Origin of the sequence: Synechococcus sp. CB0101 (assembly GCF_000179235.2) — a bacterium.
Classification (GTDB): Bacteria; Cyanobacteriota; Cyanobacteriia; order PCC-6307; family Cyanobiaceae; genus Vulcanococcus.
Genome location: NZ_CP039373.1, coordinates 325,477 through 378,695, shown reverse-complemented (window position 1 = coordinate 378,695; position 53,219 = coordinate 325,477). Strand labels below are relative to the sequence as shown.

Here is a 53,219-nt window from a genome sequence, read left to right as displayed (position 1 = left end):
GGCGGCGCTTCATTGGCACCGAGACGATGATCGTTGCTGGCGGTGGCAATCGCAGCGCGCATGAGGGGGCCATAGCAATGCACGCCCCGAATCACAGCACCACAGAACAACAGGAATTGAAGGTTCTCGTGGGGCGTGCTGCCCGGATCGAGCAGATTGCCCTGGGTGCTGTTCCCGATCGACCAATTCACATGCTTGCCACTGCCGTTCACACCGGCAAAGGGCTTTTCATGCAACAAGCAGGTGAAGCCATGTTGTTTGGCCGTGGCTTTCAGCACGGTCATGATCAGCTGCTGGTGATCGGTGGCCACGTTGGCCGCTTCGTGGAACGGAGCGATCTCGAACTGACCCGGGGCCACTTCGTTGTGGCGCGTCTTGGCGGGGATGCCCAGGCGGTAGAGCTGATGCTCCACATCCTGCATGAACACTTGCACCCGCTCAGGAATGGCGCCGAAGTAGTGGTCGTCGAATTGCTGGCCCTTAGCAGGCGGAGCGCCGAACAAGGTACGCCCCGCTAATTGCAGATCCGGGCGCAACGCCGTAAAGGCGGAATCCACCAGGAAATATTCCTGCTCCGCACCGCAGCTCGAATTCACGCGGGCGATCTCGGTTTCACCCAGCAGCGTTAACAACCGCCGCGCCTGGTGGTCCATCGCTGCATTGGAGCGCAGGAGGGGGGTCTTCTTGTCGAGGGCCTCTCCAGTCCACGACACAAACACGGTGGGAATGCAGAGGGTGATGCCGTTCGGCGTCTGCATCAAGTAGGCCGGGCTGGTGACATCCCAGGCCGTATATCCACGGGCCTCGAAGGTGGAACGGATGCCGCCATTGGGGAAGGAGGAGCCATCCGGCTCCCCCTGAACCAGCAGCTTGCCCGTGAATTCACTGATCACCGAGCCATCGCCCTGAGGAGCGATGAAACCATCATGCTTTTCCGCTGTGAGGTTGGTGAGCGGGTAAAAGACGTGGGCGTAGTAGAGAGCGCCGCGGCGTGTGGCCCAGGCCTTCATCGCCTGCGCCACAACATCGGCAACCGACGTATCCAGCTTGCCGCCACTCTTGATCGTGCGCTGCAGCGACTTGAAAACGGGCTTCGGGAGAGCAGATTTCATCGCCTCCAGGCTGAACACATCACTGGCCCAGAGCTCCTCAAGCGGACCAGCCGCTGCCACCGGAGCAGGAGGACGGTCAAGGATGGTCTCGAGTGCCTGAAGACGCGGCTGACTGGGCATAAATCTCTGGAAGGTGTGCCCACCTAACCGAGCGGAGGGGGGCCACCCAGGCATCAATCGCTACCAGAACCCAAGTAACATTCCCCCCCGGTAGCGATGGGTACACAAACAAATCGGAGGCTCAAGAAATGCTGTTGGCCATCCGCCGGACCATGGCGTTCGGTATCTGTAGCAACAATCCATGGCTCTTCTCTACAAAGATCCCGCGATTGCAACCCTGATCCACAAACAAACCCCTTACCGGGGCAAATGGGTGATCTACCAAGCACCCGATCTTCTGTTCAATGCCTGCCATGAGGTGCAGCAACAAAACGGCGACCGCAAAGTCGTTGAACAGGTGTCATTGCAGTCACTGGCGGATGCCCAGGCCTTCTCCATTTATTTGAGCAGCTACGGCTGGTCGCGCGTCTGGGCACCGTGAGGCTGTACGCATCACGGTGCACTGATCCCAAGTGAGGTCTTAAGGATCAGTGCGCGCTGCCGTTCCATGGCCAGGCTGGGAGCATTTCGCCCAGGTCCATGTATCGGTTGGAGGAACAACGGCATAACCGTTGGAAACCTGTATCCAGGGGTTTGTTCCGCAGTCGCATTCGCGCAGTCACCGCTGCACGCTCGCGTACAGCGCTCTCCGGCTATGCCCATCGCGTGGTGGATGTCGAGCTCAAGCAGATGACGGATCTTGTGCCCGCTGGCTCAATCAATCAGCCACATCACTGCTGGAGGGGAACAGAACCGCCTGCATAACAAGCTGTGTTTTTGTGCGGATCCACACCGCACGCTCTTGAAGGTTCCATTCCAGTGGAGCCATCACCACCATCGGTTCACACCTGTGATGCGGTGGGCTCTGTGGAGATCGGGATGACGGTTGCAGCCCAGGGGGCTCTGGCGGACCAGATACGGCGCCACTTGTTTTACAGCCAGGCCAAGTCGCCCACCCTGGCGAACCAGCACGACTACTACATGGCCTTGTCGCTGGCTGTGCGCGATCGCCTGCTGCAGAACTGGGTCGACACCGCCGAGGCCTACACCACCGCCGGCGTGCGGACGGCGGCGTACCTCTCAGCGGAATACCTGCTGGGCCCCCATCTCGACAACAACCTGGTGAATCTCGGCATGCGCCGTGAGGCAGAAGAGGCCTGCGAAGCATTGGGGCTTGATCTGGGCGCCCTGATCCGCTGCGAACCGGAGCCAGGACTGGGCAATGGCGGCCTCGGACGCTTAGCGGCCTGCTTTCAGGAATCACTGGCCAGCCTGGAGTTACCCGCCATTGGCTACGGGATCCGCTACGAATTCGGCATCTTTCGCCAGAGCATCAACCACCAAGGTCAGCAGGAGAGCACCGATGCCTGGCTCTCCCAGGGCAATCCCTGGGAAGTGATCCGGCCGGAATGGTGTTATCCCGTTCAGATCGGATCGCAGACCGTGTTGGGCGTTGCCCATGACACGCCGATCACCGGCTACGGCGTACGCACGGCCAACACCCTGCGGTTGTGGTCGGCAATGGCCCCGGAAGCGTTCGACTTCGCCTCGTTCAACGCCGGCGATTACACCCGCGCGGTGCTCGCGAAGGTGCAAAGCGAAACGCTGAGCAAGGTGCTCTATCCCAACGATGAATTTGAGCAGGGCAAACGTCTGCGGCTCAGCCAACAGATCTTTTTCGTGTCCTGCTCCCTGCAGGACATGCTGCGCATCCTCAAGAAGCAGGGTCTGCCGGTGAGCGAGTTTCATCGCAAGTTCGCGGTGCAGCTCAACGACACCCACCCGGCCATTGCCGTTGCCGAGCTGATGCGGCTGTTGATCGATCAGGAACGGTTGGATTGGGATGAGGCCTGGGCGATCACCACCGCGAGCCTCAGCTACACCAACCACACCCTGCTGCCGGAAGCTCTGGAAACCTGGGGGGTGGAGCTGTTTGAGCAGCTGCTGCCCCGTCAGCTGCAGATCATCTACGAGATCAACGCCCGCTTCCTGCGCATGGTGCGGCTGCGCTATCCGGGCCAGCCGGAGGTGCTCTCGAAGTTGTCGCTGATTGAAGAAGGCAGCAAGCGGCGCGTGCGCATGGCTCACCTGGCCGTGGTGGGGTGCCACCACACGAACGGCGTGGCGGAATTGCACAGCCAACTGCTGCGGGATCAGGTGCTGGCAGATTTTGCCCGGCTCTGGCCGGAGCGCTTCACCAACGTGACCAACGGGGTGACGCCGCGCCGCTGGCTGGCTGTGGCCAATCCCTTCCTCTCCCAGCTGCTGGATGACACGATCGGCAGCGACTGGCGGCGTGATCTCAATCAGCTCGAACGCCTAGAGCCGCTGCTCAGCGATGGTGGCTTCCTCGAACGCTGGCAACAGGTGCGCAGCCAGGCCAAACAACGCCTGGCGGAGCACATCCATCAGGAGCTTGGCGTGCTGGTGGATCACACCTCACTCTTTGATGTGCAGGTGAAGCGGATCCACGAATACAAGCGCCAGCACCTGGCGGCGCTGGAGGTGGTTCAGCGCTATCTACGCCTTCGAGCTGGCGAGGATCTGCCGCCGCGCACCGTGATTTTTGGTGGCAAAGCGGCGCCGGGGTACGCCATGGCGAAGTTGATCATCCGCCTGATCGTGGGGATCGCGGAGATGGTGAACATGGATCCGGCCATGCGCGGCCGCTTGCGGGTGGTGTTCCTGCCCAACTTCAGCGTGAGCCTCGGGCAACTCACCTACCCAGCGGTGGATCTCTCCGAGCAGATCTCCACAGCGGGCAAAGAGGCCTCCGGCACCGGCAACATGAAGATGGCCCTGAATGGTGCCGTGACCATCGGCACCTTGGATGGAGCCAACATTGAAATCCGCGAGAAGGTGGGCGAGGAGAATTTCTTCCTGTTTGGGCACACGGCCGAGCAGGTGCAGGAGATCTACGCCAAGGGGTATCACCCCTGGCCATGGCTGGAGCAAAACCAGAGCCTGCGGGAAGCCCTGGCGTTGATAGCCTCCGGCCATTTCAGCGAAGGAGACCGCAGCCTGTTCCAGCCTCTGCTGAACAATCTCACCCAAACCGATCCGTTCCTGGTGATGGCGGATGCAGCCGACTACAGCCGCGCCCAGAACGCGGTGGATCAGGCCTGGATCAACCCTGAGGGCTGGGCACGGGCATCGATCACCAACACGATGCGCTGCGGCTTCTTCAGCAGCGATCGCTCGATTGAGGAATACGCCGAGCGGATCTGGAAGCTCAAGCCCGTTTCGATCGAAGCGCTCAGCCCGCGTTAGCCGAAGGTGCGCCCATCCCAGCCCCAGCTACCGGCTGCCACGTCTTCAAATTGGATGTAGATGCGGTTAGCCGGAATGCCGGTGCGCGCACTGATCAAATCGCAGAACGCGGCACTCATCGCTGGGGGCCGAAGCGAGCCGATGGATTTGATCTCCACGTAGGCACTCGGCTCGCTGCTGCCGCCGAATGTCATTGGCACAGCGGCTTCGAGCATGGTCATCACATACGACTCGGGCTTGCCGGTTTGCTGCGCCAAAGCCGCGGAGAGGTCTTGCAGCAATTCGGTCGACCCTTCCACGGCCGGAAGGGATGTGCGCAGGGTGATGAGGGGCACGGCTGGGAGCGCTCGCTGAGCCGCATGGTGCCACAGGTTTTTTGAGGCGAGTAACCGTGAGCATTCGTTGCGCACGATGGCTCCACGCCGGCTGGAGCTTCAGCATTGGATCAGGCGCCCTTGAACACCGCGCCCGCTGAGCGCCACCTCTCTCTTGCCCGGCCGCTCCGGAAACCCCTCGGCGATCACGCCGGGGTTTTCTGTTGTAGGCACAAAAAAACCGCCCCCGGGGGGGGGCGGCATCAGGATCGCGTGACGATCACCAGCGACCACCACCGCCGGAGGGAGCGGGACGGGGCTCGGCTTTGTTGACACGGATCATCCGACCCATCCACTCCACGTTCTGGAGATCATCGATGGCTTTTTGCTCGTCGGCTTCCTGCGCCATTTCAACAAAGGCGAAGCCACGCTTACGACCGGTGTCGCGATCGAGGGGCACGCTGCATTTGCGCACGGCGCCGTATTCAGCGAACAGGCTTTGAAGGTCCTCCACTTCGGCATCGAAGGAGAGGTTACCCACGTAAATGGTCATGAAATGCTTGAAAAATCTATGGTCCCGATTCGTTGAATGCCCTGAAGGAAGTTGCTGGCCGGGTGGTGAAATCCTGAGAACCCGCCGCCTGGAGGAGAAACCCGCCGAAGAGTGATCGTTGAATCAGCTTCACTCTACACGACCGGGGTGGACGGTGATTCAATTGCCACCCAACGAGGCGACCGGCAGCACCAAGACCCGAGTGATAGCAGCGGTTTTCAGGATCGAGAAGCGGAGCGATCCAGGATGCAGCGGATCGCAGCCGGCAACGCCGCAAACAACCTGCATAAGGGTGCAGTGAAAAGAAACGAGCGAATTTTCAAGAGAAAGAGTGCTACGCTTTAACAATCCTTAACAACAGTTGAGATATTCGATGTTCACCCTTGATCGCGCCACGCGCATTTTTCCCGAAACCCGTTCTGCTGATGCCGTTCCGGCGATCACAGCCCGCTTTTTGCAGCTCAGTGCGGAAGATCAGCTGGCGCTCATCTGGTATGCATACCTGGAGATGGGCACCACCATCACCGTGGCTGCACCTGCCGCAGCACGCATGCAATTTGCTGAGCAAGTGCTGAGCCAGATCAAGGCGATGAACTTCGCTGAGCAGAGCCAGGTGATGTGCGATCTGGCCAACCGCAGCGACACGCCCATCGGCCGCACCTATGCGGGCTGGTCAGTGAACATCAAATTGGGTTTCTGGTATCAGCTGGGCGAATGGATGGCCGCGGGCCTTGTGGCCCCGATCCCCGAGGGCTATCAGCTGTCGGCCAACGCATCGGCAGTGCTCAGCTCGCTGAAGGCGGTGGAGCAAGGGCAGCAGATCACGCTGCTTCGCAACTTCGTGGTGGACATGGGCTACTCGCCCGAGAAAGGCGTTGGCCAACGGGTGATGGAACCGGTGGCCCCGCCCACCCCCGAGCAGCTGCGCAAGAAGGTGTTCATCGAAGGGGTGATCAACCCCACCGTGAACAGCTACATGGATCTGCTCAACGCCAATGATTTCGATGCGTTGATCGAGCTGTTTCTGAGCGACGGCGCCCTGCAACCGCCCTTCCAGAAACCGATCGTGGGCAGCGACGCGATCCTGCGCTTCTTCCGCGAAGACTGCCAAAACCTGAAACTGCTGCCCGAGCGCGGCTATGCCGAGCCCACCGAAGGCGGTTTCACCCAGATCAAAGTGACCGGCAAAGTGCAAACCCCTTGGTTCGGTGCCGGGGTGGGGATGAACGTGGCCTGGCGCTTCCTGCTCAATCCCGAGGGCAAGATCTACTTCGTGGCGATCGATCTGCTGGCCTCACCGGCAGAACTGCTCAAGTTCGCCCGTTGAGCTGGTCGGCCTGGATCCTGCTGAGCTGGCTGCTCACGGTGGTGGTGCTTCTGGCCATCCCGGTGAGCAGCCTGCCGTGGTGGCTCCTTGTGGCCGCCATCCTGTTGCGCACACACCTGCAAACGGGGTTGTTCATCCTCGGGCACGACGCCATGCACGGTGTGCTCTGGCAACGGCAGCCCCAGTGGAACCAGAGGCTTGGGTGGCTGTCGTTAGCGCTCTACGCCGCCTTGCCCTACGGGCGATGCCGCGACAACCATCATCGCCACCATCAACACACAGGCACCGCCCTGGATCCCGATGTTCCAGCTGCGCAGGATGTTTCGGTGTTGGGGTGGTACCGGCAGTTCATGGCGCACTACCTCAGTGGCCAACAAATGAGCCTTCTATTGATGGGATGGAGCACATTGCTGCTCGCCGGAGTGGAGTGGCTCAATGTGCTGCTGGTTTGCACCCTGCCACTGCTGTTGAGCTCCGTGCAGTTGTTTGTGGTGGGAACCTATCTGCCCCATCAACGGCAGCAACAATCTTCAAACGAAGTGCATCCGGCCAGCCTTGCTCTACCGGCGTGGATGTCGTTTCTGGCCTGTTACCACTTTGGTTATCACCGCGAACATCACGACCATCCCAGCCTGCGCTGGTTTGAGTTACCAGGGGCCTGGCAACAGTCACAAACACTCGCGATCAGCAGTTGAAAGCGGTAGCGTCCGCAACAGCAGGTGAACGATCATGGTGGAGATGACATTAGAAGGCTGGACCGACTGCGAACAGGAGATTGCTCGAACAGCGTTTAACACCGCTTATCAGCGCTCCATCGATCGATTGGTGCTGGATGTTCGCAGCCAGTGCGACAACCTCAACGACGCGGACAGCGTGTGGAAGCTTCACGATTTCCTTAGCATTCAGCGCCACATCATTGAAGGCCGATTCGATTTCCGCCTCGATGGAATCTTGTTTGTGTTTGCCAGCCTCGTGAAAGACCAGTTGCTCGAGGTTGAAGAACTCGACGGGCTTGACGCCGGCAAACTGGCCAAAATCAAGGCAATGGCGCTGTTTTAAAGGGCAGCGGCAACCCAGGCGCTGGGCGGCCGGTCGGCAATCGAAGCAGCAGGGCGTTCAAGATGAAGGCCCCAGCTTCAGAGCCCAGCCCCATGGCAGCGCAGGCCACCACCAGCTTTGAGGCCTTCACGCGGCAGGTGGACTACTCGCTGCTGGAAACGCTCCTGGTGGATCCCGATGCCACCGGCGATGGCAACGACCACCAGCCCCGCCAGGTGTTTTCAGGCCACTACGTGCCGGTGACGCCCACACCGCTGCCGGAAGCGGAATACGTGGCCCACAGCCACAACCTGTTCGCCGAGCTGGGCCTGAGCGACGACCTCGCCCACGACGACAGCTTCAGGCGCCTGTTTTCCGGCGACATCACGGTGGCCACAGGGGCGATGCGGCCCTACGGCTGGGCCACTGGCTATGCCCTCTCGATCTACGGAACGGAATACACCCAGCAATGCCCGTTCCGCACGGGCAATGGCTACGGCGATGGCCGCGCCATCTCGATTGTTGAGGGGTTGTTCAACGGCCAGCGCTGGGAGATGCAACTCAAAGGCGGGGGGCCAACGCCCTATTGCCGGGGCGCCGATGGCCGCGCCGTGTTGCGCTCGAGCGTGCGGGAATTTCTGGCGCAGGAGCTGATGCATGCCCTGGGGGTACCAACGTCGCGCTCGCTCACGCTCTACATGTCGCGGGCCGAGGGCGTGTTGCGGCCTTGGTACAGCGAGGGATCCCGCTCCTTTGATCCCGATGTGATGGTGAGCAACCCTGCGGCGATCACCACCCGGGTGGCGCCGTCGTTTTTGCGGGTGGGTCAGCTGGAGCTGTTTGCACGCCGGGCCAGGAGCAATGCCCATGCCGGTGCCAAGCGCGAGCTGCAGATGATCGTGGAACATCTGATCGCGCGGAACTACCGATCCGAGATCAATGCCGCACTGCCCTTCGCCGAGCAAGTGCTGGAGCTGGCTCGGCTGTTCCGCGGCCGGCTCACGCACCTGGTGGCCCAGTGGATGCGCGTGGGCTACTGCCAGGGCAACTTCAACAGCGACAACTGCGCCGCCGGCGGCTACACGCTCGACTACGGCCCCTTCGGCTTCTGCGAATTGTTTGATCCACGCTTCCAACCCTGGACCGGTGGCGGCGAACACTTCTGCTTCTTCAACCAACCGGCAGCAGCCGAGGTGAATTACGGGATGTTCTGGCGATCGCTGCAGCCACTGCTGGAGGGCAACAACGAGGCCCTCGAGCAGCTCGATGCCATCAAGGATGGTTTTGCGGCAGCGATGGCCGAAGCGCTGGAGGCGATGTGGAGCAGCAAGCTGGGCCTTCCCAGCTACAACGCCGAGCTGATGCAGGAACTGCTGCAGCTGCTGGTGAGCTCCAGGGCCGACTACACGATCTTCTTCCGCAGGCTTTCAGCCCTGCCCGAGAGCGTGGAAGACCTCAAAGCCAGCTTCTACGTGCCCAGCTCGGAAGACCTGGATCAGCGCTGGCAGGCCTGGCTCGAGCGCTGGCGGATGCAGATCCACAACCCAGCGGAGGCAACGGCGGCGATGCAACGGGTGAACCCCGCCATCACCTGGCGCGAATGGCTGATTGCACCGGCTTACGAGCAAGCCGCCGAGGGCAACTTCAGCCTGATCCGCGAGCTGCAAACCCTGTTCCGTGATCCCTACAGCGCACCAGCGGCGGAGCTGGCAACGCGATACGACCAACTCAAACCCAGGGAGTTTTTCAACGCCGGAGGGGTATCGCACTACAGCTGTTCGTCGTGAGGTGGCTGGGTATTGCGGTTGTGGTGCTGCTGCATGGACCGGGAGCAGCCCAACCCCTGCAAGCCACGGTGATCTCCATCGGCGATGGCGACACCCTGCGGGTGCGCGAGGGCAACCGCGCCGTGAACGTGCGCCTGGCCTTCATCGATGCCCCGGAATCCAGCCAGGCACCCTTTGGCGCGCAGGCCCGGCAACAACTGCAGGCCCTGGCGCCCGTGGGAAGCAGCGTGGAGCTCCGGATCAAGGCCACCGATCGCTACGGCCGCTCCGTCGCCGAACTCACCAGAGGCGGCCGCAACCTCAACCAAGCCTGGTGGCCTCTGGCGTGGCCTTTGTGTACTGGCAGTTCATCGGTGGCTGCGACCGGCAGACCTACGGGCGTCTGGAAACTGAGGCCCGGATAAAGAGCCTTGGCGTGTGGAGTGTCAACGGTGGGCTGATGCTGCCATGGGACTACCGCTCCAATGAACGCAAACCTGGAACCTCCTCCCCCAGCGAAATTGACTCCATTCCATCACCATCACCACGTGCTGCGGCTTGGATTGGAAGCCCAGTTGCGCCAGTGCTGGACGATGGACAACGCTCTGCCTACAGAAGCCAAACGATACAACTGGTTCGGTTGGAGCGCCTACTGCAGAGCATTTGATGGCGTCAACCCAAAAAGGGGTGTTAGAACCCGGCCAGAGCAGAGGATGAAAACTGCTTGTCCAAGGAGGTCTGAGGAGGCCTCCTTTTTTAATGGCAACGCAAGGCGGATCGAACCCGCGGGGTGATGGCGATTAGCGGCACGCCAACACAAGCACTCAGTTGACAGCCGGTCGCCGCTTCACAGCAAGGCCGTTCAAAGCGTGCTTGAGAGCTACGACAGACGTCGCGGAGGGCATCACAGCGCTAATGGAAGATCTGTTCCAAAACAACACCATCTCGATCCACGAGTCGATAGACACGACCAGTCAGCCGAGCTTTCGCCTTGGCCGTCATGTAAGCCTTGAAGTGGTTAGTCCTCAAAACTTCATCACGCCAGACGAGTTCACCACTTGCGCGGCTTTGAATCACGATCACCAGGGTGCAGCATCTCGCCAGTTGCGTTCACACTGTCCTGGATTCCGACCCGAATGCAACGAAATCTACGGATGATCTTCGGGTTCAAGAGATTCCGCAGGAATTCAGAAGAAAGCCACTCTGTGCGTGCTTGTCGCGACATTGCCAGTCCCATCAACCCAGTGGGTACGCAACCACCGTCTGCAGAAACGGGCTAAGCATCCCTGACCGAGACACAGCCCCAGGTTCCGTAGACACACTCCTCAAGAGCCTGGGTCAGCACTGAGAGAACCAGGCACACAAGCGGGCAGGAATTGGATCAACGTGCCGCCTTCTGATCATCAACAGGCAACACTCCCAACAGCTGCAAGCTGCGCCGACCTAATTGCTCACGCTTGGGGGCATCGGCACTACCTTTCATCGCGATGTTGAGTGCAAAAGGCGTGACCTCATCCCCTCGCTGCACCCAACCCACCCACCAGCCCACACCAGCGCCAGGAGCGTTCTGCCAACCGGTCTTGGCATGAAGGCTCCAGCCAGGGGCGCCATCGATGCGCGTGATCTCAGCCACCTGCTGCTGGGCGACCACAGGGAACGGCAACGTGCGTTTGGCCAGGCCCAGGAGGAACTGCATTTGCTCAAGGGCACTGATCGCCAGCGGCCCGCGCAGCCAGAAGGTGGTGACGTCATCACCGATCTGCTCATTGCCATAGCGCAACTGCTGCAGGGCGATTTGCATGCGCTGCAACCCAATCCGCCGGGCCAGCTCCTGATACAGCGGCACATTCGACACCTTGATCGCGCCGCGCATCCCCATCGGCGCTAGCCACTCGCGCATGAACGGGTTGGGATCACCCTTGTAGGGAATCAGCTCATCGGGGTTGGCCACTACCCCAAGCGAGAGGGCGATCAGGCTATTGGGGATCTTGAAGGTGGAAGCAGGAGAGAAGCGCTGCTCTGCACGCAACCTGTTGTGCCCGCGCCACAGGTTTTTGCGCTCATCCAGCACCACGAAGGTGCCCTCCACACCAGCCTTCTCAAACAGTGGTTACAAGCGCGCTTCCTCTCTCCAGGTGAGCGCCGCAGCGGGTGTGACGTGGATCAGCGTGAGGGCAGTACCAGCCAACAAAGACCGCAAACCACCTGCCATTCGTGTCCTCCTGATGCAGGCATTGTGGCCATCGTTCCTGATCAAGGCATGAGAAAACAGACCGCCAGACCGGATTCGCTGGGGAGAGAACGACTCCGGGCCTGGTTCAGAGCTGGCGGCGATCCAGGGCATCCGCCAAGCGGGTCACCGCTGCGGCCAGTTGGGCCTGAGTGTCGGGTGGCGCAACGGCTTCTTCCTTGCGCCGCAGGGCTTCGATCGCGCGCACGATCAAAAACACTACAAATGAAATCACCAGGAAATTGATCGCTGCTACCAGCACCTCACCGGCTGGCCAGCTGGCAATGGCGTCAACGTTCGCCGCCTTGAGAACAGGTTGCAGCAATGAATCCATCACCAAAGTCACCACCGCATTCACCACCTTCCCGAAGGCCCCGCCGATCACCACGGCCACAGACAGATCAACCACATTGCCGCGGTTGATGAAGGCTCGGAAGTCAGTCAGAAAGTTGCGTGTGCGGCTCATGGCGTGTCGTGTGGCTGCTTGGCCGGGAATCGGAGCTCATGATGCCGGCGCGATCCGCTGGCGCTTGAGATCTGCAACCGGGTTTGCGGCTGGATGGAGCTGCCTTGAGCAGCGCACAACCAAAAACCAGCCAGGCCGCCGCAGGATGGAGACCCATCAGCCAAGGCTTCGATGAGCGTGAGCGCCCGCTACGGGGAAGCCCTGCTCTGGGCTGAGCAGCTCCACCGGGATCAGCGCCGCAAAGGCAAGGCCATCCCCTACATCTCCCACCTGATCAGCGTCAGCGCCCTGGTGTGGGAAGACGGCGGCACGGAAGATCAAGCCATCGCCGCCCTGCTGCATGACGCCATCGAGGACGCCGGCCAGAGCCACGCCTCCATCGCCGAACGGTTTGGAAGCCCTGTGGCGGACATCGTGCGCGATTGCACCGACACCAACGGCACTCCTGCAGGAGGGGAGAAGGAGCCCTGGCTGCTGCGCAAGACCCGCTACATCGCCTCTCTGGAGCACAAGCCTGAGGCCTCGCTGTTGGTGACGGCGGCCGACAAGGCCCATAACGCGGGCGACATGGTGCTCGATGCCCGCCGCGACCCTTCGATGTGGCGCAAGTTCAACGCCGGGCTGGAGGGATCAGCCTGGTATCTGCTGCGGATGCACCAACAGCTCAAGCACCGCCTACCGGGGAGCCGTTCGGTGGAACGGCTCGGTGAGGCGTTAAGTGAGGTGCTCGCCAGCGAGAGCTATCGGCGGCTCGTGCCCGATGGGCTGGCGCCGGCGGTATGGGCGGCGGGGTACGCGGAGCGATTGGCAGCAGGAGAATCGTGATCACCCTGGACCTGCCGCTGGCAGCCGTGGCACTGCTCGCCCAAACCCGCACGGGCACCGTGCTCTCCATCGGCGATGGCGACACCCTGCGGGTGCGCGAGGGCAACCGCACCGTGAACGTGCGTCTGGCCTGCATCGATGCGCCGGAATCCAGCCAGGCACCCTTTGGCGCGCAGGCCCGGCAACAACTCCAGGTCCTGGCGCCCGTGGGAAGCAGCGTGGAGCTGCGGATCAAGGCCACCGATGGCTACGGCCGCTCCGTGGCCGAACTCACTAGAGGCGGCCGCAACCTCAACCAGGCCCTGGTGGCTTCCGGCGTGGCCTTTGTGTACTGGCAGTACATCGCTGGTTGCGACCGGCAGACCTACGGGCGCCTGGAAACGGAGGCCCGGCTGAAGAGGCTTGGCGTCTGGGGCGTCAACGGTGGGCTGACGCGGCCGTGGGAGTACCGCTCCGGCCAACGCAAACCCAGCTCAAGCTCGAGCGCACCAACTGGCCGCCGCTACACGTGCAGCCAGATCGGCTCTTATGCCCAGGCGCAGGTGCTACTGCGGCAGGGGCACCGTTATCTCGATGGGGATGGAGACGGGGAGGCCTGTGAAAGCTTGAAGGGATAGCTGAAAACACCAAACGCCCCGTCATGGAGAAGGGGGCAACTCAGGATCACTGCCTGGTGATGGGTGAGAGACAAGACGACAACCAACAGCTCTGCACGCTGCTTCGACATCACACGTGGCCACGGCGGTGGGGCAAGCCGTGAACCGATGCTTGCCAGCAGCACCTCAAAAAGACGACAAACCCGTCACAAAGCGTTAACATCTGTAACAGACGCTTGACCATCATGGCCAGCTCCGACTTCAAGATTCCCTATCAGCGCACGGGCTTTGTGCCCTTTGCGGAATCCCTCAACGGCCGCCTGGCCATGCTCGGGTTCGTGATTGCGATCGCCACTGAAGCGCTCAGCGGCAAAGGCATCCTCGGCCAGCTGGGGCTGGGCTGATGAGCCTCCTGATCCCCGCTCTGCTGATCACCGCCTGGCTGGTCACAGCCCTGGTTGGTCGCTCCGCCAACGCCTGAACCAGCGGCTCAGCCCGCCCCGCCATGGAACGCTCCGATCTACTAATTGCTTTTCTGGCATTGGGCGCCGCGGTGATGAGCCTTGGCGCCTGGTTGTGGTCAACCCTGGGGCAGCGCCAGGGCTGAGGTCTCACCAGCGACGAACCAAGCGGTTCAACCGCACCCAGCAGCAGACTGTGCGCTGCTGATCAACACCCTGGACAATGGGGGCGCCGCAGACACCAGCCATGGACCATCCCCTGGTGTTTGTGGTGGCTCCAGCCGCATGCCTCCCGGAAGCGGAGGCCACATGGGAAGAGCTCGCCCTGGCCCAGCGCCAGGGGCCGTGTGGTGCCTTCGCCCTGCGCATCTTCACGGCAGGCACCACGGCCACCGACGATCTGGCCGATCTCCCCTGGTCAGGCGACAGCCCATCCCGCCGTTGCATCTGCGATGCCGTGGTGCCGCAGTTCGATCCGCGCAGCAACGCCATTGGCGTGTACCAGAGCGGAGCTGACCCCAACCAGTTCCACTGCCTCGATCGCTTCGAACTGAGCGAAGCCAGCAATGAAACCTGTTGGTTTTATCCCACCCACGACGGCACCTTTCTCAGCTGGGAGCGAGCCCTCACGATCGGGCTGGAGCCAGGCATGGTGCCGGCAGAAGCCCAACACCAACTCCCCAGTTCCTACGAACGCAGCCAGCTCACCCTGCTCTGGAGCCTGCTCGCCGACGACGTGAGCCTCACCTGCGTGGGCCTCACCTACGGCGGACAACGCATCGAATGGCCGCAGGTGCATCGCCATCCCGAGCCCATGGCCACCTGGAGCTTGTTCACGGTCGACACCCAGGCGGAGGTGACGCTCACCATCAACGGCTCACAAACCGTGTTTCAGCCTGCGGCCTGAACAGTCCCACTGCACGGGCTGATCCCTAGCGTTTGTGCATGACACTCCGCCCTGTTCAAGCAAACGCCGCTGTCGCCCTGCTCGGCCTGAGCCTGTTGAGCTGGCCCGCCACAGCTCGCGCCGACAGCACCGCGGCCTTCTGCCAACTGAGCCGCCACGATCACACCATTGCTGTGGAATCGGGCCCCTGCAGCTTCAGCCAACGCCAGGGCAATGTGACGGTGCACATGGGGCAGCGCTGGGTATTTCGATTCAACGCCAATGAGCAAGGAACCGGCTATCAGCGCGAGAACGGTGAGGATGGAATCCGCTTCACCCGTGATGGCGATTACACCTTGAGTGTGTATTGGCCCCGGGCTCTGCAATGCCAGGGCCCGATCAAGGCACCGGTCTCAGTGGTTTACCTCAACCAGGCTGAACCGCGCCGTGCAGCGTTAGCCGTGGGTGATCAACACGTGCTGCTTCCCGTTGCTCCATCCGGCAGCGGCGCCCGCTACAGCGGCTCAGGCGTTGAGCTTTGGGAGCATCAGGGCACCACCCAGATCAACTGGCGCGGCCAAAACCTGGTCTGCAACAGCTGAATGCAGCCGTGGAGCAGCGCCATCAAGGCGTGCAAGGGCCATTGGCATTCACGATCACCTCATCGCCGAGCTTCACGCTGCTGAGCAACACCTTCAGGATCAGCGCGCCCACATTCACACATCCGCCGGTGATCCGCTGACCGATGCGGGCGTCGTTGTTGCTGCCGTGAATGGCAAAGCTGTACCAGCGGAATTTGCCGTCGTAAGTGTTGAAGCGAAAGGGCTGCTTCACGCTGTTCACCGGCGCCAGGCTCACATAGCCGATGCCGTATTCACCGATCTCTCCATCGCCACTGAAATCGATGGAATTCATGCTTTTGAACAGCATCTGCTTCAGTTCGGCTTCCGTTTTGCCCGATTGCTTGATCAAGGCCGGGTCCATCTCAAAGCGGTCATTGCTGAGGATGGCGTTCACCTTGAAGGTGCCCAGCGGCGTATAGCCCTCTTCAAAGCGGCTACCGGCGCAGGTCACACCGTTTTTGCCATAGCCCACCTTGAAGATCTTGCGCTCCTCACCGAGGGGCACCACACCAAAGCTCTTGGAGGAATCCTTCAGATCGAGATTGATCTGGATCGGGCCAGTCACCACCGAGGCCGGCTTGCTGGCCTTCTGAGCTGAGCTGCATCCCACCAGCGTTACAGCCAGGCCCACCACAGCGAGCGACGGCAAGCGGAGCATGGCGGCCAAACAAGTGCGCCCATGATGCCGAACTAAAGCGGCATCACCAGCAGCCCATCGCGCGGGCTGGGGCTGGGGATCAACGCCAGGCTCAGATCCTGATCGGGCTGCAACTGCAGCCGCACCTGACGCAGCAGACCCACTGCCATCAAGCGGATTTCCAGCTCCGCCAGCGCCTTGCCGAGGCACACCCGCTCACCGCCGCCGAACGGCAGCAGGGTGAGACCGCTCTCTGCCTCGAGGTGTCGCTCAGGCCGGAACTGATCCAGATCATCGGCACCACTGGAGCTGATGCGGTTGGAGGCGGCCAGGGCCACCTGCACCACACGGCCGGCCGGCACCTGCACACCCGCCAGCACCAGCGGCGCTGTGGTGCGGCGGAAGAAGCCACCCACCGGTGGATTCAGGCGCATCACCTCCTGCACCACCGCCGTAAGCCGCGGCGTTGACTCGCCCTCGTAGCCAGGCCAAGGAAGCACCTCGATCTCCTCCTGCAACCAGGCCGCTTGCTGGGGGTGCTGCAACAGGGCTGCCATCAGGCAGCTCAACGAGGAGGCCGTGGTCTCATAGCCGGCGAAAAGCAGCAACAACAACTGCTCCACCAGGTCGTCGTCACTGAGAGGCAAGCCAGCCTCATCCACAGCGCCACTGAGCAGATCCAGCCCACCGCTGCGATGCTCCGGGGCACGTTGCAGCACCTGCTTCAGGCGCGCCAATAGCCGTGCCCGGGCCTGGAGCGCCCGGGCAAACGGGCTGCCCGGGATCGCGATCGGCACGGAAAACAGCGCCCGCGTCCAGATCTCGAAATCGGCGAACAGCGCCTCCACATCGCTGCCCTCCAGCCCCAGCACCACCGTGGCAATCACGCTGAAGGCAAAGCGGCGCATGCGATCCACCAGGCGCAGAGGCGCAGGAGCCTGCTGCAGCTCGAGCGCCAAGCCATCCACCAGCGCAACGATCTCCGGCGTGTAGCGCTTCAGCGCCGCCGCCGAAAACAGTTGACCCACCGCCCGCCGGCGGGCGCGGTGATCGGCGCCATTGCGGTTGGCCAGCGAACGGCTACCCAGAAGTTGTTTCACGCTCTCGGGCCACCAGCCCTCTGTGGCCTCGGGCTGGGCCAACAGATCGCTGATCGCCTGACCACCTCGGATGAACACCAGCTGCTGACCCACCAGCCGGGTCTCAAACACATCCCCGAACTGCGCAAAGCGCGTGCTGGCGAAATCCGGATCGCGGAAGAACGCCAGCGCCTCGAGCAGCCCGGTCACCGCGCCGGTGCTGGGAAGAGACGTCGCTTGAGTTGTTGTACCCATGACAGCGAACGCCCGGCTGAGGAGCATTGAAACAGCCGCTGTTCAAGCCATGACAGGCATCTGGGAATTCGCCCATCCACAGGCCATCGCCTGGGGCGTTGGACTCGCCGTGTTGATCACGGCGCTCAGCCTGGAAGGGATCGCGCTCTGGACGGCGACCCACCCCCATCACTGAGATCAGACGCGATCAGAAGATCCCGAGGGTCTTCTTCTTGCAGTAGCCGGCGCCGATGTTCATCCAGCCGGATGGGCAGGCTTTGCCGTTGGTGGGCTGCACGTCGTAGTAGATCGGCGAGTAGCAGCTCTGCTTGAGATCGTTCACGTAGCCGAGCGGGCACTGGTCGTAGCCCGGCAGCTTGGGGATCCGGTTCTGGGCGAGGGCAGAACCGGAGGCCAGCAACGGAGCACCCACCAAGGCACATGCCGCTGCAACGCGAAGCGTGTTCACTGCAGATTCAGGCAACTGGCTCAACCCTAGGGAACCCATCCAGAACTGCCAGGATGCCCCCATGACCTACACCGTGATCAGCCACGACGCCTGGGGCAGCGCCGATGTGGGCAGCTTCGCCAGCCTGGAGCAGGCCCGTGAGGTGTTTCAGGCCCTGCAGAACGACCGCTGGTTTCTGGCGGATGGCAGTGTGCGCGGCCTCTCGATCGTGCAGCAAACCAGCGGCTCCGAGCCCTGCACCGTTGAGCGCTTCAGCTTCCCGCACACCTGAAGATTGCTGAAGCGATCCTTAAAACAGTTGGATTGAACACCGTGTGAGGCCGGCCTTACGGATCAGATTGACGATCCGGAAAAGGAACAGTGGAGGCGATGGAACGGATTTACCGACTGATTGATGCCTGCTTCGAGCCCCATCAACACCTCGACGACTGCTACAGCAGCCTGGATGAGGCTCTCAGCGATGCCGTGGCCTGGCTCGATCAGATCTGCGGTGAACCGCATCAACAGTTGATCGGCGTGGAAGTGTGCGCCGCCAATGGCGACTGGCGCACTTGCCGGCTCCCCACCCAGTTGCTCTGCACGCTGCCCGACTGAGCCGGTCAGTTGGCGTCGGGCTTGGTCCAGTAGCGATAGAGCCAAACGCCGCCACCACCCCAGAGCACGGTCCACAGCACAAACGTGGTGGCGGTGCCCAGCTGGCCGGTTTCCAGCGAATACACCCCTGCATTGATCAGGCCCGCATCGATCAGCGAGCCGCCGATCCCCCAGCCCAGCACCCAGGTGAGCAGAAAGCCGATGGCCTGCAGATTGCCCGTCATACCGATGCGCTGAAGCGGCGGTTCACTTCGTTCCAGTTCACCAGATCCCACCAGGCGCTGATGTAGTCGGGCCGGCGGTTCTGGTAGTTGAGGTAGTAGGCGTGCTCCCACACGTCGAGCCCGAGCAACGGCGTGCCGCGCTCGATCTCCGGCAGATCCATCAGGGGGTTGTCCTGATTGGCGGTGCTGGTGATCGCCAGACCCCCATCAGGTGTGCGAATCAACCAGGCCCAACCCGAGCCGAAGCGCGCAGCGGCCGCCTGGCTGAACTGGGTTTGCATCGCCTGCAACGAGCCGAAGCTCGCCTCAATCGCCGCCAGCAGCTCCGGCGATGGTGCTCCGCCCTCACCCGCCGGCGCCATCACCGCCCAGAACTGGCTGTGATTCCAGTGGCCGCCACCGTTGTTGCGCACCGCCACCGGGAAGCGCGAGATCTGCCCCTGCAGAGCATCGAGGCTGAGCTTCGCCAGCTGCGGGTTGCCCTTGATCTGGCCATTGAGGTTGGCCACGTAGGCGCCGTGATGCTTGTCGTGGTGGATGGTCATCGTGGTGGCGTCGATCGCCGGCTCCAGCGCATCCGGGGCATAGGGCAACGGCGGCAGCGTGAACTCAGCCCTCGCCGGCAGGGCCAACCCCAGCAGGATCACCACGGCCGCCAGGCCGTTGATCAACGCGCGCTTCATCCATCCAACGATCAGATCAGCCCAGCCTGGCAGCACCACGCAGCCCGCTGCCAGGTTCGACAGAGTGGTGATCCAGCCACTGCGGCCATGCTTCTCCTCAATCCCTTCTGCCCGATCAGTGCAGCCCGGATCGCCGGCCTGAAAGCCACGGTGATGCTGCTGTTGGTGCTGCTGATCAAGTCGAAGCTGCTGCGGGTGAAGATGTCGCTGCTTGGCTCGCTGCTTGGCCTGTTCATGCTCACAGGCTTCCTGATCAGCACGGGGCTGCTCACCGTGGTGGCCGGCGGCGCCGTGCTCTACGCCGCCAGCCAGAAGCGCGCATGAGCGATGCCCGCCCCGATATCGGGGCCGAGGCTGTTCTCCACTTCTGGTTCAACGAGAGCAAACCGCGCCAGTGGTTTCGCCGCTGCGACGCCTTCGACGCTGAGGTGCGCCATCGCTTCGGCGCACTCACCGAACAGGCCTGCGCCGGAGGTCTCGGCAGCTGGGAAGCGGAGCCAGAGAGCGCCCTGGCCTTGGTGCTGGTGCTCGATCAATTCAGCCGCCAGATCTGGCGCGATCAGGCCCGGGCCTTCAGCGGTGATGCCCGCGCCCTGGCCCTCAGCCAACGGGCTCTGAAACTCGGCTGGATTGAGGCTGAACCGGTTCGCGTGCGGCGCCAGTTCTGGCTGATGCCGCAGTTGCACAGCGAATGCCTTGAGGTGGTGGAGGCCAGCGTGGCGCTCTTTGATCGCTACAGCGATCCCGCCACCACCGCCATCGCCAGACGCCATGCGGATCTGCTGCGGCGCTTCGGGCGCTACCCGCATCGCAATCTCGCCCTCGGCCGGCGCGCCACGCCGCCGGAACTCGAGCTGCTGCAACCTCCAGCCGCGCCAGCGGAAACGATGTGCTGCGAGCGCTGCCAGGCCCATGGGCCGATCCACTACCGGGTGAGCACGGCGTTGGATCCGCAATGGCAACTGGTGTGCCCGCAGTGCTGGCCCAGCCTGCGCGCGCAACCCGGCTATCGCTACGGCGGTACGCGCAAGGCCAATCGCCGCCGCCGCTCTTAGCTAGAACCCCAACCAGCCTCTACGCCACGGATGCCGATCGTTCCCCGCTGGAGATACATGACCGACGAGGCCAAAGCGCTAACGCGCCGCGTGGCGGTGTCGGCATTGGCGGTGATCGGCGCACTGGTGTTGTTGCGGGCCTTGCTGCCCTGGGTGATCGTGGGAGTGATTGCCTGGTGGATCTGGACAACTGTGAAGCGCTAAAACCGCTGCCCCCAATTGCTGGCCGTGAAGCTGAACTGCGCGCCCTGATGGCGCAAGCAGCGCCGGCCAGCCCAGCGCAAAGCCTGGCGGGGGTGAACGCCTGCTTTGCCTGCGCGCTCCACATGCATCAGCCCACCATCCCCGCCGGGGCCCATGGTGAGCTGATCAGCCATCTCCAGTACATGCTGGAGCACCCAGGCGAAGGCGATAACCACAACGCTGAACCCTTTGCCCAGTGCTACCGCCGCATGGCGGATCTGATTCCGCAGCTGATGGCAGAGGGCTGCAATCCGCGGATCATGCTCGATTACTCCGGCACCTTGCTGTGGGGCTTCGAGCAGATGGGCCGGCGCGACATCCTCGATGCGCTGCACCAGCTCGCCTGCGACCCCGGCCTGCAACCGCATGTGGAGTGGCTCGGCACCTTCTGGGGCCACGCCGTGGCCAGCTCCACACCGGTGGCCGATTTCGCCTTGCAGATCCAGGCCTGGCAGCACCACTTCGCGGCCCTCTTCGGTGAGGCGGCTCTGCAACGGGTGCGCGGTTTCTCCCTACCGGAGATGCACCTGCCCAATGACCCCGATGTGCTCTACGCCCTGGTGGTGGCCCTGAAACAGGCGGGCTACCGCTGGCTGTTGGTGCAGGAACACAGCGTGGAGCACCCCGATGGCTCCGGGCTCAGCCACGCGGAATGCCTCGTTCCCCATCAACTTGTAGCCCGCAATCGCGCCGGCCAGCTGGCCGAGATCACGGCGCTGATCAAAACCCAGGGCTCCGACACAAAGTTGGTGGGGCAGATGCAGCCCTTCTATGAAGCGATGGGGTTGCACCCTGTTGAGCTCGGATCCACCACGATCCCGCCGCTGGTGGCTCAGATCGCCGATGGCGAAAACGGCGGCGTGATGATGAACGAATTCCCGCCGGCTTTCATTCAGAGCTACCAGCGCCTGCGCGACGACGCTGATGGCCGCACCACTGCGATCAACGGCACGGAGTATCTCGATCGGCTGGCGGCCAGCGGTGTGTCGGAACAGGATTTCACCGCGATTCAGGCCGCCGGCCAACACCGGGTCTGGCAAGAAGCGGATTCAGGCGGCCCTGTGAACCTGGAGGGATCGTCCTGGACCAACAACATCAGCTGGGTGGAGGGCTACACCAACGTGCTGGAGCCGATGCAGGAGCTCAGCGCGCGCTTTCACCAACGCTTCGATCCAGCCGTTGCCGACGACCCCGGCACAACCCGCACCCCCGCCTACCAGAACGCGCTCCTGCATCTGCTTTTGCTGGAAACCAGCTGCTTCCGCTACTGGGGCCAGGGCACCTGGACCGACTACGCCAGGGAGCTGTTTCGCCGCGGTCTTGCAGGGATCGAGCAGCCCCACTCACCGGGGGCATGAACGGAGGGCACGGCTGAGCCCCGGGCCACAAGAAGTGGTCGCGCAATCTTTCGTTACACTTCTCAGGAACGCTTCCTGCCTCAGTGGTCGCCACCGTTGCCATCGACTTTGTGAGCCTGCTGTTCGGCATTCCCCTGCGTCAGCTGGCCACGGCAGCGACCCTGCTGCGCCTCATCCCTGGCTGAACGCCGCCACGATCGCCATCACCAGCAGGGCAATCGAACACAGAAAGCTGATGCCGAAGCCCGGGCCGCGCTTGCCCGGTGCCAACCGGTAACCCACGCCGTAGGCGACGCGACCTCCCACCCAAATAAAGCCGAGCAGGCAAGCCCAGGTTTCGCTGCCCATCAAGGCGGCCAGCCAGAACACCGGCAGGAAGAACACCAGCTGCTCCAGGGTGTTCTGCTGCACCCGCAGAGCGCACTCAAACGGCTCAGGGCCGGATGTGGCCGGTGGCATCACCTTGTGCTTCACCCGCGCCTGACCCACAGCCATCGCCGTGCCCTGGTAGGTGATCAGCGCCGCAAGGCTCACCACCGCCGGCAATGCAGGAACGCTCATCAAAGACATTGATCACGATCCCAGTGTTTAGCGCATTCGAGACAGCCCCTAGGCTCATCCCAAAGCAATGAACGGCCATGAACGCAGTGAGAGCCATCCTCCTCAGCTCATCACTGTTCAGCGCTGCGGCCATTCCGGCATTCGCCACGATTGATCCCGAACTCCACCAACTCTGTGTGGATGCCCGCGATTACGCCGGCTGTATCCAGATGCATCAGCAGGGGGCAGAGAGTCCAACCAAGCTCAGCCTCAATGCCTGCCCCGCAGGCCATGCCTACTCAGGAGCTGGTTACTGCACGCGCGTGATCTGCGATTCGCCTCGTGGAGGAGTACTGACACGCATGGTTCTCAGTTCAGACGGTCATGACCCTGAACTGGCTGGCAAAGGCAACAAATGCCCAAGAACCGGACTGTTCTCCCGCAACGGTTCGCTGCGCTGGGGCACCGACACGGTGGCCGCAGCTCACGACCCCGCCTGCCCCAATGTGCCCTTGCAGGTGGGTTGGCAGAACGCCTGCCTGATGGAAAGCGGCGAAATCAAACCAACGGCGCTGGGGGCGAACTAACGCCCGCACACCTGCCGCATCTCCTGGAGAGCATCCAACGAAGGCGTCTGGGGATTAGCCGTCAGCGTTGCTGCCACCATTTCCGCTTCGGCACCAAGCACGGCGGTGTAACAGCGCCAGCGCTTACTCGCTTCAGCCCAGTTCTTAAGCCGATGGGAATGCTCCAGAGCCGCGCGGCATGAAGCGGGCGAGCCCGAATCACGGCACTGCTGCGCGAGTTGGCCGTAGGCCGCCATGTGCTGCGCTGCCGCTGGCGCCGGCCATAGGAGGGGCAGCAGCAGCAACGGCCGAAGCCATCCAGCGCGCCCACGTTCCATCACCACCCGCTCCGTGCTGCCTTGCTCAAATCCCTAGGACAAAGTGCGGGGAAACACAACAAAGCCCGGGACCAAGGCCCCGGGCGTTTGCCTGCTCAGCTGATCTGCCCGCGGATTGGGGCCAGCGTTGCCATCGTGATGCTCATGAACAACCTCGATCCAGCGATCGAGGTCTGAAGTCTTTGGTTGTGGGGCGGAGCTGCCGGCGCTGGCACCTGGGGCCAGGTGTCTAGGGGGACGTCCCACTGAATCCGGGGCACCTCAGGCGGCGCAGTGGACGGCGCAACAGTTGCGCACGGGGGACATCAGAGATCCGTTGAGAGTGTTGGAGCAGGGGCCGGATCGTCAGCGCGCTCCTGTCTGGTGCTCAGGGGGGGTGTCGTCCATCAATGGCGCCTCCGAATCCCGTTGCCATCACGATGGACCGGCCGAAGGCATCCGGCAACCGGTCGGGAACGATCGACATCGCTCTTCACCCAGCGCAATCGCCCTTCATGAAGGCGGCTTCATGAACGCTCAGACCGGGCGCACCACTGAGGCGATACACGTCTTGCCGGCGCTGGTTACCCGTGGGAATGGCCTGGCGTGCCAGCGCCACCTGGCTCAGATCAAGCTGCGCATGCAACACCTGCTCCCCCTCTCCGGCCTCGGCGATCACCGTTCCCCAGGGATCCACCACCAGCGAATGGCCGTAGCTGGGGTAGCCACCACCCTGAGGCCTGGCACTGGAGCAGGCAAGTACAAAGCATTGGGTATCGATAGCGCGGGCACGCATCACCAGATGCCAATGCCGCGGCCCGGTGGTGGTGTTAAAGGCGGCCGGACAGGCAAACAGCGTGCAGCCGTGGCGCTGCTGCATCAGCAAGGCCAGCTCTGGGAAGCGGATGTCGTAACAGATCAGCAGTCCCAGGTTGGGCGGTTCTTGCAGGCCGGTGCGGAGGGGGTCGCTGGAGCCGCTGAGCACGGTGAGATCCTCTCCTGCCGTGAGGCTGTCGGATTCGCGAAAGCAGATCCCGCCGGGCACATCCACATCGAACAGATGCAGCTTGCGATGCTTCGCCAGCAACACCCCACGGGGATCTACCACCGTGGCCGTGTTGTAGATGCGCCCAGCTTCGCCCTGTTCGGGAATCGAACCGGCGATCACCGCCACACCATGGCGGCGGGCCAGGCTCGCCACCATGGCCAACGAAGGCGATGGTCCATGCGTGAGATCAGCCCCGGGCTGCGGGATCGGCTCGGCAAAGGCGGCAAAGCGATCCACTGCATAGGGTGCATTCCACACTTCGGGCAGCATCAGCAGCCGCGGGCGCACTCCGCCGGGCGCTTCCAGCACTGCACGCTCCAGCCAGGCCTCGGCCTGGCTGCGATTCAGGGCGGCATCCTCCGTGGCGCAGAGCTGCACCAGGGCAACCGGCAACGCCGAACACATCTCGCTCATGGCCGCTGCTCGAGTAAATCCTTCAGAACCGTGGAGAGCAGGAAGGACGGCTCCCCCGGGTAGACGATGTCGGCAATACGCCAACCCTGAGTCGGCGATGGCTCCATCACGTAGCGCAGCTGCTGCGGAGCTTCACCGGTGCGGCCGCGCAGGCCGGCCCGCACGGCCACCTCAGCAACCACTGCGCCGCTTGACTGACCCGTACATCGCTCCACCTCGGCAGCAAAGGTCTCCACCTGCGTGCCGCTGAACAGGTCAAAGTCGACGAAGCGCCCGTCGGCGGGCGTCAGTGCGGTGGCCTCCTGAAGCAACACCGCCAATCCAGGGGTGAAACGCGGAAGCTGACTGGCGATCAGCGTCGGGCCGGGCACGCTCTGGCGCTCCAGCTGCCAGCGATAGAGGCCATCCAGCTGTTCGATCACCCCGGCGGGGCAAGGGTCCGCCACCCCGGCCGCTGGCATAGCCACCGCCAGCAACGCTGCCAGCCCACCGATTCGCCTCATCGCAGCGGCACCGCAATCCTGTTGCCATTGATGGCATGGGTGAACACGGCATTGCCCTGCACCAACACCTCGCGTCGCCAAACACCACCAAGCGAATCCCGCAACAGTGAGCGGGGGAACCCTTCCTCAATCAACCGATAGGTCATCAACAGACCGTCCTGCCAATGGATCGTGAGGCTGCCATTGGCATGGTGCACATCGCGGCAGCCAATCGCCTGATCGTTAAAAGCACAGGCTTTCCATGGTTCAGCCGAGGCGCTGCTCAGGGCGCCCACTACTACCCCCAAGAACACTCCCGCAACACCTGAGGAAGCCCACCAGGCAGGCTCAGTCTTTGCTGGTCTGGGCATCGATCCGAGCCCGGAGTTCGTCGATCTCACGGCGCAATCCCTCAGCGGAGGGATCGGAGTGGCCAACACCGGCGCGGCCCTGATCGTCGTAGGCACGCAAACCGCGAAACATCAATCCACCACCGGCAGCGATCATCACCACGTACACCCCGAGCTGCCAGAGGGTGACAGGCATGAACGTCATCCGCAGGCTGTTCAGCACACCCACCAGAAGCGCCGCCAGCGAAGCCCAGATGAGCAGATTCGCCCAGCGGCGACCGGTACCGGCAAACAACAGACACACCCCGATCCCGAGGGGAACCATCAACAACCCCATGCCCGGCGTACCCCAAGGCATAGCCTGAAATCCGCCGCCCCAGCGTCCGAAGCGGCCCCAAACCAGCTCCGATCGCACCATCACCTGATTGGCGAGCAGGAATCCCCCTGCCCCAAACAGGCATCCCCCGACGAGGAACTGAACGAAATCTCCCGCGGCATCACGGCGCGCCATCGCTGGATTTGCAGCACTAGCCTCACGCTGGTCCGGAGATCGGCATCCGGCCACCCATAGTGAGCCAGAACGCCCTGCCGCCCGTGAAAGAAATCAGCCTGCTGGAACTGGTGTTGCGCGCCGCAGGTCGGATTGCGGCGGTGTCGGGGGTGATCGGCCTGGTGGTGTGGCTCACCTGGGTGATGCTCGACGTGAAGAACATGCAGTCGGGCTTCACGCTGCCCTACTGAGCTTCTGCCTCCAGGGCCTGATGCTCCTGCCAGGCCCGCTGCAGATCGAGGCGGGTGATCCGGTAGCCAAGGCGCCGCGCCGCCAGGATCAACTCTTTGCGCGAGCGGCAGTGCCTGAGCGCGCGCTGCATGGCGGCATCGGCCTCGGCATCACACACCAGCCGCTCCAGTTCAGACCAGCTCATGGGAAGCAAACCCCTGGGTCTCTCACCATGCCAAGCCGATCCAGCTCGCGCCAGGTTCCACGGATCACATAACGGGCGATTGGCACCGAGTGATCCGCGGCAGCTCGATCAGCTTCCGTAGGGCAACGAGGAGTGGTGGAGCACGATCCGGATCGAACCGTCCGGCTCTTTCACAAACGACCAGGTCTTATCAACAGTGGTGGTTGCGCCGGAGGCATCCGTGAAGCTCACGTTGCCCATGGTGATGGCCTGGCTACCGCTGAGCTGGATCACCTGATTGGTCACCTCACAGCGGCGCCAGGGCTTGATCGCAAAGCCCTTGTCGTTCGGGAAGGCCGGATCTCCACCCACGAAATAGGCCAGGGCGCCAGCTCGGGTGGGGCGGAAGGTTTGAGCTCCGGAGGCGAGGGTGGGCTTGAACGCCACCGGGCCGAATTGATAGGCGTAGGCCTGGTCAATCACTGCAGAGGCCGTGGCTTTGGCCTTGGCATACCCGCCTGAGGCATAGGCCGAACTGATCTTCAGCAGGGCCTCGCACCACCCCTTCTGAGCAGCCACCACCTCCGATTCAGTGATGTTGGCGTTGAGGACCTGCACCGCCGGGGCCGCCTCAGCGGGCAGAGCCAGACCGAGAAGCAAAGCAGGCAGCGCTGGGGTGATGCGGAAACGAGCCAAGGCCGGATCAGGTCAGAGCATCCACACCCTGCACAGACCCCGAGACAACGACAACCGACAACACACAAAAAGGCACGCGATCAGTACATTTGAACTACATACCCTTCGGTCGATGGATGAGCCTCGGTTTCTGGCAGTGCAGGTGGGCGACCTCGTGGCCGTGCAAGGAAGCGGCGATTGGTGGGTCGGGCAGGTGATTCATGCGGAAGGCGGAGCACGCTGCAACGCCAACTCGCTGTTTCAGATCGCCTGCATCGACAGCGGCGTGATCCGCACGGTCAATGCCAACGGTGTGATCGACGTTCTCTGCCCACGCGCTGCGCAGCAATCAGGAGCGCTCCAGACGACGCACAATCACCGCCATCAGACCCAGCGATCCAGCCAGTGCAATCAGCAGAGCAATCGTCATGAACCAGGCCGGCAACGGCGCTGATTCTGACGCGCTGGTGTTCGTGTACGGCAGCCTCAAGCGAGGCATGGCTGCCCACGGGCAGCTGCAAGGAGCGTGCTGGCGGGGTGCAGCCATGCTTCCGGGCTTTGCGCTGTACGACCTCGGCCCCTTCCCAATGGCCATTCCCTGCAGCGAACCGGGCTGTGCGATCAGGGGCGAATGCTTTGCCGTAAATGCCGCTCTGCTGGAACAGCTGGATCGCTTTGAAGGCGTGCCCAGGCTCTATGCACGCCAGTGCCATGTGCTCGCCAACGGCTTGAAAGCCTGGGTGTATGTGGGCCGAACCGAGCAGGTGCGCCACGTGCCGCGCGTGGCGGATGGCTGCTGGAAGGGCCCCGATCCCCATTTCAAACGGCGTGGGCGAGCCCGATACTGACCAGCCAGTTGTCCAAGCACGCATGGCCCTCACCCTGTACGGCGGTGCTCGCAGCCGCGCCTCGATGCCGCGCTGGTACATGGAGGAGAAAGGGATCCCTTACACCTGGCAGCTGCTCGACATGGAGGCTGGAGAGCACCGCCAGGAAGGCTTCACCGCCATCAATCCCTTCGGCAAGGTGCCGGCCCTGGTCGACGACGACCCCACCCTTCCCGGCGGCCGCCTGCAACTGTTTGAAAGCGGCGCGATCCTGCTGTATTTGGCCGAGCGCTATGGCGGCGAATGCCAGAACGCGGCTGAGCGGGGGCTAGCGCAGCAGTGGGTGCTGTTTGCCAATGCCACCTTGGCCACGGCGCTGTTCGTGCCCTCCAACCGCGAGCGCGAATTTCCGCGGCTGATGGAGGTGCTGGATCGCAAGCTCGGCGAGGGGCCGCTGATGGGCAACAGCTGGAGCGTGGCCGACTGCGCCGTGAACGCCTACCTCGCCTACCTGCCGATCTTCTTCCCCCAGATCGACCTCAGCCCCTTCCCCCAGGTGCAGGCCACGATCGCGGCCACCCAGCAGCGCCCCGCGTACCAACACGTGATGGGTCAGCGCTGATGCAGCCCACAAGGCTGCACTGGCAAACCTCTGAGCTCGAGCTGTTGCCCCAACGGGCGCTGTGGCAGGCCGCCACCGGCCTGCTGCTGGTGGCGGATCTGCATCTGGGCAAAGCCGAGAGCTTTCAGGCCAGCGGTATCCCGCTGCCCAGCGACGGAGACCTGAGCAATCTCAACCAACTGCTCGATCTGGCGGCGCAGCTGCAACCGCAGCGGGTGGTGGTGCTGGGGGATCTGATCCACAGCCGGCTGGGGCTCACCGCGGAATTGCGCAGCAAGATCCGGGCCCTACCGGAGTTGCTGGGGTGCCCGCTGGAGCTGATCGGCGGCAACCACGATCAGGGCAGCTGGCTGGAGGGGCTTGCGGCAGGGCCACCGCGGCGCTGCGGCGATCTCTGGCTGAGCCACGAACCCTGCTCCCCGCCGGAGGCCGACCTGCTGAATGTGGCGGGCCATGTGCATCCGGTGGCCGTGCTCGGCCAAGGGAGTGATCGCCTGCGCTTGCCCTGTTTCGCGTTGGAGCGCCAGCAGCGCCAACTGTTGCTTCCCGCCTTCGGAAGCCTCACCGGCGGCTATGCCGTGTCGCCGGCTTACCAACGCTGGGTGATCGCCGATGCCCAGGTGCTGGCGGTGCCCTGAGGCCTGATCCGGCAACGGCCCGTAGATTTGCAGCAACGGGCCGCAAAACCTGGACACTGCTTCCCCGCCACCTCCAGCCGCCCGTCGCAAGGACCCACGGCCGCAGTGGCAGCGCAAGCGCTGGCTCACGATCGGCGTGCCACTGGCCGGGCTGGCGTTTCTGGTGGCGATTGCGCCGCCGCTGCCCGAACCCCAGCAAGGCGCCGAGATCAGCGTGCCCGCCGCCAGTGGCGAGGCCTTCCGCTATCTACCCAACGACGAGGTTTACGCCCTCGATGTCGATCCCCGCCAGGTGCAGCTCGACCTGCTGGAAGGCTGGGACCGCGAGCAGGACGCCTTTGAAGACAGCGCCGCCCTGGCCTACGTGTCGGGCCCGATGTATGAGCGGCACGTCAACGACAACGGCCAGGAGATCACCGTTCCACTCGGTGACATCAAGCTCGGCGCCCGCGTGTGGCGCGGGCGCAACCGCACCGCTGCGCGCCAGCGGGCGTTCATCGGCATCCGCCGCAACGGCCAGGTGGACTTCGGCTACGGCGAGCTGACCCCGGAACGCGCTGCTGAGTACGACAGCTTCATCGGCGGCCTGCACAGCATTTACAACGACCTCGAAGCCCCCCCCTCCAGCTACCGCGGTGCCTACAGCATCTCGATGGGGCAACAGATTCGCTACTACCTCCCCCGCATCCGCATGGTGATGGGGCTGCGGCGCGATGGACGGCTGGAGGTGTTGATGAGCCGCGATGGGCTCACCCTCGAACAAACCAAAGCGCTGGCGCGGCGGCGTGGCCTGCAGGCCGCCTACCTGCCCGACCATGCCTCCAAGAGCCGCCTGATCATCCCCGGGGTGAAGGGCTTCACCGAGGACGACGCCAACTGGATCAGCGGCGGCGCCACCAGTTTTGTGCACGTGCCCTACCTGCTGCGCATCAGCCGGCGCGCCATGCCGCTGCAGGGCAACCTGATGGAAGCGATCGCCAGCCGCAGCGCCAAACGCAGCTGCGGGAATCCGCTGGAGTGTGGCCAGTCGCTGGGGACGCAACTCTTCGATCGCGCCCTGGCGGGCTTCAACCGCCTGATGGAACAGGGCGTCGAGCCCCTGGCGCGGTTGATCTGGGAACCGAAGGGCCAGCGCTCACCCAAACGCGACGGCCTGCAATCGCCGCTGCGGGAACCACCGATCACCGCCGATCCGATGGCACTGCGGCTTCAGGAGAACAACCCCGAAACCATCAACCCCGACGACAGCGCTCCACAGGCGCCGGATCTGCCGCCGCCCCTGCTGCTGCAAGACGGCCAGGAACTCCCTGCCGATCCCGATGCCACCACCGCCGACCCCGCGCTGGTCCCCGCCCAGCCGCAGGCCGACGCGCTCAACCCAGCGGTGAATCAACCGCCAGGTGCGATGCCCCAGGGGGCACCACCGCCCCCACCGTTGCTGCCGCCGCTGATGCCGCCGCCAGCGGCACCGCCTCCGCTGCCTTAAGCGGCCGCGAGGGCACGCACCACATCGCCGCGGGTGAGCACGCCCACGGGCTTGTTCGCGGCATCGAGAACAAACAACCGTTGGGTGCTGCGGTCGTGCAGCTGGCGCGCGGCTGCCGGTAGCTGCGTGTCGGGGCTGCAGTGGTGCGGGTGCTTGCTCATCAGCTCGCCCACGGTGCTGCCAAGCACCTGATGCACTTCCTTGTCCCAGTTGAGGGGGTTGCGCAGGTAGATCACCGCGTCGAGCAGCATCACGTAGGGGCCGGCATCAAAGCCGCTCTCGCGCACCATCAGGTCCTGCTCGGTGAGCTCGCCCACCAGGGCTCCGCTCTCATCCACCACGGGCAAACCACTGATGTGGTGCTCGCTCATCAGCTTCACCGCCTCCTGAAGCGGTGTGGTGGTGGAGACACTGCGCACCGGCGTGGTCATCACTTCGGAGACGCGGCGTTCAACGACCATGGCAGGCTCGGGACTGGCGCCATTGTGACCCGCCATGAACGCAGCCCAGTGCCGCCGGCTGGCGGATGGCCTCACCGTGGGTCGTGCCGCAATCGGCCTGCCGCTCATCGTGGCCCTCAGCCTTAGCCAGCCGGTCCTGGCCTGGTGGCTGCTGCTGCTGGGTGGCCTGAGCGATGCCGCCGATGGCTGGCTGGCCCGCCGCGCTGGCGGCGGTTCGGTGTGGGGAGCTCGCCTCGATCCCCTCACCGACAAGATCCTGATCCTGGCGCCACTGCTCTGGCTGGGGGCGGCCGGAAGCCTGCCGCTGTGGGCCATCTGGCTGCTGCTGGCCCGGGAGCTGCTGATCTCCGGCTGGCGGGCAGGCCAGGGCAGCGGCGGCCCAGCCTCCTGGAGCGGCAAGGCCAAAACGATCCTGCAGTTCGCCTCGCTGCTGCTCCTGCTCTGGCCCGATGGCTGGGGTCCCGCCGGCGCAGTGGCTTCACTGCACCTGGCGGGGTTCGGGCTGTTCTGGCCCTCGCTCCTGCTGGCCCTGAGCTCCGCCTGGGGCTATTTGCGCAAGGCCTGAAGAGGCTCAGCCGATCAGGGCCTCATCGCCTGAGAAATCAGGACTGGTGGGCATCTGCTTGGCGTAGTCGTTGCTGTAGCTATCCACCAGGGCCTGCTCCACGCTGTAGGTGGGTGTCCAGGCCAGTTCGCGCTGCACCCGGGTCACATCGGTGAGGAAGTGGGCTTGGCGCAGGGGGAAGGCCTTGCGGGCCTTCTTATCCAGGCCGGCGGGATCAAAGCTGCGAATCTCCACCGAGGCGGGGTCCTTGCCGCAGGCGCGAGCGGCGGCAGCCACCAGGCCCTTAAAGGTGATGCCCTGCACGCTGCTGCAGTTGTAGATGCGGTTGGCGGCGGCATCCACGCCCAGGCTCAGGGCCATGGCCGTGGCCAGGTCGTTCACATGGCCGAGCTGGGTGATCGTGCTGCCATCGCCGGGCAGGGGCACCGGCCGGCCGTGCACGATCCGATCAAAGAACCAGCTCTCCACTGGGTTGTAGTTGCCGGCGCCCACGATGTAGGTGGGGCGGAAGCTGGTGAAGGGGATCTTCTCGGCCGTGAGCCAAGCCTCGGTGTCGAGCTTGCCGCTGTGGCGGCTCAGGGGATCGGTGGGGGAGTCTTCGTTGAGGGGCCAGAGCTCGCTGTCGGCGTAAACGCCGGCGGAGCTCACATACAGAAAGCGGTGGCTGGGGGCACCGGTGCGCTCGATCACGGCGCGGCTGTCGTCGAGCGTGCGGCCCGAGCTATCCACGATCACGTCGAAGCTGCGGCCCTGCAGGGCGGCCAGGCCTTCGGCGGTGCTGCGGTCACCGCAGAGGTGTTCCACACCAGCGGGCACGGGCTTGTTGCCGCGTGTGAACAGGGTGAGCGCATGACCCTCGCTCAGCAGCTGAGCCACCAGGGGCTTACCCACAAAGCGGGTGCCGCCCATCACGAGGATCTTCACGCGCGAACCGTTGAAACTGGCGGCCATTCAAAGCCTTGCCAGCCCACACTGGGGGCCTGCGATGCGGGCGGCCATGGGACGGTTCAACGAGGTGCTGCGGGCGCTCAACAACCTCAAACTGCTGGCCGCCATCGGCCGCAGCGGCGGCGACCTGGCCAGCATCGCCGACCTGGTGGACAGCTTCATCGACAGCCCCCAGATGGCCGATTGCATCCGCCGCTTTCGCGCCACCCCCGGCGGTGCTGAGCTGATGGATCAGCGCTATCCGCCCCTGCAGCCCGACATCGAGCGGCTCAGCCAACTACCCAGCGGCAGCCTCGGTGAGCGCTACGCCCGCCTGATCACCAGCCTCGGCTACGACCCGGAGTTCTTCCGCCCGCGGCCCACCGACAGCGAGGCCCAGTGGCTCACCCAACGGATCGCCACCACCCACGACATCCACCACGTGGTGTGTGGCTTCGGCACCGAGCCCCAGGGTGAAAACGGCGTGTTGGCTGTCACAGCCGCCCAGATCGGCTTCCCGGCCTATGTGCTGCTCACCAGCGCCGGCCAGCTGGCCAGTTTCCGCTTCCAGATCGAGAGGTTCGAAGCCATCAGCCGGGCCGTGAGCCATGGCCAGGCCATCGCCCGTCAGGCCAGCTGCCTGGCGGCGGCCCGTTGGGAAGAGGGCTGGGAGAAACCCGTGAGCCAGTGGCGCAGCGAGCTGGGCCTCAGCGATCCGGCCGACCACGAGCCCTACGGCCTCGCGGCCCAGCTGCCATGAAGCTGACCCAGCGCTGGACCGCCCAACCCGCCAGCCTCGGCCTCACCCAGGGCTACCGCCATTTCCAGCTGCTGGGGGAGCAGGGCAAAGGGGCTGAGCGTGCCGCCCGGCTGGAGGCGGTGCTCGAGCGCAGCTGCCGCCTGCTGATCCCCCTGCGCCAGCTGCGCGATCGGGGCCTCTGGCAGCCTGGCTGGCAATCGTTGAGCCGCCCGGTATCCATGCAGATCATCCCCGCCATCGACCTGCTCGACGGCCACTGCGTGCGCCTGCACCAGGGCGACTACGACCAGGTGACCCGCTTCAACGATGACCCCGTAGCCCAGGCCCTCGATTGGCAACGCCAGGGGGCCCAGCGGCTGCACCTGGTGGATCTCGATGGCGCCAAAACCGGCCAACCGGTGAACGATCAGGCGGTGAAGGCGATCACCGCTGCCCTCTCCATTCCGGTGCAACTGGGGGGTGGCGTGCGCAGCGCTGAGCGGGCTGAAGAGCTGCTGGCCTGTGGCCTCGATCGGGTGATCCTCGGCACCGTGGCGATCGAGAAGCCCGAGCTGGTGAAGGAGCTGGCGGCACGCCACCCCGGCAAGGTGGTGGTGGGCATCGACGCCAAAGACGGCCTGGTGGCCACCCGCGGCTGGATCGAAACCAGCACCGTGAAGGCCACGGATCTGGCCAAAAGCTTCGAAGGCTGCGGCGTGGCCGCGATCATCAGCACCGACATCGCGACCGATGGCACCCTGGCCGGCCCCAACCTCGAAGCGCTGCGGGCGATGGCGGAAGCCAGCTCGATTCCGGTGATCGCCTCCGGCGGCATCGGCACCCTCGACGACATCCTGTCGCTGCTGTCGATCGCACCCCTGGGCGTGGAAGGGGTGATCGTGGGCCGCGCCCTCTACGACGGCACCGTGGATCTGGCGGAGGCGCTGCAGGCGATTGGCCCGGAACGCTTACAAGACGCACTCACTTCGTCTACGGGTTCTATAACGGTGTAAGCAACACACGCCTGTTTTGGGGGCGACATCCCTTCCTCCTACAGCTGAACAGCAGATCCAGAGCGGTCTGGAGGGAGCGATTGCGCGCTGCCGTGATCTGGGCATGCGCCTCTCGCGGCAGCGCCGCATGGTGCTGGAGCTGCTCTGGGATGTGAAAGATCACCTGAGCGCCCGCGACATTTTCGAGAAGCTCAATGCCCGGGGCCGCAACATCGGCCACACCTCGGTGTATCAAAACCTTGAGGCCCTGCAGAGCGCCGGCGTGATCGAGTGCCTCGATCGTGCCAATGGCCGCCTTTACGGCTATCGAAGCGATCCCCACAGCCATCTCACCTGCCTCAAAACAGGGGCCATCCAGGATCTGGATGTGGAACTTCCGGTTGAGCTGTTGCGTCAAATCGAGGAGCACACCGGCTTTTCGATCGAGACCTACACCCTGCATCTGAGCGGCCGGCCCCGCTGAGCTGGAGAACCCAGCCGAGGGCCGTTAACGTGCGCGCCAGATTGCATCACCTGGCGCACGTGCCTCAGGCCAAGGCCGCACCCCAGCTTTTGATCCTGGCCGAACCGCTCCTGCGCGAAGGCCTGGTGCGGCTGCTTGATCGCGACTACCGCATCGCCACCAACCCTGCCGAACCCATCAGCGGCGTGCAGCTGGTGATCTGGAGCTGTGGCAACGATCTGCCCCTGGCCAGCCTCCACTACGAACTCCAGCAGCTGCAGGAGCGCTGGCAACCGGCCCCGGTGCTCCTGCTCTTGCCAGGCCAAACGCCATACCCCAGTGAAGCGCTGTTGCGCCTCAGCGCCGAAGGGGTGCTGCAGCAGGCGGAGCCGAGCGAGATCCCCCAAGCCGTGGCCACCCTGCTCAGCGGCGGCCGCATCGTGGAACTGCGCCCCCTGGCAGCCAACAGCCCTGAACCCGAAGCACTCGGCTTCGGCCAATGGCTGCTGCGCAGCGGCCTCAGCCAGATCCAGGCGGAACAGTGCCGTTGTGAGCGCTGGCTGGAGCAGTGCGGCGGAGGCGTGAGCAGGCTGCTGCTGCTCGGCCGGCTGCGGGAGCTTGCGGCGGCGCGCCGATTGCTGCTCTGGCTCTGGGGCCCCGTGAGCATGGCCTTTCCCGAGCCAGTGGCCCCACGGGTTTCCCAACCCGAACCACCTCAGACCCTGGCGATCACCCTGCGCCAACGCACAGCCGAAGGCGTATGGCAAGCGATACAACAACGGATCACCGCCGCTATCACCGCAGACCTGAGCAATCAAAGCGGCCAGCTGCTGGCCCTCGAAGGCCTCACCGAGGAGCACCGCCGCGATCTACTGCTGGCCTTGATCAGTCAGCTGGATCTGCTGATCACCCGCCTGCGCCATGAACAGCTGCGCGGCGAAGAGCTGGAGCAGCGCTGGCTGCAGCAACAGCCCGAACTGCGCCGTCTGTCGCTGCGGGCCATGGCCGGTGAATACGTGCAACTGCCCCAGCAGGGGGGATTGCTGCCGGTGGCGGAGAGCCTCAGTAGCGCCAGCCAGTTGGAGGGCCTTGATCCCGATCTCCCCCTGGCGCTTCCCATGCTGGCGGCCCTGGTGCAGGCCCAACCGCTCCTGGTGGAGGGGCGGCTTCTGGCGCCGGATGAGCCCCAGGCCCTTCTGCATCTGGAACTGCTGATCAGCAACTGGTTGATCCGCAGCGCCGAATTGATCAGCGCTGAAATCCTCAGCTGCTGCAGCGCCTGGCCGGAGCTGCGCCGCTACCTGCTGCGACCCGACTTGCTCGCCACCCGCAACCTGGAACGTCTGCGCAACCAGCTCAACTCCCAGCAGCGCTGGGACAACCTGTTCGAACGGCCCGTGCAGCTCTATGAAAGCCGCCGGCTGCTGTTTGGTTTGCAGAACGGGGCGATCACCCCATTACTGCTCACCGAACCTCGCGACGGCGAGCTGCGCCAGCTGAGCTGGACCCAGCAATTGATCACCCTCAGCTTGGAGGCCCGCGATGCCCTTGCTCCGCAGCTTCAGAGCTTCGTGCGGCGGGTGGGAGATCTGTTCGTTGTGGTGCTGACGCAAGTGATCGGCCGTGCCATCGGCCTGGTGGGCCGCGGCATCCTGCAAGGAATGGGCCGCAGCGTGGGGCGGGGCTAAAGCAACCCAGCAACAATCCAAGGCCGGAGTCCACAATGGCGGCAGCCTCTTTGTCGTCTTGATGCCTGGCCTCCTGGCCCGGTTGCTGAAACCCCTGGCAGCCCTGGTCCTCTCCGCTCTGCTCGCGCTCGGCCTGGCTCCTGGTGCGGCCCACGCCGCCCGCGACACCAACAGCTACGACGGCAACATCTACGCCCTCTACGCCGGCAACGGCTCTCTGGTGCCACCCCGCAGCACCCTTGCCGATGCCATGGCCAACCATCGGCCCATCGTGCTGGGCTATTTCCTCGACGACAGTGCCGCCAGCAAGCAATACGCCGTGGTGTTCAACGAACTGCAGCGGCTCTGGGGCCGCAGCGTGGAATTGATCCTGCTGTCCACCGATCCCTTGCAGAACCGCGACACGCACGGGCCCACCGATCCGGCCTCCTATTGGAGAGGTGTGATTCCTCAGGTGGTGGTCTTCAACAGCGATGGCAAGGCTGTTCTCGATGAAACCGGACCTGTGAGCATCGATGCCATCAACGCCGCCCTCAGCGAGATCACCGGGCTCAAACCCCAGGGTGATGTGACCTTGAGCCTCAGCCGCGATGTGAACGAGCTGAATAGCGAAATCGTGGCCTCCCGCTGATCCTTAACTCGCAGCCGCCGATGAGCACCCGCCAGGAAACCGACAGCATGGGCGCCATCGCGGTGCCCGCCGAGCACTACTGGGGTGCCCAGACCCAGCGCTCGATCACCAACTTCCCCTTCGGTCAGCGCATGCCGCTGGCGATCGTGCACGCCTTCGGGCAACTGAAGGCGGCCTGCGCCGAAGCCAACCGTGATCTGGGCAAGCTGGAGCCAGGCCTCTGCGCCGCCATCGTGGCGGCAGCGGAGCAGGTGGCTGGCGGTGAGCTCGACGCGGAATTCCCGCTGAAGGTGTGGCAGACAGGCTCGGGTACCCAGAGCAACATGAACGCCAATGAGGTGATTGCCAATCGAGCGGTGGAGGCCCTGGGCGGCGAGCTCGGCAGCAAGAGCCCGGTGCATCCCAACGATCATGTGAATCTCAGCCAGTCGAGCAACGACACCTTCCCGGCTGCGATGCACGTGGCCGTGGTGCTCGAACTGGAGCAACAGCTCCTACCGGCGGTGGAGCAGCTCGCCGCCGCGCTCCAGGCCAAGGCCACCAGCTACGCCGGCCTGGTGAAAATCGGCCGCACCCATCTGCAGGATGCGGTGCCATTGAGCCTGGGCCAGGAATTCAGCGGCTACGTGATGCAGCTGCAACTGGCGCTGGAGGCGATCCGCCAGAGCTTGCCACGCGTACGCGAACTCGCCATCGGCGGCACCGCGGTGGGTACCGGCCTCAATGCCCCGAAGGGCTTTGGCGAGGCGGTGGCCGCACGCCTGAGCGAACGGCTGGGCACAGCCTTTAGCAGTGCCCCCAACAAATTCCAGGCCCTGGCCGGCCACGAAGCATTGGCATCAGCCCATGGCGCGCTCACGGTGCTGGCCGGCAGCTTGATGAAGATCGCCAATGACATCCGCTGGCTGGGCAGCGGCCCCCGCTGCGGCCTGGGCGAACTGGTACTGCCGGAAAACGAACCCGGCAGCTCGATCATGCCGGGCAAGGTGAATCCCACCCAGTGCGAAAGCCTCACGATGGTGGCCGTGCAGGTGATGGGCAACAACACCGCCGTGCAGATGGCTTCCAGCCAGGGCAACTTTGAACTCAACGTGTTCAAACCCCTGATTGCCCACAACGTGCTCGAGAGCATCGAGCTGCTGGCCGGCGCCTGCACGAGCTTCCGTGAGCACTGCATCGAGGGCCTGCGGGCCAACGAACAGCGCATCGAGAGGCTGCTCAACCAGAGCCTGATGCTGGTCACGGCCCTCACCCCCGCCATCGGCTACGACCGCGCCAGCGGCATTGCCAAACACGCCCACAAGCACGGCCTCAGCCTGCGGGAAGCCGCACTGGTGCTGGGCGAAATCAGCGGCGAAGAGTTCGACCAGTGGGTGCGGCCAGAGCGGATGGTTTGAGCCGCCCGGCCGGTTGTTCAGGCTGAACGGTCAGCGGTCAGGGCACTGACAGACAGTGCGAGCGACCGTTCCATCCATCGATGGCCGCCAACCCGCTCAGCCCAGCGCTGATTCCACCCGACGCTCTGCGCCAACTCAACGAACGCTCGGATGGCCCCGGCTGGCGCCAGACCCTCGCGCATGCTGCGTTCATCGCGGTGACGGCAAGCCTGTGGCTGCGGAGCGACCTGCCGCTCCCCCTGCGGCTGGTGGCGCTGGTCCTGCTGGGCGCTGGCTTGGCGTTCTGCTTTTGCGCCATGCACGAGTGCGGCCACCGCACCGCTTTCGCCGGCCGCCGCCTCAACGACACGGTGGCCTGGTGGGCCGGGGTCTTGAGCTTCTACAACGCCGATTTCTATCGCCGCTATCACCAGTGGCATCACCGCTACACCCATCAGCCCGGGCTCGATCCGGAACTGGAGGATCCGGCACCCAGCACCCTGGCCGCCTATCTCCTCGAGCTCAGCGGACTCACCTGGTGGATCGGAAAACTCCGCGGCCACACGCGCGCCTTGCTGGGGGATTTCAGCGGCTGCCCCTATATCCCTGAGGAGGCAGCCGCTCAGGTCACGCGATCGGTGCGGCTGCAATTTGGCCTCTACGGCCTTTTGCTGTTGGCCTCGATTCCCAGCGGGAATGGGCTGCTCTTCTGGGCCTGGTTGCTCCCCCTGGCGGTGGGACAACCCTTGCTGCGCTTCGTGTTGCTGGCCGAGCACGGCGGCTGCAGCTTCAGCGATGACGGCACCCGCAACACCCGCACCACGCTGACGCTGCAGCCGCTGCGCTGGCTGATGTGGAACATGCCGTTCCATGCCGAACACCACCTCTACGCCTCCATACCGTTCCACGCCCTGCCCAAAGCCCACGGCTATGTGGCTCCGGCCTTGCACCATCTCGATCAGGGCTACATCAACGTTCATCGCGGCCTGCAACGCAACCTTGCGGCACTGGCTGCATGACAGCCCAGTTGCAGCAGCACCATCTCGGGCATTGGCCTCTGCAGTGCGGCAAGACCATCCCGGATGCCCAGATCACCTACTTGAAGATCGGCGAGCTCAATGCCGATCGCTCCAACCTGATCCTGGTTCCCACCTCCTACGGCGCCCGGCCCGACGATCTGGCCTGGCTGGCTGGCCCCGTTCTCGATCCCGATCGCTACTGCATCGTGATTGCGGGCCAGTTCGGCAACGGCGCCTCCAGCAGCCCCAGCCACGGAGCCATGGGTCTAGCCGAGCAGGGCTGGGTGGTGAGCCATCGCGACAACGTGGCCGCCCAACACCAGCTGCTGATGGAGGCCTTTGGGGTGAAACGGCTCGCCCTGATCTACGGATGGTCGATGGGAGCCCAGCAGGCCTACCAGTGGGCCGTGGATCGGCCGGAGCTTGTGGAGCGCATCTGCTGCGTCTGCGGCACCACGCGCACCTCACCCCATAACCGACTGTTCTGCCTCAGCCTGCGCCAGGCTCTCACCGCCGATGCCAACTGGAACGGATCGGGCTTCTCAGATCCACCGGATCAGGGGCTGCGCACCTATGCGCTGATCTATGCCAGCTGGGCGGCGAGTCAGCCGTTTTTCCGCGGCCTGCAGGAGCCGGTGGAGCAGCACGTGGAACAGCAGTGGTTGCCCCACTACCAGCGCCATGATCCGCGCGATCTGATCGCCATGCTCGACACCTGGCTCGCGCACGATGTCGCAGCCGGCGGTGATCTCCCCGCCACCCTGGCGGCGATCCAGGCCCGCACAGCGGTGGTGGCCGGCAGCCACGACCTCTATTTCACCCCCGACGATCTCGCGGCAGACGCCGCTGCGATCCCAGGGGCGCAGTGGCATCTGATCCAGTCCGAACTGGGGCACCGCGCCGGCAACCCCCACAGCAGTGCTGCCGAGCAACAGCAGCTGCAGCGCATCGTGGCCGAGCTGCTCGCCCAACCCATCGCCCTCTAATTCCGCAACCCCACTCCGGCATGAACACTCCTTCCCCAACCCTGAACGCACAGATGCAGGAGCTCGGGCTTCAGTTCCTGCTGGTGTCGTTCACCGATCTGTTCGGAATGCAGCGGGCCAAGTTGGTCCCCGCGTCAGCGGCCGCAGCCATGGCGGGCGATGGAGCCGGCTTTGCCGGCTTTGCCGCCTGGCTCGACCTCTCCCCCGCCGATGGGGATGTGATGGCGATTCCCGATCCCAGCAGCCTCACACCCCTGCCCTGGCAACCGGGTGTGGGCTGGGTGGCCGCCGAGCTCACACTGAATGGCGAGCCCATGGCGCAGTGCCCACGTCGCCTGCTGCGCCGGCAGCAGCAACGAGCAGCGGCACTCGGCTACGAGCTGCGCAGCGGCGTTGAGGCGGAATTTTTCCTGCTCAGCCCCGATGGCGCCGCCATCGCCGACACCGCCGATCATCAGGAAAAACCCTGTTACGACCAGCTGGCGCTGATGCGCCAGTTCGGCCTCATCGGGCCCTTGCTCACCGCGATGGAGCAGCTGGGCTGGGGGCCCTACCAAGCCGACCACGAGGATGCCAACGGCCAGTTCGAGATCAACTGGACTTTCGCTGAAGCCCTCACCACTGCGGATCGCCATGCCTTCTTCAAGGTGATGGTGAAGGCGATGGCGGAGCAACAGGGTCTGCGGGCCAGCTTTATGGCCAAACCCTTCGCCGCCCTTACCGGCAACGGCTGCCACACCCACCTCTCCCTGTGGGGAGCCAACGGCAGTGCGATGGCCGGGCGCAATCTGTTCCACGACCCCAACGGTGAGCTGGGCCTCTCCTCGCTGGCCTATCACTTCCTTGGCGGACTCATCGAGCACGCACCGGCGCTTTGCGCCATCACCAACCCCACGGTGAACAGTTACCGGCGCCTCGCCGCACCGCCGACCACCTCCGGCGCCACCTGGAGCCCGGGCGGGATCAGCTACACCGGCAACAACCGCACCCACATGGTGCGCATCCCCGATGGGCAACGTCTGGAACTGCGCCTGCCGGATGGCTCCACCCACCCCTACCTGCTGCAAGCAGCGGTGCTGGCGGCGGGGCTCGATGGGATTGAGCGCCAGCTCGATCCAGGCCCGCGCCACGACAACGACAACTACGCCAACCCGCTCACGCCTGGCCAATGCCAGCGGCTGCCCGCCGATCTGGGTGAAGCCCTGGATGCGTTCAGCGCCGATACCGACCTGCGAAGCGCCCTGGGCGAAGAGTTCTGCCAGGCCTATGAGCGGCTACGGCGGCGCCAATGGCAACGCGAACGCGGCGACATCAGTGACACCGAACGCCGCTCCTGCCTGGATTGCTGAGTCAGAGCAAGTTCGCCGCCAGTTCCGCCAATTCGCTCCGCTCGCCGCGCATCAGGGTCACGTGGCCGGCAAGGCGTTGCCCTTTAAAGCGCTCCACCAGCCAGGTGAGGCCGTTGCTCTCGGCATCCACGTAGGGATTGTCGATCTGATAGGGGTCACCGGTGAACACGATCTTGGTGCCTTCGCCCACCCGGGTCACAATCGTTTTCACCTCGTGGGGGGTGAGGTTCTGGGCCTCATCCACCACCATGAACTGCCGCGGAATCGATCGGCCGCGGATGTAGCTGATCGCTTCCACTTCCAGCAGGCCCATGCCCTTGAGGTCGGTCCAATTGCTGCGGTTACCGCGCTGGGTACCAGGGCGATTGCTGCCGCTGCTGGGTCGTGGTGAGCGGCCCTCATCGGCATCAGCACCACCAAGCAGGAAATCGAGGTTGTCGATGATCGGCTGCATCCAGGGACCCATCTTTTCCTCAAGGCTTCCGGGCAGGAAGCCGATCTCTTTGCCCAGGGAAATCACCGGGCGTGTCACCAGCAGGCGCTCGTAGAGATGCTCATCAGCCACCTGGTGCAATCCGGCCGCCAGGGCCAGAAGAGTTTTGCCGGTGCCGGCCTTGCCCACCAGTGTGAGCAACTGCACCGAAGGATCCAGCAGTAGGTCGAGGGCGAAGGTTTGCTCGCGGTTGCGGGCGCTCACCTTGCCGAGCCGCACTTTGCCGGCGCGCTGCAGCGGCAACAGGCGACCAGTTCCCGCATCGAAACGGGCCAAAAGCGTGTGGTTGGGCTGGGCCTGATCCACGAGGGTGACCCCCTCATTCGCCTGGAGAGCTGCCCCTTGCGCAGAGGGAAGATCAACAAGCGCCAGCCCCCCCTCCCCTTTGAGCTGCTCCATCGCCGCAGCGCTGGCCATCAGCTCGCACACCCCGGGGTAGAGGTCGGCGATGTCGACCTTGTCGGTGGTGTAGTCCTGCGCCGTGAGGCCCACCGCATCGGCCTTGATGCGCAGATTGGTGTCTTTGGTGACCAGCACCACCGGTGGCTGGTCGCTGATCAGGCCGGAGCGGAGCTGCTCGAGCGCCACCGCCAGGATGTTGTTATCGCCATTACCGCCCTTCAGTTCAGGCGGCAACTGAGCCAGGGTTTCACTGCGGCAGAACACCACCTGCAGGGTGCCGCCGCTGGCGTCGTCGATCGGCACGCCATCGGCCAGGTTGCCCTTCTCCCGCAGCGCATCCAGCAGCCGGGAGATCTGGCGGGCATTACGGCCCTTCTCGGAGTCACGCTTGAAGCGGTCGATCTCCTCCACCACCTCGATGGGGATCACCACCGCGTTGTCTTCAAAAGCGGGTGAGCGCCTGCGGGTCGTGGAGCAACACATTCGTATCGAGAACGAAGGTCTTGCGCATCACGGCCCTCCCATGGAGATGCGCGCACGCTAAGCGGCTTTTTCAGCTGCAAGCTCTACGCTCCCGCAGAACTCAAAGCACTGGCGTTGTCTGCACTGTTGGCTGTGTTGTTGATCGCCGCCCTGGTTTTCGGGCTGGCACTGCTGTGGCTTGAGGCACGCCATCGGCTGCGGCCGGCCTCTCCACTGCGGCTGAGCAGCGCCAATTGGAGCGTGAAGCGCAAAGGCGACGAGCGCCTGGAGGTGAAAGGCACGATCGCGATCCGCAATCCCCATGCCCGCATGGAGGTGTTCGTGCCGGAGATCGAGCTCAAACCCACCCTGCTGGGGCGCGTCGATCTGGCCGATGTGCAGGTCACAACCAGCCTCAAGCCGCAGCACCCGGATGAAGAGGCCAGGGCCGATGGCTACTGGTTCGCCTACATCGTGAAAGGGCACAAAACCACCCAGGCCGAGGTGCGCATCAGCATCAGCGGTCCGGCTGGCAGCGATCTGCGCAAGCTGGTGGACACCCTCTGGCTGGAGATCCTCTGGACCAACTACGGCCCCTTCGGCCGGCTACAGAAGCGTGATGGCGTGTTGATCCCGCTGCGCCGCCCCGCAGCCGCCCAGCCAGATACCGCCAACTGGCGCCAGGGTGATCGCTGCTCGGTGTTGCCGATCCGCACCCATCTGCTCGGCACCCTCGACGATCCAGCCGAGGTGCTGCGCCACTACGCCGGCGCCGTGCTCCAACCGGGTGATGTGCTCACCATCGGCGAAACCCCTCTGGCGGTGATGCAGGGCCGCTACAACCACCCGGCGAATCTGCAGCCTTCGAGCCTGGCGCGGCTGCTCTGCCGGGTGTTCCACCCCACCAGCTCCCTGGCCACCGCCTGCGGCCTGCAAACCCTGATCGACAACGTGGGTCCCGCCCGCGTGCTCTGCGCCTGGCTGCTCGGTACAGCCCTCAAGCTTGTGGGCTCCAAGGGCTGGTTCTATCGCCTGGCCGGTGAACAGGCCCGCCTGATCGACGACGTCACCGGCACCACTCCCCCCTACGACCAGACGATCGTGCTTGGCCCCGCCGATAGTGCCGCCGTCTGCCGCCAGCTCGCCGCCGATCTGGGCGTGGCCGTCGCGGTGGTGGATGTGAACGACCTGGGGCGGGTGAAAGTGCTCGCCTCCAGCCCGGGCTGTGATGAAGCACTGCTGATGCGGGCCCTCAAGCCCAACCCCGCCGGCAATGCCAACGAGCGCACGCCCCTGGTGCTGGTGCGCCCATAACATTGGTGTAGGCCCAATCAGGCCGAGCGCCGTGTCTTCAGCTGCTTCTGCCCAGCGACCCGCTCAGGCCCCGTGCCTGCATGTGGTTGCGCTGCGCGGCTGGCACCTTCCGCTCCTGCAAGACCCCTGCTTCGCCGACCTGCTCCCCCTGCTGCAGCGCGCGGTGTTGCTGCAGGGCCCCGAACGCCTGCTCAACAGCCTCACCGCCCGGCCACCGCTGGTACCCGATGTGCTGCTGGCCTACCGCGAGCCGCAGCACCCGCTGGGGTTGCTGCTCAGCCAACGCCTCAACCGCAGCGGCAGTTGCTGGCAACTCCTCCAGCTGCGCAGCAGTGAAGCCAGCCTCGCGGCCGGGGAAGCGGGCCGCATGGCGATCGAAGCGGCACTGATCCGTGAAGCGATCCAGCGCAGCCGCGGCGCCGCCAGCTGGATCGCCACCGCCGCCACCACCGACAGCGATCGCCTCGCCCTGCTCCGCCAGCAGGGGTTCCAGCCCCTGCGCCGTGAAACCCTCTGGCGTTGGGAGCCGCCTGCATCGCCCCAGGAGCGGCCCCTGCCCAGCGATCTGCAATTGCGCCCGCTCAATCGCCGAACAGCCGCTGCGATGTGGCAGCTGGAGCAAGCGGCGCTGCCGGCGCAGCTGCGCCAGCTGCTCGATCGGCGCGTGGAGGATCTGCTCGACCAAAGCGAGCAGCCGAGCCTGATGCTGTTCGACTGCAACCGTCAACAAGCCGTAGCCGGTGCCCGGCGCCTGCGCCCCGGCAACCGCGGCCTGCCCGAACTGGAGCTGAGCGTGCACCCGGGCTGGCAACACCTGCTCGGTGAACCCCTGCAGCTGCTGCTGGAGCGCAGCGCAGCCGGCGCCGATCAATTGCTGGTGCGCAGCGATGTGCTCGACGCTGAACGCAGCAACTGGCTGCAGAGCCTCGGCATGGCACCCGAGGGTGAAGAGGTGGTGATGGCCCGCAGCGTCTGGCGCCGCCATGCCCCCCAGGCCAGCGCTCAGGTCGCCCAACGGCTCGAAGCGGTGCTTGGCCGGCTGCAACCCGGCCAGCGCCCGATTCCCACCCCCCTGGGCCGGCCTTGAGTCGGCCCAAGCCCCGCTCCGTGTTGGCCCTCGATGTGGGCCGCAAGCGCATCGGGTTGGCCGGCTGTGATGCCCTGGGCCTCACCGTCACCCCCCTGCCCGCCCTTCGGCGCGGCCGCTACCCCGCCGACCTCGAGCACCTGCGCAGCCTGGTGGCCCAGCGGCGCATCACCGCCCTGGTGGTGGGCTTACCGCTCGATGCCCAACAGCAACCCACCGAACAGGCGGAGCATTGCCGCCGCTACGGCGAACGGCTGGCCCGCCATCTCGCGCTGCCGCTGGCCCTGGTGAATGAATTCGCCAGCAGCTGGGCGGCGGCCGAGCGCCACGGTCTGCATGGCGATCGCAGTGGTGCCCTCGACAGTGCCGCCGCGGCACTGCTGCTCGAGCAATGGCTGCAGGAGGGTCCCGAGCCGGCGCCGGTGGCCGCGCAGGCCCCTGGCGTTGGCTCCGGGGCCGATGCCCAGGCATCCTGAAGACAACAAGCCCTCCCCCTGACCCATGAGCTCAGACGGTCCCAGCAGCAACGGTGCCGGCGATGTCCCCACCGTGCTGGTGCGCGACAGCGAAGGGCGTCAGCTGCTCTGCTTCCTTGAACAGCTGATTCCCCTCGATGGCAACGACTACGCCCTGCTCACCCCGGTGGATACCCCGGTGTGCCTGGTGAAGATCGCTGATGACGACAGCGACGACGAGGTGATCGATGAGCTCAGCGGCGCTGAACCGATCCTCTCGGTGGCCGATGTGGTGTTGCAGGAGCACGACCTCACACTGGTGCGCTCCGCCGTCACCCTCACCGTGAGCGGTGAACTGGAAGAGCCCGATCCCGAAGACGTGGATGAGGAAATCGAGGAGGGTGACGACGACGAGGAGAGCGATCTCTACGAAATGCTGATCCAGTTCCGCGCCGAAGGCGAGGAATACGGCCTGTTCATTCCCCTCGATCCCTTTTTCGTGGTGGCCCGGATGGAGAACGGGGAAGGCCGACTGGTGGAAGGCGAAGAGTTCGAGCGGATCCAGCCCCGCATCGAGGCTGAACTCGACGAGCGCGAGCTCGGCGAAGGCTGATCCCAAATCCACCCACCGTGAGCAACCTGTCTCTGCCCGAGCTGCTTCAGCCCAACCTGGTGGCCACCGGCACCCTGGCGGATCTGCCGTTGCATCAGCTGCTGGCCCAGGGCATCCGCGCCCTGGTGCTGGATGTGGATCGCACCCTGCTGCCGCGCCGGGGCAACGATCTGCCCCCGGCGGTGGAGGACTGGTTGCGCCGTGCTCAGCAAACGCTGCCGCTGCACCTGTTCAGCAACAACCCCTCCCGCAGCCGGATCGGCGCCGTGGCCGCTCAGCTGGGGGTGAACTACACCACCAGCGCCGGCAAGCCGCGCCGTGGACCGCTGCGGCGGGTGCTGGAGCAGTTGGATCTGCCCCATGCTCAGGTGGCGATCGTGGGGGATCGCGTGTTCACCGATGTGTTGGCCGGCAATCGCCTCGGCCTCTACACGGTGCTCGTGAAGCCGGTGAACCCCGAGGGCGAACCCTGCCGCCACGACCACTGGCAGCGGCTGGAGGTGCGGCTGGCGCGGCTGGCCGGCGCGCCGCTGCGCTGAAGATGGGCCGCTGGGGATGCCGGGCCTGAGATGACGATCCGCCGCGTGATCAAGGTGGGCACCAGCGTGCTGCGCGGTGCCGGCGGCCGCAGCACCGATCAGGTGATCAGCGATCTCGCCGACAGCCTCTGCAGCCTGTGGCAGCGGCAGGAGCCGGTGGTGCTCGTCACCAGCGGCGCCGTGGGTCTGGGCTGCACAGCCCTCGGCCGCCTGGATCGCCCCACGGAGCTGGAAGGGCTGCAGGCTGCCGCCGCCGTGGGCCAGGGCCGCCTGATGACCCTCTACGACCAGGCCTTTGCCCGCCACGGCCGCTGCGTGGCCCAGGTGCTGCTCACCCGTGGGGATCTGGCCTCGCGCCGCCGCTATCAGAACGCCTGTCGCACCCTCGAGCAACTGCTGGCCTGGGGTGTAACGCCGGTGATCAACGAAAACGACACCCTCGCCACCGACGAACTGCGCTTCGGCGACAACGACACCCTCTCCGCCCTGGTGGCTGTGGCGGTGCAGGCCGATGAGCTGGTGCTGCTCACCGATATCGACAGCCTCTACTCCGGTGATCCCCGCAGCGACGCTGACGCCCGCCCGATCCCGGAGGTGAACAACCTGGCCGAACTGGAAGCCCTCAGCGGCGTCGCCAAAGGCGGCGGTCGCTGGGGCACCGGCGGCATGACCACCAAACTCTCCGCCGCCCGCATCGCCACTGCCAGCGGCATTCAGGTGCGCCTGGCCGATGGGCGCGACCCAGCCGTGCTCAACGCCGTCCTCGCCGGTGAACCCCGCGGCACCCTGTTCCGCCCCAGCGACACCCCCCTGAGCGATCGCAAGGGTTGGCTGGCCCACGCCCTGCTGCCCAAAGGCAGCATCACCGTGGATGCAGGGGCGGAGCGGGCTCTGCTGGAGCAGGGGGCCTCGCTCTTAGCCGTTGGCGTGCAGGCCGTGGACGGCAGCTTCGGCCGGCGGGATGCCGTGCGCCTGCTCAGCCTCGATGGACGCGAACTGGCCCGCGGCCTCAGCGCCATGGACAGCCAGGAGCTGTTGCAATGCAAAGGCCAGCGCGGCTTGGTGGTGCACCGCGACCACCTGGTGATCACCCCTGGCGCCTCCGGCTGAACGGCAAACCAGCGGGCTGCCCACCGTGATCCGTTGCCTGGAGGAGCTGCTGTGCTGGCTGCTCTCCGGCTCCGGATATCCATGGATATCCGGCCGTGGACACCGTGCCCAGACACAACCACGGTTCAGCCGGTCTGTTGAACCGGTGTGATCCACTTACGATCCGCGCGACCCCTCTGGTGCTCGCGGCTCCCATGCGCTTCAGCCAATTGCTCGGCCAACTGAGCGAAGTGCAGGCCGCGGGGGGCCCCCAGGGCCTCAGCCACCACCTGGCCAGCGATCCCGATCTGCAGGGCGCCGCGGCCCTCGATCAATCCGGCAGCGGCCAGCTGAGCTTCCTGGAGCCGGGGAATGCCCTGGCCGCAGCCCTGGATGCCAGCGGTGCCAGCGCTGTTTTGCTGCCCGCCAAAGGGGATGAAGCCGAAGCCCTGCAACAGCAGGCCAGCCAACGGGGCCAGGCCTGGATTGCCCTGAAGGATCCGCGCCTCGCCTTTGCGGAGTCGCTCGATGCCCTCTATCCCCGCCAGCCCAAAGCCCCGGGCATCCATGCCAGTGCCGTGGTGGATCCGGAGGCCGTGGTGGGCATGGGCAGCCATGTGGGCGCCCATGTGGTGATCGGTGCCCAGGTGCAGATCGGCGCCAGCTGCACGATCCACCCCAACGTGGTGATCTACGACGACGTGCAGATCGGCGATGGCTGTGAACTGCATGCCGGGGCGGTGCTGCATCCCGGCTCCCGCCTGGGCCGCGCCTGCGTGGTGCACTCCAATGCGGTGGTGGGCAGCGAGGGCTTCGGCTTCGTGCCCACCGCCAGCGGTTGGCGCAAGATGCCCCAAACCGGCCTGGTGGTGCTCGAAGACGGTGTGGAAGTGGGCTGCGGCAGCACCATCGACCGCCCATCGGTGGGCGAAACCCGCATCGGCGCCGGCACCAAGATCGACAACCTGGTGCACATCGGCCACGGTGTGACCACCGGCAAGGGCTGCGCCCTGGCGGCCCAGGTGGGCATCGCCGGCGGTGCCCGCCTCGGCAACGGCGTGATCCTGGCGGGCCAGGTGGGCCTGGCCAATAAAGCGGTGATGGGGGATCGCTCGATCGCCTCCTCCAAATCCGGCATCCATGGCGAGGTGGCCGCCGGCGAGGTGGTGAGCGGTTACCCCGCCATCCCCAACCGCCTCTGGCTGCGCTGCTCCGCCGCCTTCAACAAACTGCCCGAGCTCACCAAGGCGATCCGCAGCCTCGAGAAGCAAGCCAAGCCGTAGCCTCGCGCCCAGCACCAGCGCGGCCATGACCTCCAGCTACCGGATCACCCTGCTCCCCGGCGACGGCATCGGCCCGGAGATCACGGCCGTGGCCCGCCAACTGCTGGATGCCGTGAGCCGCAAGCACGGCTTTGAGCTCGTCTACAACGAGCAGCCCATGGGCGGCGCCGCCATTGACGCCACCGGCGAACCCTTGCCTGCCAGCACCCTGGAGGCCTGCAAGGCCGCCGATGCCGTGCTGCTGGCCGCCATCGGCTCCCCCCAATACGACACCCTGCCCCGCGAGAAGCGCCCCGAAACCGGGCTGCTGGGGCTGCGGGCCGGCATGGGCCTGTTCGCCAACCTGCGGCCGGTGAAGATCATCCCCGCCCTGATCGATGCCTCCACCCTCAAGCGCGAGGTGATCGAAGGGGTGGATCTGATGGTGGTGCGTGAGCTCACCGGTGGTGTGTACTTCGGTACCCCCAAGGGCCGGGTGGAAGCGGAAGGCCGCGTACGCGGCTTCAACACCATGGCCTACTTCGACGACGAGATCGATCGCATCGCCAAGGTGGGCTTCGATCTGGCTCAGCAGCGCGGCGGCCGGCTCTGCAGCGTGGACAAAGCCAACGTGCTCGATGTGAGCCAGCTCTGGCGCGACCGGGTGGAAGCGATGCACGCCGCCAGCTATCCGGGCGTGGAGCTCAGCCACATGTATGTGGACAACGCTGCGATGCAGCTGGTGCGCAACCCCCGCCAGTTCGACGTGCTGCTCACCAGCAATCTCTTCGGCGACATCCTCAGCGATGAGGCCGCCATGCTCAGCGGCTCGATCGGCATGCTGCCCTCCGCCTCCCTGGGCACCAGCGGCCCGGGCCTGTTTGAGCCCATCCACGGCTCAGCTCCCGACATCGCCCGCCAGGACAAAGCCAACCCGATGGCGATGGTGCTCAGCGCCGCGATGATGCTGCGCGTTGGCCTCCAGCAGGACGCCGCCGCCGCCGACCTGGAGCAAGCCGTCGACACGGTGCTGGCCGGCGGTTACCGCACCGGTGATCTGATGGCCGAAGGCTGCACCCAGTTGGGGTGCAAGGCGATGGGCGATCAGCTGCTGACGGCCCTGGCCGGCTGAGCTGAACCAGCGCTGATCACGATTCCGGGGAGCTGGCACCACGACCTGCCAAACTCCCCCCAGTTCTGCTGATCTCGCGCATGTCGAAGCGTCACCCGGTCGTGTCGGTCACCGGTTCCTCCGGCGCGGGAACCAGCACCGTGAAGCGCGCCTTCGAGCACATCTTCAAGCGCGAAGGCATCACCCCGGCCGTGGTGGAGGGCGACAGCTACCACCGCTACGAGCGTGGCCCCATGAAGGAAGCCATGGCCGCTGCGATGGCCAAGGGCGAGAACTTCAGCCACTTCGGCCCTGAGGCCAACCTGTTCGACAAGCTCGGCGAACTGTTCAAGAGCTACGGCGAAACCGGCACCGGCGAGAAGCGCTACTACCTGCACTCCGTCGAGGAAGCCGCCGAGCACAACGCCCGTCTCGGCACGAACCTCGAGCCCGGTCAGTTCACCCCCTGGGAACCCATCCCCGCCGGCACCGACCTGCTCTTCTACGAAGGCCTGCACGGCGGCGTGAAGGGTGACGGCTACGACGTGGCCGGCCTGGCCGACCTGCTGGTGGGCGTGGTGCCGATCGTGAACCTGGAGTGGATCCAGAAGATCGCCCGCGACAACAAGGAGCGCGGCTACTCGGCCGAGGCCACCGTGGACACGATCCTGCGTCGCATGCCGGATTACATCAACCACATCTGCCCGCAGTTCAGCCAGACCGACATCAACTTCCAGCGTGTCCCCACCGTGGACACCTCGAACCCCTTCATGATCCGCGACATCCCCACCCCGGATGAATCGTTCGTGATCATTCACTTCCGCAAGGGCGCCCGTGAGAAGTGGGGGATCGACTTCACCTACCTGCTCGACATGATCCACGATTCGTTCATGTCCAGCCCCACCTCGATCGTGGTGAACGGCGGCAAGATGGGCTTCGCGATGGAGCTGATCCTCACCCCGATCATTCACCGCATGATCGAAGAAAAGAAGCGACTGGCCTGAGCCTTCGCTGCACCTAGGCTGGGGCACAACTGGCGGACAGGGTCCACCCATCTCGGTTGCTCCTCAGCCCAACCGCGCCGGACTTCCCCGGCGTAACAACCCACCGGCCTCCCCATCCTTTGTGATTCGGGGGGCGGTGGGTTCTTCTGTGCAGCCGGCCGCAACGCAACCCCGTTGGGATCGAATCAACAGTGCCGAGGTGATTGCCCAGGCACGGCGGATCTATTTCCACTTTCTCGAAGGCTCACCAACCCACCCCGATCCGTTGGGTGTGGTGATCGGTTCCCTGCAGGGCCGTGTGGTGTTCGAACTGCCGGTGTTGCTGCCTGAGGAACAATTCATTCCGTTGGAGTTGGTGCGCGGACGCAGCCCGCGCGGCCGCTCCGCTCGATCCCCTCTGCGCGGCTGATGCAGCCTCCTCTTGTGCCTGAGCTCGCCCTGCTGTCGGCCCTGCTGGGGGCCTGCATCGGCAGTTTTCTCAATGTGGTGGCCTGGCGCCTGCCGCGCCAGGAATCGGTGGTGCGCCCGCGCAGCCATTGCCCCCGCTGCGGCACCACCCTGCGCTGGTTCGAGAACATCCCCGTGCTGAGCTGGCTGCTGCTGCAGGGCCGCTGCCGACACTGTGGAACGGCCATCGCCGTGCGCTATCCCGCCGTGGAGCTGCTCTGCTCCGGGTTGTTTGTGGCCGCCGCTGCCGCGCCAGCCGCCGTGAGCGCAGCCGGATCCAGCCTGCCCGGCGCACCCGCCTGGCTGGTGGTGGGCGGTGGCTGGCTGCTGATCAGCCTGTTGCTGCCCATGCTGTTGATCGATCTCGATCAGCTCTGGCTGCCGGAGCCCCTCTGCCGCTGGGGCGTGGTGCTCGGCCTCGTGGTCAGTGCCGTCGCCGGCTTCAGCCAGGGCGATGCTGCTGGCCGCCAACTGCTGCTATGGCATCTGCTGGCGGCCAGCGCCGGCCTGCTGGGCTTTGAAACCACCAGCGCCCTGGCCCAGAAGCTGCTCGGCAAACCGGCCCTGGGGTTGGGCGACGCCAAGCTGGCGGCGCTGCTCGGGGCCTGGCTGGGCCTCACCGGCGTCGGGCTCAGCGTGATGCTGTCGGTGTTTGCGGGGGCTCTCTTTGGGGTGATCGGCCTGATCAGCGGCCGCCTCAAGCGCGGGCAGCCCTTCCCCTTTGGTCCGTTTC

68 protein-coding genes and 2 pseudogenes (2 of these 70 only partly in view) are annotated in these 53,219 nt (G+C 64.8%); 48 read left to right on the top strand and 22 right to left on the bottom strand.

The window, feature by feature from the left end; translation table 11 throughout:
• Nucleotides 1-1,232 carry the 5' portion of a glutamine synthetase III gene (locus CB0101_RS02110; RefSeq protein ID WP_029552973.1) on the bottom strand. It extends 937 nt beyond the left edge of the window, so the window shows 1,232 of its 2,169 coding nt (coding positions 1-1,232); the start codon lies at nt 1,230-1,232; the stop codon falls past the left edge of the window.
• A 181-nt stretch (nt 1,233-1,413) separates the two neighbouring features.
• Between CB0101_RS02110 and CB0101_RS02105 the strand changes: the two genes are divergently transcribed.
• The gene (locus CB0101_RS02105; RefSeq protein ID WP_010308990.1) at nt 1,414-1,653 is read left to right on the top strand and encodes a hypothetical protein; all 240 of its coding nucleotides are present in this window, start codon (nt 1,414-1,416) and stop codon (nt 1,651-1,653) included.
• Nucleotides 1,654-2,090: 437 nt separating this feature from the next.
• Entirely contained in the window at nt 2,091-4,481 is a 2,391-nt protein-coding gene (locus CB0101_RS02100) for a glycogen/starch/alpha-glucan phosphorylase (protein ID WP_043717632.1), read from the top strand.
• Here CB0101_RS02100 and CB0101_RS02095 read toward each other — a convergent pair.
• From CB0101_RS02095 to CB0101_RS02090, 3 genes are all read right to left on the bottom strand, one after another.
• Nucleotides 4,478-4,816 carry a phenylpyruvate tautomerase MIF-related protein gene (locus CB0101_RS02095; RefSeq protein WP_029552975.1) on the bottom strand — a complete coding sequence of 113 codons (339 nt, stop codon included), beginning with the start codon at nt 4,814-4,816 and terminating at the stop codon, nt 4,478-4,480. The genes CB0101_RS02100 and CB0101_RS02095 overlap by 4 nt on opposite strands.
• A gap of 99 nt (nt 4,817-4,915) precedes the next feature.
• Complete coding sequence (locus CB0101_RS15220) at nt 4,916-5,059, bottom strand: hypothetical protein (protein WP_168187929.1); 144 nt, start codon at nt 5,057-5,059, stop codon at nt 4,916-4,918.
• Between the two features lie 16 nt (nt 5,060-5,075).
• On the bottom strand, nt 5,076-5,348 hold the full coding sequence (locus tag CB0101_RS02090) for an RNA-binding protein (RefSeq protein ID WP_010309002.1): 273 nt from the start codon (nt 5,346-5,348) through the stop codon (nt 5,076-5,078).
• 373 nt (nt 5,349-5,721) lie between these two features.
• Between CB0101_RS02090 and CB0101_RS02085 the strand changes: the two genes are divergently transcribed.
• The 5 genes from CB0101_RS02085 to CB0101_RS02065 all read left to right on the top strand — a co-directional run bounded on the left by CB0101_RS02085 (nt 5,722) and on the right by CB0101_RS02065 (nt 9,904).
• Nucleotides 5,722-6,675, top strand: a complete 954-nt coding sequence (locus tag CB0101_RS02085; protein ID WP_010309009.1) for an orange carotenoid-binding protein — start codon at nt 5,722-5,724, stop codon at nt 6,673-6,675.
• Complete coding sequence (locus CB0101_RS02080) at nt 6,672-7,370, top strand: fatty acid desaturase (RefSeq protein ID WP_010309012.1); 699 nt, start codon at nt 6,672-6,674, stop codon at nt 7,368-7,370. Before CB0101_RS02085 ends, CB0101_RS02080 begins: the two co-directional genes overlap by 4 nt.
• A 34-nt stretch (nt 7,371-7,404) precedes the next feature.
• Nucleotides 7,405-7,734 (top strand): hypothetical protein, encoded by a 330-nt coding sequence (locus CB0101_RS02075; protein ID WP_010309015.1) that lies wholly within the window; start codon nt 7,405-7,407, stop codon nt 7,732-7,734.
• Between the two features lie 92 nt (nt 7,735-7,826).
• A complete protein-coding gene (locus CB0101_RS02070) occupies nt 7,827-9,500 on the top strand; it encodes a protein adenylyltransferase SelO family protein (protein WP_029552976.1) in 1,674 nt (557 codons plus the stop codon).
• Nucleotides 9,497-9,904: a thermonuclease family protein gene (locus CB0101_RS02065; RefSeq protein WP_246833805.1), complete on the top strand. Its 408-nt coding sequence runs from the start codon at nt 9,497-9,499 to the stop codon at nt 9,902-9,904. The genes CB0101_RS02070 and CB0101_RS02065 overlap by 4 nt, the downstream gene beginning before the upstream one ends.
• A 956-nt stretch (nt 9,905-10,860) precedes the next feature.
• Here CB0101_RS02065 and blaOXA read toward each other — a convergent pair.
• Nucleotides 10,861-11,586 carry a class D beta-lactamase gene (blaOXA, locus tag CB0101_RS02055; RefSeq protein ID WP_256360119.1) on the bottom strand — a complete coding sequence of 242 codons (726 nt, stop codon included), beginning with the start codon at nt 11,584-11,586 and terminating at the stop codon, nt 10,861-10,863.
• Between the two features lie 211 nt (nt 11,587-11,797).
• On the bottom strand, nt 11,798-12,175 hold the full coding sequence (mscL, locus tag CB0101_RS02050; RefSeq protein WP_136643934.1) for a large conductance mechanosensitive channel protein MscL: 378 nt from the start codon (nt 12,173-12,175) through the stop codon (nt 11,798-11,800).
• A 171-nt stretch (nt 12,176-12,346) separates the two neighbouring features.
• Here mscL and CB0101_RS02045 point away from each other — a divergent pair, with 171 nt between their 5' ends.
• The 5 genes from CB0101_RS02045 to CB0101_RS02025 all read left to right on the top strand — a co-directional run bounded on the left by CB0101_RS02045 (nt 12,347) and on the right by CB0101_RS02025 (nt 15,545).
• Nucleotides 12,347-13,000: an HD domain-containing protein gene (locus tag CB0101_RS02045; RefSeq protein ID WP_136643933.1), complete on the top strand. Its 654-nt coding sequence runs from the start codon at nt 12,347-12,349 to the stop codon at nt 12,998-13,000.
• Entirely contained in the window at nt 12,997-13,617 is a 621-nt protein-coding gene (locus CB0101_RS02040; protein ID WP_010309047.1) for a thermonuclease family protein, read from the top strand. Before CB0101_RS02045 ends, CB0101_RS02040 begins: the two co-directional genes overlap by 4 nt.
• 224 nt (nt 13,618-13,841) lie before the next feature.
• Nucleotides 13,842-14,000 carry a chlorophyll a/b-binding protein gene (locus tag CB0101_RS02035; protein ID WP_043717650.1) on the top strand — a complete coding sequence of 53 codons (159 nt, stop codon included), beginning with the start codon at nt 13,842-13,844 and terminating at the stop codon, nt 13,998-14,000.
• Nucleotides 14,001-14,304: 304 nt separating this feature from the next.
• Nucleotides 14,305-14,964 (top strand): hypothetical protein, encoded by a 660-nt coding sequence (locus CB0101_RS02030; protein ID WP_010309057.1) that lies wholly within the window; start codon nt 14,305-14,307, stop codon nt 14,962-14,964.
• Nucleotides 14,965-15,002: 38 nt separating this feature from the next.
• Nucleotides 15,003-15,545 carry an MliC family protein gene (locus CB0101_RS02025; protein WP_010309060.1) on the top strand — a complete coding sequence of 181 codons (543 nt, stop codon included), beginning with the start codon at nt 15,003-15,005 and terminating at the stop codon, nt 15,543-15,545.
• A gap of 22 nt (nt 15,546-15,567) precedes the next feature.
• Here the strand turns inward: CB0101_RS02025 and CB0101_RS02020 are convergent, their stop codons facing one another.
• Together CB0101_RS02020 and CB0101_RS02015 are read right to left on the bottom strand one after the other, a co-directional pair.
• Nucleotides 15,568-16,224 (bottom strand): L,D-transpeptidase, encoded by a 657-nt coding sequence (locus CB0101_RS02020; protein ID WP_010309064.1) that lies wholly within the window; start codon nt 16,222-16,224, stop codon nt 15,568-15,570.
• A 32-nt stretch (nt 16,225-16,256) separates the two neighbouring features.
• Nucleotides 16,257-17,537: a cytochrome P450 gene (locus tag CB0101_RS02015; RefSeq protein ID WP_029552979.1), complete on the bottom strand. Its 1,281-nt coding sequence runs from the start codon at nt 17,535-17,537 to the stop codon at nt 16,257-16,259.
• Nucleotides 17,538-17,586: 49 nt separating this feature from the next.
• On the opposite strand from CB0101_RS02015, the gene CB0101_RS15735 reads away from it, so the two are divergent.
• Nucleotides 17,587-17,712 (top strand): hypothetical protein, encoded by a 126-nt coding sequence (locus CB0101_RS15735; protein ID WP_010309073.1) that lies wholly within the window; start codon nt 17,587-17,589, stop codon nt 17,710-17,712.
• Nucleotides 17,713-17,724: 12 nt separating this feature from the next.
• On the opposite strand, the gene CB0101_RS02010 is transcribed toward CB0101_RS15735, so the two are convergent.
• Nucleotides 17,725-17,985 (bottom strand): hypothetical protein, encoded by a 261-nt coding sequence (locus CB0101_RS02010; RefSeq protein WP_043717653.1) that lies wholly within the window; start codon nt 17,983-17,985, stop codon nt 17,725-17,727.
• Nucleotides 17,986-18,046: 61 nt separating this feature from the next.
• On the opposite strand from CB0101_RS02010, the gene CB0101_RS02005 reads away from it, so the two are divergent.
• Complete coding sequence (locus CB0101_RS02005; RefSeq protein ID WP_010309080.1) at nt 18,047-18,256, top strand: hypothetical protein; 210 nt, start codon at nt 18,047-18,049, stop codon at nt 18,254-18,256.
• 98 nt (nt 18,257-18,354) lie between these two features.
• Nucleotides 18,355-18,579 (top strand): hypothetical protein, encoded by a 225-nt coding sequence (locus CB0101_RS02000; protein ID WP_010309084.1) that lies wholly within the window; start codon nt 18,355-18,357, stop codon nt 18,577-18,579.
• A gap of 5 nt (nt 18,580-18,584) precedes the next feature.
• Here CB0101_RS02000 and CB0101_RS01995 read toward each other — a convergent pair whose 3' ends face one another.
• Complete coding sequence (locus tag CB0101_RS01995) at nt 18,585-18,803, bottom strand: hypothetical protein (protein ID WP_010309088.1); 219 nt, start codon at nt 18,801-18,803, stop codon at nt 18,585-18,587.
• The gene (locus tag CB0101_RS01990) at nt 18,800-19,486 is read right to left on the bottom strand and encodes a superoxide dismutase (RefSeq protein ID WP_029552980.1); all 687 of its coding nucleotides are present in this window, start codon (nt 19,484-19,486) and stop codon (nt 18,800-18,802) included. The genes CB0101_RS01995 and CB0101_RS01990 overlap by 4 nt, the downstream gene beginning before the upstream one ends.
• An 87-nt stretch (nt 19,487-19,573) precedes the next feature.
• Between CB0101_RS01990 and CB0101_RS01985 the strand changes: the two genes are divergently transcribed.
• The 4 genes from CB0101_RS01985 to CB0101_RS01975 are packed head-to-tail and all read left to right on the top strand — an operon-like array spanning nt 19,574 to nt 22,142.
• Complete coding sequence (locus tag CB0101_RS01985) at nt 19,574-19,810, top strand: hypothetical protein (protein WP_010309096.1); 237 nt, start codon at nt 19,574-19,576, stop codon at nt 19,808-19,810.
• Entirely contained in the window at nt 19,807-20,541 is a 735-nt protein-coding gene (locus CB0101_RS01980; RefSeq protein ID WP_010309100.1) for a DUF924 family protein, read from the top strand. Before CB0101_RS01985 ends, CB0101_RS01980 begins: the two co-directional genes overlap by 4 nt.
• Nucleotides 20,542-20,571: 30 nt before the next feature.
• The gene (locus tag CB0101_RS15215; RefSeq protein ID WP_168187928.1) at nt 20,572-20,745 is read left to right on the top strand and encodes a hypothetical protein; all 174 of its coding nucleotides are present in this window, start codon (nt 20,572-20,574) and stop codon (nt 20,743-20,745) included.
• Nucleotides 20,746-20,792: 47 nt separating this feature from the next.
• Nucleotides 20,793-22,142: a glycosyl hydrolase family 57 gene (locus CB0101_RS01975; protein WP_050778780.1), complete on the top strand. Its 1,350-nt coding sequence runs from the start codon at nt 20,793-20,795 to the stop codon at nt 22,140-22,142.
• 171 nt (nt 22,143-22,313) lie between these two features.
• Here CB0101_RS01975 and CB0101_RS01970 read toward each other — a convergent pair whose 3' ends face one another.
• Complete coding sequence (locus CB0101_RS01970; RefSeq protein ID WP_029552982.1) at nt 22,314-22,703, bottom strand: MAPEG family protein; 390 nt, start codon at nt 22,701-22,703, stop codon at nt 22,314-22,316.
• 77 nt (nt 22,704-22,780) lie between these two features.
• Between CB0101_RS01970 and CB0101_RS01965 the strand changes: the two genes are divergently transcribed.
• Complete coding sequence (locus CB0101_RS01965) at nt 22,781-23,269, top strand: hypothetical protein (protein WP_010309119.1); 489 nt, start codon at nt 22,781-22,783, stop codon at nt 23,267-23,269.
• On the opposite strand, the gene CB0101_RS01960 is transcribed toward CB0101_RS01965, so the two are convergent.
• The 5 genes from CB0101_RS01960 to CB0101_RS01940 all read right to left on the bottom strand — a co-directional run bounded on the left by CB0101_RS01960 (nt 23,266) and on the right by CB0101_RS01940 (nt 26,370).
• Entirely contained in the window at nt 23,266-23,586 is a 321-nt protein-coding gene (locus CB0101_RS01960) for a hypothetical protein (RefSeq protein WP_010309124.1), read from the bottom strand. The genes CB0101_RS01965 and CB0101_RS01960 overlap by 4 nt on opposite strands.
• A 472-nt stretch (nt 23,587-24,058) precedes the next feature.
• A complete protein-coding gene (locus tag CB0101_RS01955; RefSeq protein WP_010309130.1) occupies nt 24,059-25,027 on the bottom strand; it encodes a carbon-nitrogen hydrolase family protein in 969 nt (322 codons plus the stop codon).
• Nucleotides 25,024-25,530 carry a hypothetical protein gene (locus tag CB0101_RS01950; RefSeq protein ID WP_246833804.1) on the bottom strand — a complete coding sequence of 169 codons (507 nt, stop codon included), beginning with the start codon at nt 25,528-25,530 and terminating at the stop codon, nt 25,024-25,026. The genes CB0101_RS01955 and CB0101_RS01950 overlap by 4 nt, the downstream gene beginning before the upstream one ends.
• A complete protein-coding gene (locus CB0101_RS01945; RefSeq protein WP_071778132.1) occupies nt 25,527-25,823 on the bottom strand; it encodes a hypothetical protein in 297 nt (98 codons plus the stop codon). The genes CB0101_RS01950 and CB0101_RS01945 overlap by 4 nt, the downstream gene beginning before the upstream one ends.
• A gap of 34 nt (nt 25,824-25,857) precedes the next feature.
• A complete protein-coding gene (locus CB0101_RS01940) occupies nt 25,858-26,370 on the bottom strand; it encodes a hypothetical protein (RefSeq protein ID WP_010309138.1) in 513 nt (170 codons plus the stop codon).
• A 59-nt stretch (nt 26,371-26,429) separates the two neighbouring features.
• On the opposite strand from CB0101_RS01940, the gene CB0101_RS15210 reads away from it, so the two are divergent.
• Nucleotides 26,430-26,600 carry a hypothetical protein gene (locus tag CB0101_RS15210; RefSeq protein WP_010309142.1) on the top strand — a complete coding sequence of 57 codons (171 nt, stop codon included), beginning with the start codon at nt 26,430-26,432 and terminating at the stop codon, nt 26,598-26,600.
• Here CB0101_RS15210 and CB0101_RS01935 read toward each other — a convergent pair.
• Both CB0101_RS01935 and CB0101_RS01930 read right to left on the bottom strand, forming a co-directional pair.
• Nucleotides 26,594-26,785 carry a Nif11 family protein gene (locus CB0101_RS01935; RefSeq protein ID WP_010309146.1) on the bottom strand — a complete coding sequence of 64 codons (192 nt, stop codon included), beginning with the start codon at nt 26,783-26,785 and terminating at the stop codon, nt 26,594-26,596. The two genes, CB0101_RS15210 and CB0101_RS01935, sit on opposite strands and share 7 nt — an antisense overlap.
• A gap of 108 nt (nt 26,786-26,893) precedes the next feature.
• Complete coding sequence (locus CB0101_RS01930) at nt 26,894-27,460, bottom strand: hypothetical protein (RefSeq protein WP_010309150.1); 567 nt, start codon at nt 27,458-27,460, stop codon at nt 26,894-26,896.
• 112 nt (nt 27,461-27,572) lie between these two features.
• Here CB0101_RS01930 and CB0101_RS01925 point away from each other — a divergent pair, with 112 nt between their 5' ends.
• From CB0101_RS01925 to CB0101_RS01905, 5 genes are all read left to right on the top strand, one after another.
• Nucleotides 27,573-27,893, top strand: a complete 321-nt coding sequence (locus CB0101_RS01925) for a DUF3104 domain-containing protein (protein WP_010309154.1) — start codon at nt 27,573-27,575, stop codon at nt 27,891-27,893.
• Nucleotides 27,868-28,287: a gamma-glutamylcyclotransferase gene (locus CB0101_RS01920; protein ID WP_010309158.1), complete on the top strand. Its 420-nt coding sequence runs from the start codon at nt 27,868-27,870 to the stop codon at nt 28,285-28,287. The genes CB0101_RS01925 and CB0101_RS01920 overlap by 26 nt, the downstream gene beginning before the upstream one ends.
• A gap of 22 nt (nt 28,288-28,309) precedes the next feature.
• Complete coding sequence (locus CB0101_RS01915; protein ID WP_010309162.1) at nt 28,310-28,888, top strand: glutathione S-transferase family protein; 579 nt, start codon at nt 28,310-28,312, stop codon at nt 28,886-28,888.
• The gene (gene pdeM / locus CB0101_RS01910) at nt 28,888-29,526 is read left to right on the top strand and encodes a ligase-associated DNA damage response endonuclease PdeM (RefSeq protein ID WP_010309167.1); all 639 of its coding nucleotides are present in this window, start codon (nt 28,888-28,890) and stop codon (nt 29,524-29,526) included. The genes CB0101_RS01915 and pdeM overlap by 1 nt, the downstream gene beginning before the upstream one ends.
• A gap of 136 nt (nt 29,527-29,662) precedes the next feature.
• Nucleotides 29,663-31,012 carry a hypothetical protein gene (locus CB0101_RS01905; RefSeq protein WP_010309170.1) on the top strand — a complete coding sequence of 450 codons (1,350 nt, stop codon included), beginning with the start codon at nt 29,663-29,665 and terminating at the stop codon, nt 31,010-31,012.
• Here CB0101_RS01905 and CB0101_RS01900 read toward each other — a convergent pair.
• The gene (locus tag CB0101_RS01900; RefSeq protein WP_029552986.1) at nt 31,009-31,473 is read right to left on the bottom strand and encodes a CBS domain-containing protein; all 465 of its coding nucleotides are present in this window, start codon (nt 31,471-31,473) and stop codon (nt 31,009-31,011) included. The two genes, CB0101_RS01905 and CB0101_RS01900, sit on opposite strands and share 4 nt — an antisense overlap.
• 34 nt (nt 31,474-31,507) lie before the next feature.
• On the opposite strand from CB0101_RS01900, the gene CB0101_RS01895 reads away from it, so the two are divergent.
• Complete coding sequence (locus tag CB0101_RS01895) at nt 31,508-32,038, top strand: CDP-alcohol phosphatidyltransferase family protein (protein ID WP_010309176.1); 531 nt, start codon at nt 31,508-31,510, stop codon at nt 32,036-32,038.
• 6 nt (nt 32,039-32,044) lie between these two features.
• On the opposite strand, the gene CB0101_RS01890 is transcribed toward CB0101_RS01895, so the two are convergent.
• Nucleotides 32,045-32,962 carry an NAD-dependent epimerase/dehydratase family protein gene (locus CB0101_RS01890; RefSeq protein WP_029552987.1) on the bottom strand — a complete coding sequence of 306 codons (918 nt, stop codon included), beginning with the start codon at nt 32,960-32,962 and terminating at the stop codon, nt 32,045-32,047.
• 73 nt (nt 32,963-33,035) lie between these two features.
• On the opposite strand from CB0101_RS01890, the gene CB0101_RS01885 reads away from it, so the two are divergent.
• From CB0101_RS01885 to glnT, 10 genes and pseudogenes are all read left to right on the top strand, one after another.
• On the top strand, nt 33,036-33,725 hold the full coding sequence (locus CB0101_RS01885; RefSeq protein ID WP_029552988.1) for a Coq4 family protein: 690 nt from the start codon (nt 33,036-33,038) through the stop codon (nt 33,723-33,725).
• A pseudogene (locus tag CB0101_RS15590) lies at nt 33,722-33,910 on the top strand (TIGR02450 family Trp-rich protein); the annotation flags it as partial. The gene CB0101_RS01885 and the pseudogene CB0101_RS15590, both read left to right, overlap by 4 nt.
• 33 nt (nt 33,911-33,943) lie before the next feature.
• Nucleotides 33,944-34,717 (top strand): 1-(5-phosphoribosyl)-5-[(5-phosphoribosylamino)methylideneamino]imidazole-4-carboxamide isomerase, encoded by a 774-nt coding sequence (hisA, locus tag CB0101_RS01880; RefSeq protein ID WP_029552989.1) that lies wholly within the window; start codon nt 33,944-33,946, stop codon nt 34,715-34,717.
• 103 nt (nt 34,718-34,820) lie between these two features.
• Nucleotides 34,821-35,180 (top strand): Fur family transcriptional regulator, encoded by a 360-nt coding sequence (locus CB0101_RS01875; protein ID WP_010309188.1) that lies wholly within the window; start codon nt 34,821-34,823, stop codon nt 35,178-35,180.
• A 59-nt stretch (nt 35,181-35,239) separates the two neighbouring features.
• On the top strand, nt 35,240-36,847 hold the full coding sequence (locus tag CB0101_RS01870; RefSeq protein ID WP_029552991.1) for a DUF3685 domain-containing protein: 1,608 nt from the start codon (nt 35,240-35,242) through the stop codon (nt 36,845-36,847).
• Nucleotides 36,848-36,908: 61 nt separating this feature from the next.
• A complete protein-coding gene (locus tag CB0101_RS01865; protein WP_010309193.1) occupies nt 36,909-37,478 on the top strand; it encodes a thylakoid membrane photosystem I accumulation factor in 570 nt (189 codons plus the stop codon).
• A 20-nt stretch (nt 37,479-37,498) separates the two neighbouring features.
• Nucleotides 37,499-38,875, top strand: a complete 1,377-nt coding sequence (gene fumC / locus CB0101_RS01860; RefSeq protein ID WP_010309195.1) for a class II fumarate hydratase — start codon at nt 37,499-37,501, stop codon at nt 38,873-38,875.
• 80 nt (nt 38,876-38,955) lie between these two features.
• Complete coding sequence (locus CB0101_RS01855) at nt 38,956-39,873, top strand: fatty acid desaturase (RefSeq protein WP_010309197.1); 918 nt, start codon at nt 38,956-38,958, stop codon at nt 39,871-39,873.
• On the top strand, nt 39,870-40,859 hold the full coding sequence (locus tag CB0101_RS01850; protein ID WP_010309200.1) for an alpha/beta fold hydrolase: 990 nt from the start codon (nt 39,870-39,872) through the stop codon (nt 40,857-40,859). The genes CB0101_RS01855 and CB0101_RS01850 overlap by 4 nt, the downstream gene beginning before the upstream one ends.
• Before the next feature lie 53 nt (nt 40,860-40,912).
• Nucleotides 40,913-42,208 carry a type III glutamate--ammonia ligase gene (gene glnT / locus CB0101_RS01845; protein ID WP_010309204.1) on the top strand — a complete coding sequence of 432 codons (1,296 nt, stop codon included), beginning with the start codon at nt 40,913-40,915 and terminating at the stop codon, nt 42,206-42,208.
• A gap of 1 nt (nt 42,209) precedes the next feature.
• On the opposite strand, the pseudogene CB0101_RS01840 reads toward glnT, so the two are convergent.
• Nucleotides 42,210-43,614: pseudogene (locus CB0101_RS01840) on the bottom strand (PhoH family protein).
• An 86-nt stretch (nt 43,615-43,700) separates the two neighbouring features.
• Between CB0101_RS01840 and CB0101_RS01835 the strand changes: the two are divergent.
• The 11 genes from CB0101_RS01835 to CB0101_RS01785 all read left to right on the top strand — a co-directional run.
• A complete protein-coding gene (locus tag CB0101_RS01835) occupies nt 43,701-44,879 on the top strand; it encodes a F420-0:Gamma-glutamyl ligase (RefSeq protein WP_136643931.1) in 1,179 nt (392 codons plus the stop codon).
• Between the two features lie 82 nt (nt 44,880-44,961).
• Nucleotides 44,962-45,966 (top strand): hypothetical protein, encoded by a 1,005-nt coding sequence (locus tag CB0101_RS01830; RefSeq protein WP_010309234.1) that lies wholly within the window; start codon nt 44,962-44,964, stop codon nt 45,964-45,966.
• Nucleotides 45,963-46,442: a Holliday junction resolvase RuvX gene (ruvX, locus tag CB0101_RS01825; RefSeq protein ID WP_043717683.1), complete on the top strand. Its 480-nt coding sequence runs from the start codon at nt 45,963-45,965 to the stop codon at nt 46,440-46,442. Before CB0101_RS01830 ends, ruvX begins: the two co-directional genes overlap by 4 nt.
• 25 nt (nt 46,443-46,467) lie before the next feature.
• A complete protein-coding gene (locus CB0101_RS01820; protein ID WP_010309241.1) occupies nt 46,468-47,034 on the top strand; it encodes a DUF3727 domain-containing protein in 567 nt (188 codons plus the stop codon).
• Between the two features lie 17 nt (nt 47,035-47,051).
• A complete protein-coding gene (locus tag CB0101_RS01815) occupies nt 47,052-47,573 on the top strand; it encodes a YqeG family HAD IIIA-type phosphatase (RefSeq protein ID WP_010309244.1) in 522 nt (173 codons plus the stop codon).
• Nucleotides 47,574-47,603: 30 nt separating this feature from the next.
• The gene (gene proB / locus CB0101_RS01810; protein ID WP_010309247.1) at nt 47,604-48,683 is read left to right on the top strand and encodes a glutamate 5-kinase; all 1,080 of its coding nucleotides are present in this window, start codon (nt 47,604-47,606) and stop codon (nt 48,681-48,683) included.
• Between the two features lie 194 nt (nt 48,684-48,877).
• Complete coding sequence (lpxD, locus tag CB0101_RS01805; protein WP_010309250.1) at nt 48,878-49,945, top strand: UDP-3-O-(3-hydroxymyristoyl)glucosamine N-acyltransferase; 1,068 nt, start codon at nt 48,878-48,880, stop codon at nt 49,943-49,945.
• Between the two features lie 25 nt (nt 49,946-49,970).
• The gene (leuB, locus tag CB0101_RS01800; RefSeq protein ID WP_010309253.1) at nt 49,971-51,056 is read left to right on the top strand and encodes a 3-isopropylmalate dehydrogenase; all 1,086 of its coding nucleotides are present in this window, start codon (nt 49,971-49,973) and stop codon (nt 51,054-51,056) included.
• Nucleotides 51,057-51,136: 80 nt separating this feature from the next.
• Complete coding sequence (locus CB0101_RS01795; protein ID WP_029552992.1) at nt 51,137-52,039, top strand: phosphoribulokinase; 903 nt, start codon at nt 51,137-51,139, stop codon at nt 52,037-52,039.
• A gap of 148 nt (nt 52,040-52,187) precedes the next feature.
• The gene (locus tag CB0101_RS01790; RefSeq protein ID WP_010309260.1) at nt 52,188-52,448 is read left to right on the top strand and encodes a hypothetical protein; all 261 of its coding nucleotides are present in this window, start codon (nt 52,188-52,190) and stop codon (nt 52,446-52,448) included.
• On the top strand, nt 52,448-53,219 hold the 5' portion of the coding sequence (locus CB0101_RS01785) for an A24 family peptidase (RefSeq protein ID WP_029552994.1). 89 nt of this gene lie beyond the right edge of the window; only the first 772 of its 861 coding nucleotides appear in the window; the start codon lies at nt 52,448-52,450; its stop codon lies beyond the right edge, outside the window. Before CB0101_RS01790 ends, CB0101_RS01785 begins: the two co-directional genes overlap by 1 nt.

Coding starts and splice junctions, on each gene's coding strand:
- CB0101_RS02105 (WP_010308990.1), top strand. CDS start 1,414: ATGGCTCTTCTCTACAAAGATCCCGCGATTGCAACCCTGATCCACAAA.
- CB0101_RS02100 (WP_043717632.1), top strand. CDS start 2,091: ATGACGGTTGCAGCCCAGGGGGCTCTGGCGGACCAGATACGGCGCCAC.
- CB0101_RS15220 (WP_168187929.1), bottom strand. CDS start 5,059: ATGCCGCCCCCCCCCGGGGGCGGTTTTTTTGTGCCTACAACAGAAAAC.
- CB0101_RS02090 (WP_010309002.1), bottom strand. CDS start 5,348: ATGACCATTTACGTGGGTAACCTCTCCTTCGATGCCGAAGTGGAGGAC.
- CB0101_RS02085 (WP_010309009.1), top strand. CDS start 5,722: ATGTTCACCCTTGATCGCGCCACGCGCATTTTTCCCGAAACCCGTTCT.
- CB0101_RS02075 (WP_010309015.1), top strand. CDS start 7,405: ATGGTGGAGATGACATTAGAAGGCTGGACCGACTGCGAACAGGAGATT.
- CB0101_RS02070 (WP_029552976.1), top strand. CDS start 7,827: ATGGCAGCGCAGGCCACCACCAGCTTTGAGGCCTTCACGCGGCAGGTG.
- mscL (WP_136643934.1), bottom strand. CDS start 12,175: ATGAGCCGCACACGCAACTTTCTGACTGACTTCCGAGCCTTCATCAAC.
- CB0101_RS02045 (WP_136643933.1), top strand. CDS start 12,347: ATGAGCGTGAGCGCCCGCTACGGGGAAGCCCTGCTCTGGGCTGAGCAG.
- CB0101_RS02035 (WP_043717650.1), top strand. CDS start 13,842: ATGGCCAGCTCCGACTTCAAGATTCCCTATCAGCGCACGGGCTTTGTG.
- CB0101_RS02030 (WP_010309057.1), top strand. CDS start 14,305: ATGGACCATCCCCTGGTGTTTGTGGTGGCTCCAGCCGCATGCCTCCCG.
- CB0101_RS02025 (WP_010309060.1), top strand. CDS start 15,003: ATGACACTCCGCCCTGTTCAAGCAAACGCCGCTGTCGCCCTGCTCGGC.
- CB0101_RS02020 (WP_010309064.1), bottom strand. CDS start 16,224: ATGCTCCGCTTGCCGTCGCTCGCTGTGGTGGGCCTGGCTGTAACGCTG.
- CB0101_RS02015 (WP_029552979.1), bottom strand. CDS start 17,537: ATGGGTACAACAACTCAAGCGACGTCTCTTCCCAGCACCGGCGCGGTG.
- CB0101_RS15735 (WP_010309073.1), top strand. CDS start 17,587: ATGACAGGCATCTGGGAATTCGCCCATCCACAGGCCATCGCCTGGGGC.
- CB0101_RS02005 (WP_010309080.1), top strand. CDS start 18,047: ATGACCTACACCGTGATCAGCCACGACGCCTGGGGCAGCGCCGATGTG.
- CB0101_RS02000 (WP_010309084.1), top strand. CDS start 18,355: ATGGAACGGATTTACCGACTGATTGATGCCTGCTTCGAGCCCCATCAA.
- CB0101_RS01995 (WP_010309088.1), bottom strand. CDS start 18,803: ATGACGGGCAATCTGCAGGCCATCGGCTTTCTGCTCACCTGGGTGCTG.
- CB0101_RS01990 (WP_029552980.1), bottom strand. CDS start 19,486: ATGAAGCGCGCGTTGATCAACGGCCTGGCGGCCGTGGTGATCCTGCTG.
- CB0101_RS01985 (WP_010309096.1), top strand. CDS start 19,574: ATGCTTCTCCTCAATCCCTTCTGCCCGATCAGTGCAGCCCGGATCGCC.
- CB0101_RS01980 (WP_010309100.1), top strand. CDS start 19,807: ATGAGCGATGCCCGCCCCGATATCGGGGCCGAGGCTGTTCTCCACTTC.
- CB0101_RS15215 (WP_168187928.1), top strand. CDS start 20,572: ATGCCGATCGTTCCCCGCTGGAGATACATGACCGACGAGGCCAAAGCG.
- CB0101_RS01975 (WP_050778780.1), top strand. CDS start 20,793: ATGGCGCAAGCAGCGCCGGCCAGCCCAGCGCAAAGCCTGGCGGGGGTG.
- CB0101_RS01970 (WP_029552982.1), bottom strand. CDS start 22,703: ATGAGCGTTCCTGCATTGCCGGCGGTGGTGAGCCTTGCGGCGCTGATC.
- CB0101_RS01965 (WP_010309119.1), top strand. CDS start 22,781: ATGAACGCAGTGAGAGCCATCCTCCTCAGCTCATCACTGTTCAGCGCT.
- CB0101_RS01960 (WP_010309124.1), bottom strand. CDS start 23,586: ATGGAACGTGGGCGCGCTGGATGGCTTCGGCCGTTGCTGCTGCTGCCC.
- CB0101_RS01955 (WP_010309130.1), bottom strand. CDS start 25,027: ATGAGCGAGATGTGTTCGGCGTTGCCGGTTGCCCTGGTGCAGCTCTGC.
- CB0101_RS01950 (WP_246833804.1), bottom strand. CDS start 25,530: ATGAGGCGAATCGGTGGGCTGGCAGCGTTGCTGGCGGTGGCTATGCCA.
- CB0101_RS01940 (WP_010309138.1), bottom strand. CDS start 26,370: ATGGCGCGCCGTGATGCCGCGGGAGATTTCGTTCAGTTCCTCGTCGGG.
- CB0101_RS01935 (WP_010309146.1), bottom strand. CDS start 26,785: ATGAGCTGGTCTGAACTGGAGCGGCTGGTGTGTGATGCCGAGGCCGAT.
- CB0101_RS01925 (WP_010309154.1), top strand. CDS start 27,573: ATGGATGAGCCTCGGTTTCTGGCAGTGCAGGTGGGCGACCTCGTGGCC.
- CB0101_RS01920 (WP_010309158.1), top strand. CDS start 27,868: ATGAACCAGGCCGGCAACGGCGCTGATTCTGACGCGCTGGTGTTCGTG.
- CB0101_RS01915 (WP_010309162.1), top strand. CDS start 28,310: ATGGCCCTCACCCTGTACGGCGGTGCTCGCAGCCGCGCCTCGATGCCG.
- pdeM (WP_010309167.1), top strand. CDS start 28,888: ATGCAGCCCACAAGGCTGCACTGGCAAACCTCTGAGCTCGAGCTGTTG.
- CB0101_RS01900 (WP_029552986.1), bottom strand. CDS start 31,473: ATGGTCGTTGAACGCCGCGTCTCCGAAGTGATGACCACGCCGGTGCGC.
- CB0101_RS01895 (WP_010309176.1), top strand. CDS start 31,508: ATGAACGCAGCCCAGTGCCGCCGGCTGGCGGATGGCCTCACCGTGGGT.
- CB0101_RS01885 (WP_029552988.1), top strand. CDS start 33,036: ATGGGACGGTTCAACGAGGTGCTGCGGGCGCTCAACAACCTCAAACTG.
- hisA (WP_029552989.1), top strand. CDS start 33,944: ATGCAGATCATCCCCGCCATCGACCTGCTCGACGGCCACTGCGTGCGC.
- CB0101_RS01875 (WP_010309188.1), top strand. CDS start 34,821: ATGCGCCTCTCGCGGCAGCGCCGCATGGTGCTGGAGCTGCTCTGGGAT.
- CB0101_RS01865 (WP_010309193.1), top strand. CDS start 36,909: ATGCCTGGCCTCCTGGCCCGGTTGCTGAAACCCCTGGCAGCCCTGGTC.
- fumC (WP_010309195.1), top strand. CDS start 37,499: ATGAGCACCCGCCAGGAAACCGACAGCATGGGCGCCATCGCGGTGCCC.
- CB0101_RS01855 (WP_010309197.1), top strand. CDS start 38,956: ATGGCCGCCAACCCGCTCAGCCCAGCGCTGATTCCACCCGACGCTCTG.
- CB0101_RS01850 (WP_010309200.1), top strand. CDS start 39,870: ATGACAGCCCAGTTGCAGCAGCACCATCTCGGGCATTGGCCTCTGCAG.
- glnT (WP_010309204.1), top strand. CDS start 40,913: ATGCAGGAGCTCGGGCTTCAGTTCCTGCTGGTGTCGTTCACCGATCTG.
- CB0101_RS01820 (WP_010309241.1), top strand. CDS start 46,468: ATGAGCTCAGACGGTCCCAGCAGCAACGGTGCCGGCGATGTCCCCACC.
- proB (WP_010309247.1), top strand. CDS start 47,604: ATGACGATCCGCCGCGTGATCAAGGTGGGCACCAGCGTGCTGCGCGGT.
- lpxD (WP_010309250.1), top strand. CDS start 48,878: ATGCGCTTCAGCCAATTGCTCGGCCAACTGAGCGAAGTGCAGGCCGCG.
- leuB (WP_010309253.1), top strand. CDS start 49,971: ATGACCTCCAGCTACCGGATCACCCTGCTCCCCGGCGACGGCATCGGC.
- CB0101_RS01795 (WP_029552992.1), top strand. CDS start 51,137: ATGTCGAAGCGTCACCCGGTCGTGTCGGTCACCGGTTCCTCCGGCGCG.